We start from the raw sequence: 40,582 nt of genomic DNA on the forward strand, positions 1-40,582 counted from the left end.
GCGACACTCACCAGATAGACACCCATGATCGCAACGTACCCGGCGCCACCGACAACGTCCCGGCCCTTCATGACAAGTGGCGCGGCGGCGATAGTCGACGCGGCCAGTCGAAGAGGTCCACCACCCAGCGGTCCAGGATGCCCGCGCCTTCACCCTTGAGGTCCGTGCCCTGCGAGCCGGCCACCGCAACGCAGCTCAGGCACTAACCGCCAACCTGCTCGACTCCGTCCTTCAGCGCCACTTCGACACGGCCACCTCCACCAGGCCCAGCCCTGAGCCGGCCGCGCCCGCACCTCGGACAGCAGCCGCTGCCGGTCGGACACCCAGCAGTGGCCCGCCCCGTGCCGCGCATCGAACACGGCGACCACTGCCTCCCGGCCCTTCGTCCACCCCTCCCTCGTCCGGTCACCGAATGCTCGCAGCGGCAGTGACCGCAGCGCACGCTCGGTCATCCGGCAGGCGTCTGCGTCGAGCCGGCTGCCGGGCAATGCGGCGTCTGACCCTCAATGCCGAGTTCCTGCCGTAGGTCGAGGTCGAAGCGCAGCCGCACCCCGGGCCGGCCGGGTTCGCGGGTGGTGCGGTCGGCTGTAGCGGTCGCCCAGCGCGTGCGACCGCGTCCTGGAAGGCGAGCGCCGTCTGGTCGTCGGCAGCCGCGACCTCCCCAACGAGGAGCCCAGGTTCGGCCATGTGCAGTGCGTTGATCGGTCCCATGTCCGGGATGACGTGTCGGCGGGTGCCGGCGTTTCCCCTGCGCAGCGGTTTCACCCGGCCGTGTACGCCTCAGCCACGTGGCCGTGCGACGGTCCGGCCGGCCATGCGGGGTGGCGTGTCACCGGCGGGTGCTGGCGTGGCGCACCTGCGGGACCCACCTCTTCATGACGGGCTTCACGCATCAACTGCACAGCGGTGCACCGCCGCGGTCGACAGAGGCGCTCCGGGCTCCGGTTGAGTGGCGGCGGTGGGAGTCGTGCGTACCGTCAGGGTTGGGCGGCATCCGCCAAGGGGAGCCTGTGTTCCGCGGGCCGCTGACTGACGCCGACCCCCTGTGGTGTAGCGGCCGTTGTTCGAGAGCCGGAGAGACTTCAGGGATGGAGTTGGTGCACGGTGGAACGACGCATGCCGGTGGCAACGCACTGGGGCAGTTTCGTAGCCGTGGTCGATTCGGGTCAGCTGGTGCGCATTGAGCCCCGGGGGGATGACCCCGCGCCGTCGCCGATCGGCCCGGGCATGGTGACGGCTGCTGAGGACAGTGCGCGTGTGCTGCGACCTGCGGTACGCAAAGGGTGGCTCAACGGCATGCCGCGCGCTGATGAAACGGCCAGAGGTGCGGACGCCTTCGTAGAAGTCAGCTGGGACGACGCGCTCACGCTGGTGAGCGAGGAATTGCGCCGAGTGCGCGCACAGCACGGGGACAGCGCGGTGTTCGGCGGTTCGTACGGCTGGGCCAGTGCGGGCGGCTTCCACAATGCGCAGGGTCAGCTCCAGCGGTTCCTGGCGTTGGGCGGGGGCTACACCGACTCGCGCAACACGTACAGCACCGCCGCTCTTGAGGTCATCCTTCCGCATGTGATCGGCGGGGCTCCGTGGAGCTACCAGTCCCGGATGCCGATGTGGGACGAGATCGCCGAGAGCTGTGAGCTCGTGGTGGCGTTCGGAGGGCTGGCTCTGAAGAACAGCCAGATCAACCCTGGCGGGCTGGCCCGGCACCAGACGCGGGACCTGCAGCGCAAGTGCCGCGAGGCCGGGGTGCGGTTCGTGAACGTCAGCCCGATCCGCAGTGACACCGCCGACTTTCTCGACGCCGAGTGGCTGCCGGCCATCCCGAATTCCGACACGGCCTTGATGCTCGGCATCGCGCACACGATGCTGGTCAACGACTGGCATGACGAGGACTTCCTCACCCGCTGCTGCGTGGGGTTCGACCGCTTCGCCTCCTACCTGACTGGCGACGTGGACGGCGTCGTCAAGGACGCCGACTGGGCCGCGAGGATCACGGGCATCAGCCGCGACACGATCTCAGATCTCGCCCGCCGCCTGTCCACACAGCGTTCCCTCATCATGGTCAACTACGCCGTACAGCGGGCGGACCACGGGGAACAGCCGATCTGGATGTCGGTCGTGCTGGCAGCCATGGCGGGTTCGCTGGGGCGGCCCGGCTGCGGCTGGGGCGCGGGCTACGCAACGATGGACGCGACCGGTGTCGCCCCGGGCCGCCCGCCCGTGGCGTCGATGCCGCGGGTGGCGAACCCTGTCGCGGACTTCATTCCGGTCGCCCGGATCGCCGACACCCTGCTGGAACCGGGCGCGACCATCGACTACGACGGTCAGCGCCTGACCCTGCCGGACCTGCGCCTGATCTACTGGTGCGGAGGAAACCCCTTCCACCATCACCAGGACCTCCACCGCCTCACCCGGGCCTGGCAGCGCCCGGACACGGTGGTGGTCCATGAAGCCTGGTGGAACACCACCGCGAAGTTCGCCGACATCGTGCTCCCCGTCGCGACCAGCCTGGAGCGCGACGACTTTGCCGCGGGGTTCTCCGACCCCCACCTCGTCCCGATGCCGAAGGTCCGCGAGCCGGCCGGCGAGGCACGCACCGACCACCGGATCTTCGCCGCTTTGGCCGCCCGGCTCGGCTATGAACGCGAGTTCACCCAAGGGCGAGCCGAGATCGAATGGGTCCGGCACCTCTACGACCAGACACGGGCGAACCTCGGCGACGAAGCGGCCCTGCCCGACTTCGACGACTTCTGGCAACGCGCCTCCGGCGTCGAACTGCCCGCACTCAGCGGTCCGTTTCCTGGCAGCCTCGAAGCACTGCGCTCCGATCCGCAGCGCTTCCCCCTGACGACGCCCTCGGGCCGGATCGAGATCTTCTCCGAGGAGATCGACTCGTTCGGCTACGACGACTGCACCGGACATCCGACGTGGTTCGAACCCGTGGAATGGCTCCGCGCCGACCTGGCGGACCGCTTCCCGCTGCACCTGATCTCGAATCAGCCCGCCTCACGCCTGCACAGCCAGTACGACAACGGTGGCCACAGCCTCAAGTCAAAGATCCATGGCCGCGAGCCCGTAACGATCAACCCGCACGATGCGGCATCACGCGGTATCGACAACGGCATGATCGTGCGCGTCTTCAACGACCGAGGCAGCTGCCTGGCGGGCGCGATCCTGTCGGACGCCGTCATGCCCGGCGTCATCCAGCTGTCCACCGGAGCCTGGTGGGACCCAGTCCAGCCGGGCCGGAGCGGAACCCTGGACCGCCACGGCAACCCCAACACCCTCACCGGCGACCGCGGATGCTCGCGTCTGTCACAGGGACCCAGTGCGCACAGTGCTCTCGTCGATGTCGAGGTCTACGACGGGCCGGTCGAGGAGGTACTCGCCTTCACACCACCACACCTCGAACACTTAAACGAAGTCAACTGAACGGTATGCCGTGTTCACCCTCGTCAGGCGCCAGGTCGGCAGGTCCGACCGGTGCCCAGCCTCCACGCGGACCTTTGCGTCTCCGTGACTGCGTGAATACGGTACGCAGCCATGACTGCACTTCAAGACCTCAAGTACGGCCAGTGGTTCAGGGGCGCCGATGTCGATGGCGACGGGTTCATTACCCAGCACGACGTCCGCAAGATGAGCGAGCGCTACATCAGCGCCCGCGAGACCACGCCTGATGCCGAGACCGTTCGCCGGCTCATCGAGGGGATGGACCAGTTCTGGTCGAACGTCATCGCCCCGATGGATCAGGACGGTGACGGGAAGGTCGATGCGCGGGAGATGACCGAAGGCTTCAAGAGTGTCCTGACCGACCGCGCGTTCTACCCGCACCAGATTGCGCCGGTCACCAACTGCTTCTTCGACCTCGTCGACCTCAACGGAGACGGCAAGATCGACCGGGCCGAGTTCCAGCAGATGTTCAGCTCGGTCGCCGCCGTCCCCGGCGAGGACTGCGCCGCCGTCTTCGCCGCTCTGGACCTCGATGGCTCCGGCGGACTGAGCCGTGACGAGTTCCACCAGGCACTCGAAGAGTTCTTCTACGGCAACGACCCAGACGCTCCCGCCAACCACATCTTCGGCAAGGTCACCGCCTGACAGTCCCCGGCGGTGCCCCCGGCCCAGCGCTTATGCCAGAGCCTCAAGGCGGGCGACTGGACACGTGCCGCCATCCGTCGAGGGCGGAGCAGGTCGCGCCGGGCAGGCAGTGGTTCGACCATCGGAGGAGCGCGGCTTGCTTGTCGTCGAGGAGGATGGGCTGCTCGCCGCTCAGGTTGTCGTAGTGGTCGCACAGGGCGTTGACCGAGCGGGCGAGACGCTGCGCGTGCGCGATCCGGGCTGGCAGCGCCTGCCGAGGCTCCAGACTCAGCCGGGTGCGGGCCTCCATGACGCCGGCGTGCGCGCAGGCGCGCGGCACGTCGTCCTCAGGGAGGCCGGCGGCCAGGGCCTCGACGACGGGGATGGCGAGCATGAGATGTCCGCGCAGCCGGAGCGTCAGTGTGCCCAGCTCTTCCTCGGTCGGGAGCTCGGCGTCTTTGGCCAGCAGGCGGCGGGTGCCGGCGCGCATCGTCGCGGTGTCCTCTGCGGGCGCCGGAGGCGCGGGGGGACCGCGCTGCTGACGGAGGTGGTGCGGCAGCTGTAGGCACGGGCGGTCGAAGGCGCTCTGGACCTGTCTGCGGTGCTGACGCGTGGAGTTTGCTCCCGCGCCCGCATGCCGAGACCGGAGCGACCTCGGCTTGGCCCAGCGCAGGACGGGGCTGGGTCCGCTTCATGCACAGGTTCGTACCCTCGACCGAGGCCGCCCGGCCTCACCTCAAGCGGCTTGAGATCATGGATCTTCCCGAGGCACACGTGACAACCGTGCCGCCGTCCACGGGCACGTTATCGGTTCCGGCGCCGCCGCCCGCCGCCGGCCCACCGTCACGATCCGGGAGTCCGCCGCTGACTTGGCCCGGCCACGCAGTCCTGGCCCAACAGCGCCTGGTGTGGCAGAGACCACAGGAACCCCGTCGGAGCCATGGAGCGTAGTGAGTGTGAGACAAACAGAACCATCGGAGTCGATGCGTGCTCGCATACGGGCGGGGGACCGTGCGGCGTTCGCCGACCTGTACGACGAACACGCGCGGGCGGTCTACAACCATGCCCTGCGCCTGACCGGCAACTGGTCAGAGGCCGAGGAAGCCATGTCCGAGACCTTCCTTGCCGCCTGGCGTACCCGGGACACGGTGGAGCCGGAGGGCGATTCACTCAAGCCTTGGCTGCTCGGTATCGCCACGCATAAGGCGTACAACGCCAACCGTCGGCTGCGCCGCCGGCTCACCTTCCTGGCCCGCAGTCCGGTACCCCGTCCCGTCGAGGACTTCGCGGACGAGACGGCAGGCCGGATCGACGACGCCCGCCGTCTCGCCGTGGTGCACGAGGCGCTGGGCCGTCTGCGCCGCCAGGACCGCGAGGTCTTCGCCCTGTGTGTGTCGGCCGGTCTGGACTACCAGCAGGCCGCCGAGGCGCTCGGCGTCCCGGTCGGCACCGTGAAGTCGCGGCTGTCGCGCGCCCGCGCGCGGCTCGCCCGGATCAGCTCCGCTGAACTCGGCCGTACCAGGGCGGAACCGCGGGGCTCTCGCGGAGAGAAGGAGAGTGAGGCCGTGTTCACGGCCATGTTTCTGCAGGAGGAAACCGGATGAACAACAGTCTTCCGCCGCACGTCGCTTCCGCCGGCGGGAGCGAGGCCGAGGAATTGCTGTCGGCCTCGGCCGAATGGGACCTCCCGCCGAACAGACACCTCCATTACAAGGACGTTCTGATGCAGCACATCGACCACGACCGCACTCTCTCCACCCAGGCTCGCTCTACCCCACGCCGTCGGCCGGCGCGTGCAGTCGTGCTGGTGCCCCTCGCGTCGATGGCGTTGGCCGGAGCGTTGATCGTCACGCTCTCCGGAGGTGAGGACACCTCGGCCCCTGTCACCCGGGCCGACCGGGCCCGCAATGCCTCCGCCACCCTCAATCGCATCGCCGTCGCGGCCATGGCAACCGATGGGACGCCGGTGAAGGACGGGCAGTACGTGTACGTCAAGAGCCTGACCCGCGAGAACAGCGGCACCTTCGGCGGTCCCGTGCGACTCGGTGCCCTGCACGAGAGGGAGGTCTGGATGTCGCAGAATCCCGGCCCCGTCACCAGGACCGGGTGGATCCGCGAATCCGGCAAGGACGCGGTGATGCCCGGTCAGACCATCCCCATCGACTCCTCCGCCGCCGTCTCGGCGGGCATCGACCATCCCACCTACACGTGGCTGGCCTCGCTGCCCACCGACCCCGAAGAACTGCTCGAACTGCTTTACGGCCAGATCAGGGTGGACGAGGGTGAGTCGAAGGAGCAGGCCGTCTTCTCCAGGATCGGCGATCTGGTGGGCGAAACGATCATGCCGCCGGCGAACGCCTCCGCCTTCTACAAGGCAGCCGCGAAGATTCCCGGCGTGCAGGAGATCCCCGACGCCGTCGACGCCGCCGGCCGTCACGGCATCGCTGTCACACGGGAAGACACCTCCTCCGCAATCCGCGACGAATGGATCTTTGACAAGAACACCCTCGCGTTCCTCGGCTCACGCTCGTACATAACCAGGGACGAGGCCAAGGGGGGCACTTCCGACACACTGTTCGGGACCAGCGCCATCATGGAGCGCACGGTTGTCGACCGGCACGGCAAGACACCGGCCAGGACCGACTGACGTCGGCGTGCACTGGCCGCGTCAGTGCGGCCGCGCGGTTCCCCCGGTGGCCGCTGTCGCTGGGCGGCGGCCTGCGGTGGTGCGGGCCGGCCTGGCGGAGGGCGGCTAAAGGGGGTTGCAGAAGACCGCGAACTGGGCAACTCCGTTGTGTGTTTGGGGTGTTGAGGGCCGAGCGGGTGTGGGTTGAGACGTTCACGGGGTTGCGAGTCGACCAGTTCGGTCGGTTACTGAAAGCGGTGCGGGAACGCGGGGGCGAGGGGTGCGGCTGGGGCCGTCCGTGGCGGTTGCCTCTGGCCGAGCGGGTGCTGCTGGTGGCCGTGTACTACCGCACGAACCTCACCAAGCGGCAGCTCGCCCCGCTGTACGGCGTCTCACCGGCGACCGCCTCGCCCTCGCCGCATGAACGCACACGCCCGAACACCGCTCCGACCTGCGCGATCACGGCCTTCTGCAACACCCTTCAGCCGGACACGGGTGTCAGCTGCTCATCCGCCCAATCGGCGAAGGTGGTGACCGGGATGCCCAACTCCCGGGCAAACTCGGGCCGGGCGGGCTGGAGGACCGCGTTGTTCCACTCGTGTCCGGCTCCCCACTTCGGCATGCCCGCCTCGAGGGCCTCTTCCAGACTCATGGAGGGCGCGGTCACGGGGACGCCCCAGGCGGCGGACAAGGTCTGCGCGATCTGCTCCATCGTGCGCAGGTCACCGGCCAGTTCCAGGTCCACCTGGTGGAACCGGTCAGGGTCTCGAAGGGCGTGCGCCGCAGCGGTGCCGATGTCCCTCGCTGCCACCAGGGCCAGTTCGGTGTCCGGTTTCAGTACCGTCAGCAGTCCGCCTCGGGGTCCTTTCGGCGCCAGCTGGGGCAGGTTCTCCATGAAGAAGGCGGGCTTGATCACCGTCCAGCGGTCAAAGCCCGCACCACGCACCGCCTCCATGATCGCCTGCTTGGTGTGGAAGTAGTCCGCCATCGCCGCCCAGCGGTTCTCGGCCCAGCCGGGGACCCGGGTGTGCTCACCGACTCCACTGGTCGAGGACTGCACGAACTGCCGTACTCCCCCGGCCTTCGCGGCGTCCATCAGGTTGGTGGCCTGGGCGAGCTCGCCCGCGAAGTCCACGCCGGTCTCGGTCATCGGCGGCATCTGCACCGAGAACACCGCGCGGACTCCCTCGACCGCTGGGCCGAGGGAAGCCCGGTCGGAAAGATCCGCCCGCACCAGCTCGGCGCCCAGCGCCTCGATCGCTCGGGCGGCCTTCGACCGCGGGTCGCGTACGAGTGCACGCACGGGCACCCCGGCGGCCAGGAGTGCGCGGGCCGTGGCCCCGCCTTGCCGGCCGGTGGCTCCGGTGACCAGGACGGTATCGCTGTTGATGGGCATGGTTGCTGCTCCTCACGGACCGGAGAAAGCAAAACGGCGGGGCCCGCCGCTTTGCTTGCCGGTAAGATATGGCGGGGCCCGCCGTTTAGCAATGAGGAGATCATGACCGGTCAGCGCTCGGACGCCCGACGCAACTACCAGCGCATCCTCGCCGTCGCCGAAGCCGAGGTCGCCGCGCACGGCGCCGAGGCATCCCTGGAGCAGATCGCCCGCACCGCAGGCGTCGGTTCGGCGACCGTGCGCCGTCACTTCCCCACCCGCCGTGCCCTGCTCGAAGCCGTCTTTCAGGAGCGCATCGAGGGCCTGTGCGAGCGCGCCCACCGGCTAAGTGCGACCGAGGACGGCCGCACTGCCCTTCTGGAGTGGCTCCATGCCCTCGTCCTCTACGCCGTCTCAGCCCGCGGGTTCGCCAACACCCTCAGCTACGAGCCCCCCACGGAGGAGTCCTCCCCGCACTCCTGTGGCAACAGAATCGCAGCGGCCGGAACTCCCCTGCTCCAGCGGGCCATTCGCGACAAGGTGGTTGCACCGTACGTCACCTTTCACGACCTGCTGACCCTCGCCGTCGGCATCGCCCTGGCCACCGAGCACCACAAGGACCCCGAGACCCAGGCCGACCGCCTCTTCCGCCTCGCTGTGGAAGGGCTCAGCCCTGAGCACGGCATCGCTGGGGTATCCGGGAACTCAGCCGATTCAGCTCAGGGAACACCAGGTTGACCGGCGGTCGGCGTCTCGCAGGTGGGTGGGATTCCCCGCAAGGTCATCTGTGCCTCCGCAGGGTGCCCGGGCCAGGATCGTGTCAGCGACCGGCTCGGGTTAGACAACCACGGCCGCCGCGTGCGCGCTGAAGTCGTTCGCGAACGGCCGGATCCTCGTCACTGCCCCGACCCTGGACCTGCTCGCGCAGACCGCCCAGGCGTGGCACCTGGTGGGCCGCACCGCCCCGATGGTCGCGTTGTGCTCGCCGGAGAGCTACTGGCGAGGCAGGCCGCCGTGGCGTGACGTCGACGGGCCGTTCGTTGAACGGGTCTGCGGAGCGTGACAAGCCCCCGATGCCGGTTGACTCTCGAAGGCTTGGTCGTTGCGGAGCGTTTGGCGGACTCAGAGGCGGCGGAGTCCTCGGACCAGCCCGGGAGCTGGTTCTCGACGGTGAGGTTGGCACCCCGGGCCACGGTCTGCGGCAATGAAGCGCACACGGTCGCTTCGACAGCGAGGTCGGCCGGGCTGCCCAGGAAAGGGGAAGGCGTCGCGGACGCGGGTGGCGACGCCCTCCTGAAGCAGCGAGTAGGCGTAGAGCATGGCGGTGCCGAACCCCTCCGGGGCCTGCCCCCAGCCTTCCCGGTCCAGGAGCCGCAGAGACTCGGTGAGGTTCGCCCAGTGCAGGTCGGCGTGGGCAGTGATCCAGCAGAAAAATCGCCGCCCTCGAACGCAGCCTGGATCGGACACCCAATAACGCCCAGAGCGGTCCCACCGACCTCGGCATGCTGGTGATCACCGGGCCGCGGGCCTTCTAGGCTCTCCCCATGACGATGACACCGGCTGAACTCGAGGCCCAGGAATCCACGTTGGAGCTCCTCAACAACGAGACGGCCGCGCGCCTGGCGCGCCAGGTGGACTCACTGGCGAAGATCGACAGCAAGGCGGTGTTCCTGATCGGGTTCGCGGCCACCGCCGCACAGTTCCTGGCGACGCACAAGCACCACACCGCCCTGGCCTACTGTGCGTTCGCCGCGTACGCCGCCTCGCTGTTGGCCGGGGTGCAGACCTTCCGGGTTGCCGCGCACAAGGACCTGGAACCGCGCCCGATGATCGTCACCCACGTCCGTTCGCCGAAGAGCCGGGTCCTGATCGAACTGGCTGCATCACGGGCGTCGATCTTCGAGGAGAACAAGAAGCGCCACGATCAGAAGGTCCGCTACTGGACGATCAGCCTCTGGTCGCTGGCCGGAGGGCTTGTCCTGTCAACTGCCGCATTGCTGCTGCACACTTGAGCCTCATGAGTAACGGACAAGACCAGGCGGCCGGCCAGCCCGAGCCCGCACCGGCCCCTCCTGCCCCGGCGCCGGAGCAGGACATCATCGATGTCTACACCAACGCGGAGCTGATCGGGACCGACAACTTTCACCAGACCGGGGAACCCGCCGACACCGACGTCACGACCGATACCGGCGCCGCCCACCCACGGGCCACCGACGATCCTGCCTGAGTCGGGACTGACGCGGCGCACTTGACCCCGTGGGTGATGGGTAGAGTCCCGGCGCCTCAGCAGGACACTATCGACCTCTGCGCCAACACCGTGCTGGTCAGGAACAAGAAGAGGAGCGACCCCGACCCCGCGCCCACCAAGTCGGTGCCCCCGCACGTCAGGAGCACCGGGCCTCGACCGTCCTGCTCCGTCAATTCGCAGTCCGGATAATCGTCGGACATCGCACGGAAGGCGACGTCTGGCCTGCGCAGCAGGCCGGTGGTCACCTCAGCAGCGACCTTGTCCTCGCGGGTCAGTTCCTCCACCACCCGGACCTTGTCCTCACGCTTGACTGAGCCTGTGGTTCCTGGAGGGCGAGGCGGAGCCGACCGCCCGGATGCGGCCGGGACCATGGGCCGAGGACCGGGACGCCCCCCTCTACGTCGCGCTCTACCTGCGCGCCGCACAGTACTCCGTGCGGAGCGGCTGCACCCGATGACCTACTCCTGAAGGCGGCTGACACGACGACCGCTCGGAGCTGCTGGCCTCCTGCTACCGCGAGCCCCTCCGCATAGCAGGTAGTCGGCCGCCGCCGAACTGGGCGCCCGCACGGTCGCCTTCCCGGCCACCTCCACCGGCATCTGCGGCCGGCCCATGGACGACGGCGCCCGCATCGCCATCGAAACGGTCCGCACAAGCTCCCCGCCCCCCTTGAGGAGGTCCGCTGCGTCCTCTTCGGCGCCGGGTCCTACGCGATCTTCGAGGCAGTCCTCGGCTGATCCGTGCCGTCGAGTTCGGATATGGGCGTTCGGACGTCACGGAGGAGAAGGAGCGGCAGGGGAAGCAGCACCGTGGCTGTGACGGCCGTCCACAGAATCGGTCCGGAACCGACGGCGACCGCCGCGATCCCGCCCAGCGTGAGCCCGGCCGGGCGCAATGCGTACGTACCGGTGGTGTCCCAGGACGTGACCCTGCCCTGGGCCTCCTGCGGTACCACTCGGCCGATGGTGGTGAACCACAGCACTCCGATGACGGCCTCGCAGGCCCCGCTCAGGACGGAGGTGGTGACCACCACCGTGAGGGGCGCGCCGAGAGCCAGCGCCAGTGGCGTGGTCACGAGGGGGAAGATGAGCACTGCCACCCCGAGCAGGGGTCTTCGGACGGTGAACCGGGCGGCCGCCAGACCGCCCAGAACAGCTCCCAGCCCGGAGGCGGCGATGAGCCAGGAGTAGCCGCGGGCTCCCCCGTACAGGTCCTCGGCGAGTAGCGGTTTCAGGGTCACCAGGGGCGCGGAGACGAGAAGTTCGAAACCGGCGAACACGGCGATCGTTCCCCACAGCCACGGACGCCGTGTCAGTTCGGACCAGCCTTCCCGCAGTTCCCGGACGAAGCCGGGCGCTCCGCTCCGCCCTCCCTGCCGGCGGTCGGACGGCTTTGCCCGTGCACGGATGCGTACGACGAGGAGCGCGCTGCAGGCGAAGGTCGCGGCGTCCACCGTGATCGTCCCGGCTGCCCCGATCAGCGCGACGAGTGTCCCGCCGAGGAGAGGAGCGATGATCCTCGTCGTGGACATGAGTGTGCTGCGCTTGGCATTCGCCCGCTGGAGGCCGTTCCGGTCGACGATCTGCGTCAGCAGGGCCCGTGATGCGGGCCCGGAGAAAGACCCCGCAGCACTGCCGGCGAACGCCAGTACGGCGAGTACGGGCACGGACATGACCCCCGCCGCGAGGCCGGCTGCCGTGCCTGCCTGAATGATGAAGCTGACGCTGTCGGCGGCGATCATCACTCGCCGGGGCGCATGATGGTCGGCGAACACGCCTCCCACGGCGCTGCAGGCGACCACCCCGCCGAACCCCGCTGCCAGAACGGTCCCGACCTCGGACGGGCCACCGCCCAGTGGGCCCAGGACCGCGAAGATGACGGCGACCGGCTCCATGAGCGATCCCGCCGCCGAGCAGGTCAGGGCCGTCAGCAGCAGCCGGAGGTCGCGGGCGGCGGAAGACGGCCGCAACATTACGCAGCCGCCCCGTCCGCTTCGCGCACCTTACCCGTCCCGAGGCGTCCCGACCGGTAGTGCCGGTCCAGGAGGAGGGCGTCCAGGGTGTCCGTGAACGTCTGCCGCACATGGGGTTCGACCTGGCCGTTCGCGGTGTATCCGCACGCGACCCAGCGGGAGGAGATGACGCTCTCCGGGAGATAGCCCCGGGTCACGTCCCCCACCTCCATGCCTTTCTGGCCTGCGGACTCCCAGCAGCTGTACAGGACGCCGTCGGCATTCACCGTCGCGCCTGTCCGTCCGCTTGTCTCCCCGCAGGTGGCGCAGGTGCTGTAGGTCGGCCGGGGCAGTGGGAATCCTGCTTCGCCGACTCTCCCGTACAGGTCCGCGACCTGCTCGGCCACGGCGCGCGAGTGCTCCACGGTGCCGGCGAAACCGATCCCGGGATCGTGGACGAGGGCGAAGTAGATGCCGAACCTTGCCGGGTCGAGGCGCCCGGACAGCCGGTCGACGAGCCGGTCAGCGCCCTTGATCGATTCGGCGGTCAGGTTCACCCGCAACTGCCAGCGGATATCGGTTTTCCGGGACACCTCGGCCAGGTTGTCCAGAATCCGGGCGAAGGTACCACGGCCGCCGATGGTGATGCGTGACCGATCGTGGGCTTCGGCGTCACCGTCGAAAGTCACCTGCACATCCCGAAGTCCGGCTTCTTCCAATGCCTTCATCTGCGGCACCGTGAAGAGTGTCCCGTTCGAAATCATGGATGCCCGGGCCAGCCCGATCTCACCGGCTCCTCGCAACAGGCGCAGACACTGGTCCATGTACATGGTCGGCTCTCCGCCGAACAGCATGACGTCCAATGCCTTCTTGCCGTTCTGGGCCAGCTGCCGCTTCGCGAACTCCAAGATGTCGCCCGTGCGGTCCTCGTCGATCGACATGCCGGCGATGCGCAGCGGTATACCGGTCTGACCGGTGGCCGGGAGCTCGGTGTTCTGGAAGCAGTAGGCGCAGGCGAGGTTGCACCGGGTCGTGACCAGCACCGTCAGCTGGTACGTGTCGCGCTCGACGATCGGGGACAGATCCGCGGCCCTGATGAGTTGTTCTGCCTCAGGGACGAGCTCCCGGTCTCCCGTCACCGCGGCCAGGGGCAGCCTTGCGATGCTGCGCGTCCCTATGGCCCAATAACAATCCGCGCCACGGATGATCCGCGTCCGTGGGATTCTGTCCAGGCTGGTCAACGAAAGCCTCCTCGTCCGTCAACGGTGATGGTGCGGAGATGCTGCTGGTGGGGGCCGAAGCCCCCACCAGCAGTGCGGCTCACGAGCTGTAGCCCTTGCAACTGACGTATTCCTGGCAGATGCCCAGCGACTCGACGCCCCCATTGTCGAAGATTTCGATGCGCATGATTCTCACCTCCTTCGCGTCTCTCGGCCGATGCGCGGTCCGGTGATTTCCGGTGCGCCCACACCATGGCGGGAACGGACCGTGCGACACCACACAAGTTCCGCTGGACGGAACTTTGGAAGTGGAACTCAGTGCAGCAGTACGGCGGACAATGCGGCGGACGGAATGGCAGGTTCGCCGGAGCGTTCGGCGCGTGCGAGCCGCTCTCCCATGGCCGTCGCCGCCAAGGCGACCGCCGCTGTCACCGGTGCGAGCGCCTGGTCGGCCGGGGTCATCGCCGCCAGTGCCGCGATCACGCGCCCGTCCGGGCCGCGGACGGGGAGGGCGACGCAGCTCAGGCCCGGCACCACCTCCTCACGGTCCAGCACCGGGCCCCGCTCGCGGCCCGCCAGGGCCTGGCCGGCGGCCGTGTCGAGTGGAAAGCTCATCCCGTCGCGTACCGGCACCAGCGGTTCCCCCCGTCCCGGCACCGAGGACACCGTCAGCGCGAGACCGTCGCGCAGCACGGTCAGTACGGCGCTGGCGCCCGTCGTGGCCCGTAATCGGTACAGCGACCCCCGGGCCGCTGTCCGCAGCCCGGGATACGGCTGCCAGGACTGGCCCAGCCGGAACAGCTGCGGCCCCAGGACGTACCTGCGGCCGCGCCGTTCGACCGCCCCGACCGACGCCAGCTGCTCCAGCAGACGGTGCGCCGTCCCCTTCGGCACCCCACACGCCGCGGCGATCTCCGTCAGCCCGGCCTCACCGCCCCGCCGCCGCACGGCATCGAGCAGCGCGAAAGCGCCGTCGAGCACACCTCTGCCCTCAGATGTTTCCGATGTTTTCGTCACGGGTCCCCCCTCGAAGGCCCGAAGGCTGTGGGAAGTGTGCGAACGGCGGCGGAGCGGCGGTATCCCAGGAATCTGGGGGGTGTGTCCGATGCGGCCGAAAGCGGTACATCGGACAGGTCGGCGCCAGCAGCCCGCCAACAGCCCGCTCGCCGAACGTTCATCGCACCGAGCGAGTTTGGGCCCCGTGGCCCGGCCGGACGGGCCGTAATTGCTTGGCGGGCGCTACATCCTTGCGCAACTGGACTACCGCCGCGACGCTCGCCGTCACAAGCGGTGCACTAGGGACTATTGGAATAAATGGCAACATCTTGGCGACGCGATCATGTTGTGTAGACGAAACGTCTCGGCGCCGCACGCCCCATGACAGGCGACGGACGGCGCTGCAGTAAATGCGCTCCGCGGAGACCAGTTGAACTTGACTCCGCTGACGCGGCGTTGAGGCCGGTGGGATACGGTTCGACCCCTGACCGCCGACGAAGGAGTTCCTCGATGTCCCCTTGGCGTAAGCCCTCTTGTCTCGTGGGAGCCATAGCGCTCACCACTGCCCTCAGTACGTCGTTCGTCGCCCATGCGGCTCCCAGTGCCGCTGCTGACGGGGCGTCGGCGGTCGCCGAGGACCGGGTCCTGCGGGTCTATAACAACAACATCGAGAACCTGGTGCGGAACAACGCCGACGGTACATGCACCCGCATCTCCGGCCCGGACCACCTGACGTCCGAACTCGTCGACGACAGCGGCAATACGGGGACCGCCGGCGTCAAGGCGCCCGACCTGCTGATCATCCAGCAGATCCGCGGCCGCGGCCAGGCCGACGCGTACGCCGACCAGTTGTCGGCCAAGTTCGGGCTGCCCGCGGGGACCTACAAGGTGGTGCTCGCCGCTGAGGACCCCGAGGAGTGGGGTCTCACCCACGGCTGCAGCGACCAGTCCTTGGGCGATCTGAAGAAGAAGCAGACCAACGGCATTATCTACAACACCCAGCGGCTCAGCCTCGCCGAGGGGGACACCTCGGCGTACTGGAGTGCCGGCTGGCTCAAGCCCGTCCCCGGCGTCGACCCCGACGACCTTTACGACAACGGCGCCGGCTGCACCCTCTACAAGCCGCCGAACAGCGACGACGGCGCCACCTACGCGTACAAGTGGCGGCGCACGAGCGCCATCGCCGCCCGGTTCACCATCAAGGGCACGGCGACAACCGTGTTCGCCGCCACCATGCACCTCCCGGAGCAGAACAAGGACTTCCCCTGTGCCGGCGACGGGATCAAGGGCATCGGCGACACCGGGATCCGTATCGGGACCGACGCGACCAGCCTGATGACCGGCACCTCCATCCGCGTCGTCGGTATCGACGCCAACCGCACCGCCATCCCGGCCGACACGCTGAGCGGCTACGGCATGACCGGCTACGGTACGAAGCCGACCAGCGGCACACGCAAGATCGACTACCTGTTCATCCAAGGCAGCGTGCAGCCCTCACCGATCGGTCACACGGTGGACGGAACGAAGTCCAACCACAAGGCGCTGTACGGGTTCGTTCAGTTCTGAGAGGGCGTTTGATCCAACCGAATTGCCTTTTGAGTTCTAGGTCGTGTCCGCAAAGTCAGGGCGGCCAGAGCAGTAGGCAAGCGTGGGTGACCATGGCTTTGCAGTGGCGGGCGCGTTTGTCGTAACGCGTGGCCAGGGCCTTGTGGTGCTTGAGCTTGTTGAAGCAGCGTCCGACGACGTTACGGCGCCGGTAGGCGGCCCGGTCGAGTCCGCAGAGGTTCTCGCCTCGGCAAAGGCGGCAGTTGATCTGGTCGATCCGTTCGGGGATGACGGCCTTGATGCCGCGTCTGCGCAGGTAGGAGCGGATTTTTGCGGACGAGTAGCCCTTGTCGGCGACGACGCGCTCCGGCCGGGTCCTGGGTCGCCGGGCCCGCACCGCTTGATGCGGATGCGGGCCATGACCGGCTCGAACTGGACGCAGTCGTTGACGTTTACGGCGGTGATCGTGGAGGCGAGGGGCCGGCCCCGTCCGTCGCAGGCGAGGCGGATCTTCGCGGTCAGCCCGCCGCGGGACCGTCCGATGGCCTCGCCCCGGCCACAGCCCCCTTTTCGGGCCCCGGCCGCGTGCTGGTGGGCCCGCACGGTCGTGGAGTCCACGCATGCGATCGTCCAGTCGACTGTGCCGACGGCGTCGCAGTGCTGCTGGACGTGGGCCAGGAGCCGGTCCCAGGTTCCATCGGCGGACCAGCGGCGCTGTAGGAGACGCCACCGCGCTTCTCTACGACACCGGCAGCGATGGCCAGCGGCTCGATGTCGACCGTCAGGGTGACTGAGTCTGTCGAGGTGCTGACGGTGCACTCGACTCCGCCCTCCCTGGACTCCAGCGCGACCTTATATTTCACTCCACCCCCCTTGTAGGCCGAAACCGGTAGGACCAGCTCAGTCTCGGTCGGACCGGACAGTCCTAGGACGGCCGCAGTTTCCGCATAGGCTGCCCGCACTTCTTCGAAGAAGGCTTTCGCTGCTGGAACCATGGATGCCTCTCGTACTCCCTGGCCTCGGCCCTTCTAGGGGTGGATCCTGACGACTTCCCAGCAGTCGTCGACCTTCCGCCAGCCGTACCCCTTGCCCCTCAGGTAATTCAGCCCAGTTCACCAAGTCCCGGCAGCAAGCACACCCCGTTCCGGTACAAAGATCAACTGTTTTGCGGGGCGTCTGAGGCAGCCCTGCGCCTCACCAGTGTCACCGATCCACGGGGGGTCACGGTGGCGTGCCAGTCGTTGTTGAACGTCACGTCGTGTACGGGTTGTCCACGTAACCGACGGGGTTCGGCACGGGAGCCAGCCCGAGCGGGCTGGAGCCGAGCTTTCCTCGCGGACGGAGTAGCCGCCCAACTGCCGAAGGACAGCGACCCTCGGGCGCTCGCTGACGTAGGCCTGCGCGAGGCGGAAGGCCGGCTGTCCGTGACGATCGAGGCATCGTGCGCTGCGTCCAGAACCGCGCTCGCCTCGTCCACGCCCTCTCGCGGCGACGTCATCGGCGCGCACCACCCGCACCTGGCGCGCCACCGGGTCCGCTCATGGCCGGCCTCCCGACCGCGGTGCGGTCCGGGCTCCTGAGCGCGGTGCGCCTGCTGGCCGTCTTCGCGGCGCGGGTGCGGTTTGTTGGCGTCGTCGCGGCGGCCGTAACGGTCCACCGTGGCGCGGGCCCGGTCGGCCGCCGCGGTGAGGCGTCCCCGAGGTACACCCGCCCGGACCATTAACCTGGGGCTTTCACGATGTTGGGCGCCCCGGATGCTGATCGAATGAGTGGAAGCACGCCTGACCTGGGAGGATGAGGCTGGTCGAAGGCTCCGTCCACCGCGGGAGAGAAGTCACTCTCCAGGTGAAGCGTGCTGCTCCGTCTCCGCGTGATCGTCTCCAGGCCGGGGCGTCAGCGGTGGTCTCGCAGGCCAGCGGGGTGCTGCTGATCGAGACGGCTCGCAATACGGGGCACCCTGGCTGCTCAGGCGGGGACGATCTCCAGGTCGGCATTGTCAAATGGTGGATAGGTCTCGTTGCCCATTCGCTCGGCCGCATCGATGTAGTCGGCAAGAGCGTCGCGGGACTGAGCGAGCCTGTCCATCTGATCGTCCAGTCGCCGCAGCCGTGACCGCATCGCGGCCAGCAGCTTGGGACACCCGAGCAGCTCCGGGGCCTCCCCGACCGCACAGGGCAGCAAGTACGCGATGTCCTCGGAGGACAAACCAGCACCAAGCAGGTGCCGGATCTGCTTCACCCGCAGCACGGCGCTCTCGCCGTACTCGCGGTAACCGTTCGCACCGCGGTCTGCCTCCAGCAGGCCCTGGGCCTCGTAGTAGCGCAACTGATGGGCATTGACGCCCGTCCGACGACTCAGTTCCCCGATCCGCATCGAAACCTCACTTGACCTTCACACCGGTATCAACGTTGACGATGCTGCCATGAACAGCAAACCCGAAACACCCGTGACAGTCATCGGACTTGGGCTGATGGGCCAGGCACTCGCCAGCGCGTTCCTGAAAGCCGGGCATCCCACAACCGTGTGGAACCGTACGGTTTCCAAGGCCGACCAACTGGTGGCCCAGGGTGCACGGCTAGCGCCAACAGTTGGCGACGCGCTCAAGGCAGGTTCCCTGACGATCATCTGCGTCACCAACTACCAGGCCATGCACGAACTGCTCGGCGCGAACGATATCGAGCTGCACGGCACGTTGTTGATCAACCTGACCTCGGGCGACTCGACCCAGGCTCGGGAAGCCGCCCAATGGGCCGAGCAGCGCGGCGCCCATTACCTGGACGGCGCCATCATGGCCATCCCGCCGACGATCGGCAGCGCCGAGGCAGTGATCCTGCACAGCGGGCCGCAGTCGGACTTCGAGGCACACAAGTCAACACTCGACGTGCTCGGCACCGTCACCTACCTTGGCGCGGACCATGGGCTGGCATCCCTGTACGACGTGGCCGGCCTGGCCATGATGTGGAGCGTCCTGAACGCCTGGCTGCAGGGCACTGCCCTGCTCAGGACGGCCGGCGTTGACGCCGCCACGTATGCGCCGTTTGCGCAGCAGATCGCTACCAGTGTGGCCGAATGGCTGCCTGGGTATGCCAAGCAGGTCGACAGCGGCTCCTTCCCGGCCGAGGTGTCGGCCCTGGAGACCGACGCGCGGGCGATGGCTCACTTGATCGAGGAGAGCGAGGCAGTGGGTGTCAACGCCGAACTGCCAAAGTTGATCAAAGCGATGGCCGACCGCGCGATCGCCGCCGGACACGGTGGGGAGCAGTATCCCGTGCTGATAGAAGAGTTCGGCAAACCCCGCAACGACTGACCGATCCCGACACCAGGCTCCAGCTTCCGCCTTTCGCCTTTCGCGTGGCGGACTGTCCGGATCGTGATCACGAACACGGAAAGTGTCCTCTGACCAGCAAGCATGAGGATTGTCGAGGTCCTTGTTCGCGCGTGGTTCGGAGACACTTCCCAGGTGAAGCAGCGCTTCGGGTCCTACCCCAGTGTCCGCGTTGAGGGCGGCGGTCGCGGCGTCGTCGGCCAAGCCGGCGCGGTGTTGCTCGTCGAGACTGCCAGCAAGACCGGACTGTATCGCGCGATCTCTTCGGCGCTGGAGACATGGCGCAAGCCGCGGGCGGTGCACGAGCCGGGCAAGATCCTGATGGATGTGGCGCTCGCGACCGCCCTGGGCGGCGACTGCTTGGCCGATGTCGGCATGCTCCGCGCGGAGCCTGGGGTGTTTGGTCCAGTGGCCTCGGATCCGACGGTGTCCCGGCTGGTCGATGTCCTGGCCGCGGCTGGGCAGCGGTCCCTGTCCGCGATCCGGGCCGCGCGGGCCGAAGTTCGCGAGCGGGTGTGGCAGCTGGCGGGCGAGGCGGCACCGGACGCGGGCGGGCAGGTGATCGTGGACATCGACGGAGTGCTGGTCATCGCGCACTCGGACAAGCAGGACGCCGCCGCGACCTGGAAGAAGACGTATGGCCATCACCCGCTGATGGCGTTCGTCGACCACGGTCCGGGTGGGAGCGGGGAGCCGGTGGCTGCGCTGCTGCGGCCGGGGAATGCCGGGAGCAACACCGTCGCCGATCACATCGAGGCCCCGCGAGTGGCCCTGGCCCAGCTGCCCAAGCCGTATCGACGCGGGCGGCAGACCCTGATCCGCTGCGATTCCGGCGGCGGTACGCACGAGTTCGTGGCCTGGCTCGCCCAGCGCGGCCGATGGCTCTCGTACTCCGTCGGCATGACCATCACAGACGCCGTCCATGCCGCCGTGCTCAAGGTGCCGGCCTCCGCCTGGACCCCGGCGATCGAGTCCGACGACCAGATCCGCGACGGCGCCTGGGGCGCAGAGCTGGCCGGCAACGTGCTTCACGGCTGGCCGAAGGGGATGCGGCTCATCGTTCGCAAGGAACGTCCGCACCCCGGGGCCCAGTTGCGCTTCACCGACGCCGACGGCCATCGGCTGACCTGCTTCGCCACCAACACAGCCGACGCCCCGATCGCGAAGCTGGAGCTGCGCCACCGGCTGCGGGCGCGGGCCGAGGACCGCATCCGGGCTGCCAGCACCACCGGGCTGACCAACCTGCCCCTGCATGACACCGCGCAGAACCGGATCTGGCTGGAGATAGTCCAGCTCGCCCTTGAGGTTCTGGCCTGGCTGCCCCTGCTCGCCCTGACCGGCAAAGCCCGCCTCTGGGAACCCCGCCGGATACGGCTGCGGCTCTTCTCCGCAGCCGCCCACCTGATCACCACCGGCCGCCGCTGCCTGCGCTTCGCGCAGCACTGGCCCTGGACCGATGTCATCATCGCCGCGATCGAACGTCTCGACGCGCTCCCGAACCCCGGCTAACCAGCAGCGGTCCCGTCCCGACGAGCACTCGAAGTCCTCTGGAACCGTGGAAGCCAGCGCCCACCCGTTGCGACAGCCGGGCTACCCGCCTGCCCGCACCTCTCTTGGGAAGGGTGGAACGGGCCCAAGCAGAGCTGATGGCCCGTCACGAAACATCGAGGTTAATTTCTTCTCCTCGCTTCAATCATCTCCGTGACGATTCGCCGTGCACGCTGATTGGGGAGGCTTTCAAGATCACCTTGACGCCAGCCATCTCGGGCCCAATCCCGCCAAGCGATTCGAGGCACGAGTTCACAATCTCCTCATCCTCATTCGGTGTGGAGATGACAGCGAGGAGCGCCTCGACGACTCTGTCGCCGGAGAAATCCTCCAAATCCATGGCTGCATCATCTCGTTCATCAAGCCGCGCGTTCACGTCGCGCAGCACGCTGATGAGTCCAGCGGGCTATCCTTGCCCCTCAGTCATGGCCGTGTTCGATCCAATAGGATATGCGTACCCATGCGGAGACGATCGCGTCGACGCTGGGAATGTCGGCGCCGTCGTCAATCAGCTTGGAGCTGGCCAGGATCGCACAGTCGGCGGCGGCGAAGGCCGCTAAGAACCCGGCGCGTTGGGCGGGGGTGTGCTCGCCGTGAGCGAAAAACAGCTCCGGGACTCGGTCGAGGACGAGGCCGGGGTCGGTGCGGTCCAACAGGCGCAGGGTATGCGGAAGTTCGCGGGCGAAACGGCGGGCGTCGGAAACGAAACTATTGAAGCAGACCAGGACCTTCTGCAGGTCGTGCTCGGTCATGGCGCGCAGGACGGACAGGTGCAGGGCGGTGGTACGCGGCGCACCGTCGTCGTCCTCGGCGACGGCAGTGCTGTCCGTGGCCGTGCTGTCCGTGGCCGTGCTGCCCAGGGTGGGCAGGTTCAGGCGGCGGCGCAGGTCGGCGTCGGTCAGGGTGGGCACCACGATGCGGTAGTCCGCCGTCCGACCGTCGGTGACTGCCTGCGCGAGCGGGTAGCGGACGATTCCCGCCCGCGCGGCCGTGCCGCCCGCCCGAGAAGGAGCTCCTTCATGACCACCGCGTCCACCGCGGCTGCGACCTACTGGGAGCCGCTCTGGTCCCAGGGCCGCCGCTACCGGCAGCTCGACGACACCGAGAACGGGCTGCTGGAGGACCACCTCGGCCCCGGTGGCGACCGCACCGCCCTCGACACCGGCTGCGGCGACGGCTCCCTCGCCCGGCGCCTCGCCGAAGTTGGCTACCGCGCCACCGGCACCGACTGCTCCCCCAGCGCCATCGCGCTCGCCGCCGCCCAGGACGCGAGGCCCGGCCACGAGCCGGTCCGGCGGTGCATGGACATCACCACCGACGACCTCCGTGCCCTGCCCGAGCCGGCGTACGCGGTCGTCACCTGCCGCCTGGTCTACCGATGGATCGACGACAAGGCCGCATTCCTCGACCGCGTCCGCCACCTCCTTGCCCCAGGCGGGACCTTCTGGGTGGTCACCGAGATCGCCGGGCGCCGCCCCACTACCGACCCTTTGCAGGGCCTCGGCATCACTCCTGCCCAGGCGGAGATACTCACCGCGGGCTGGTCCGCCGTCCAGACCGCCGACCTCGACGTCCTGCGCTGCTACGCCCTGCGCCCCTGACCCCCCAGCCCCGGCTACCGGATGGAGAACTTGATGACCAGCGAATCGGACACCCTCGAGACCTGGAACGTCTACGGCGCCCACCAACTGGCCAGAAAGCTGGAACTGCCCGAGATGGACCGGTGGGACTGGGGCATCCCCGACGTCGGCCCTGGCATCGAAGCCCTCGGCAACGTGAACGGGCTGCGCGTCCTCGACCTCGGCAGTGGCCTTGGCCGGCATGCCGCTCACCTCGCCGCCCGGGGCGCCGACGTCACCGCCGTGGACGCCTCCCCCGCCCAGCACCAGCGCGCGCTCACCCGCTACCCGGACACCCCGGGCCTGCACCTGGTGTGCGCCGACGCCGTGGCCCACCTGCGCGACGCCGAACCGTACGACCTGATCTACTCCGTCGGCTCCATGCCGTACCTGGACCCCGAACGGCTGCTGCCAGTCCTGTCCGACAACCTTGCACCGGGCGGCCGACTGCTCTTCTCGGCCCTGCACACCAACTCGGTCGGCATCGGGCCGTCAGCCGAGTTGATGCCGCGCCCCGAAATCCTGCGGCGGACAATCACGCCTCCTACCGGCTGTACGCAGCCCGGCGCCCGCAGCGGGTCCCAAGCCCGGCACGCGGGGGTCGCGCCGTGCCGGTCCCCCGGAACGACGACGACCGAACCGTCGACCTGAAGCCAACGCCGGCCCGACGGGAGGCGCCACCGTGGACGCGCTGACGAACGATCCCCGCTTCGCCGCGACGACGTTCGCAGTGATCGACTTCGAGGGCGCACCCCGGCAGGACGGCCCGCCGAGCCGATCGAAGTCGCGGCGTCGGCGCTGCGTCCCCTGGAGGGCCGACTGGTGGAAACGGGCCGGTTCGAGGATCTGATGCGACCGCCTGCCGACGTACCCGTGACCGCGCGGGACGTCCAGCTCAAGGGCATCACCCAGCGAATGCTCACCTCGGTGGCCCCTGTTGCCGTGGTGATGGCGCGGCTCGAGGCGCGTCTGACTACGCCGCCGTACCGGCTGGTCGCCCACCACGCCTTCACAGAGGCCGGAATCATCGCCCGCCAGGCGGAGCACTGTCCCGTACTCGCCGCGACGCCGCTGCTGGACACGTTGCGCCTGGCCAAGGCCGTCGTGCCCGGTCTCGGCTCCTACGGACTGGACAGTCTGCTCGGCCACTTCGGCATCCCCAAGCCTGCCGGACGGCACCGGGCGATGCCGGATGTCGAGGTCACCGCACAGGTGCTGACCGACTCCTGGACGACGGGTGCGCGGACGGCCGGTGGAGCACGCTGCTTGAGCTGGAGATGGCCGCCGGATTGCAGCCCATCCAGCCAGCCACCCCCGGCTCCGGACGCAGAACAGGGAGCCCTGTTCTGACCGGCGGCCCGCCGCAGGGGGACGTCGCGCGAAGCAGTCAGCCGCCTCGTCGCTCACATCCGGGACTTCCGACCGACATCGTGGTCGGTCACGACGCGGTCGGCCAACCGGCCGGCCACCCCGACCACGTACGTACGCACGCACCAGTGATCGTTGCGGTGCCGTGAACCGTGGCTGCTGTGACTGATTCGAGGGTCAAAGAGCGAAGGGGCGTGGGGGAGTCGAATGACGCTCGCCCGCCTGTGCAGTCCGAAGGCCCCGCCCTCGAACAGGATGAGCAGTCCGGTCGCGATCAGCGCCTGCGGCCACAGGATGTGGCCCCAGCGGCTGAGAGAGCCTTGGCGACGACCGGACGAGAGGCGAAGACCTTCCCGCGAGCACCACACCGCAACCAGGATTGGAAAGACCACTGCATACACGCACATCCCGCCGACGCCAGCGGTGGCGAACGTCGGGACGTACAGGGGTGTGACCGAGATAGGTGCCACAGGGGCAACAGAGTGAGCTGGAAGCCCTGAGCGCCGGGGACCTCGCCGTATCTCAGAGGGACAACCGCGCTGTTCTGCCAGCGGCAGAACACCAGCCGGACCGGGCTCGACGGTCACTACAGTCCAGTCTTATGACGACGATCACGACGCGTACGGTCGAATATCCGGCCGACGGATTGACGATGATCGGGCACCTCGCGCTCCCGGCCGGTGTCGACCGCCGACCCGCGGTGCTGCTCGGACCAGAGGGCATGGGACTCAGCGACGTCGAGCGCCGCCGGGCCGATGCTCTCGCCGAACTGGGATACGTAGCCCTGGCCTTCGATCTTCACGGCGGGCGCTACTTGGGCGACCCCGAGGAGATGCTGGCCCGTTGCCTGCCACTGCTCGCCGACCCCGACCGGATGCGGCGCATCGGCCACGCGGCACTCGACGTGTTGCGCACCGAACCGCGGACCGACCCCGACCGGATCGCCGCCGTCGGCTACGGCACCGGGGGCGCCATCGCGCTGGAACTCGGGCGCGACGGCGTCGACCTGCGAGCGATCGGGACAGTCAACGCAACCACCACGGGCCGACCGGGCGAGGCCGCGCGCATCCGCTGCCCGGTGTGGGCCGGGGTCGGGTCGGAAGACCCGATCATGCCGCCCGCGCAACGGAACGCGTTCACCGCCGAGATGCAGGCCGCAGGCGTCGACTGGCGCCTCACGGTCTACGGCGGAGCCTTGCACGCCTTCCACCACCCACCTGTCGACCACCCCACAGTCCCCGGCGTCGGTCACCACCCACGGCACGCACAGCGAGCCTGGCGCGATGTCGTCGACCTGCTCGCCGAGTGCCTGCCAGTGACGGAGAACTCGGCGCCATGACCCAGGCACACATGCTGGTGCCAGGCCTCGTCCGCGTCCCGCACTGCAAACCAGACCCCTACTCGGGCAGTTGTGTGTTCGACGAGACGTATTCACAACTGCCGCAGCAGATATTGGATTTACTGCGACGGAGACCTGTCCGTGATCGTCGCGACCTGCGGCGGACCGTACCGGCTTCCAGGGCGAGAAGTACGCATCTACTGCGGCGTCACTGTGCTGACCACGCGTAAAGCCGCATTGGGTTCTACTCATTGCCCCCTTGTTTATATCTCGGCTGGCCATAGACACCGATGTCGTGACCGCCATTGGCGAAGGTGACGGCGGCGACCTCCAACGAGCAGGGGCCGGCCGCCCTCCTTCGCCTCTTCCTCGTCCGCGTCTTCTCCTGCGGAGGGTGTGGGGGCGGGCGTTCAGGCGTCGGGGTCGACTTCGGGATGCGTGAACCGCACGGGCTTGCCCAGCGACCGGGCGTAGGCGATTTCGGCTCGGGTGCTGTCTCCGATGTAGTCGCCGACTACGAGCACCTCATCAGCCAGCCGGATCTTCGCTCGGTGCAGATCGTCGAGTCGAACCTTCAACGCCTCGGCCTCGACAGGGTCGGACCAAAGTGCGTGCGGCGACTTCATGTCGCAACCCGGCTTGACGACAATCTTTCCGGCTTCGGTCTCCCGCAGATCGGCCTCGATCATCTCGGTCATGAAACGAGTGGAGCCGCAGATCACGACGATACGCGGGAGGCTCAGCCGCTGCTTCGCGTCGGCGAGTTTCTCCTCGGAGGTGAGCGGTTGCGGGTATGACACCGGTTCCTCCTGGTGGGGTGGTCCAAGGGGTGCCTGCGGAGACGAGAATATGGGTGTCCAAGATCGTCTTTCGAAGAACTCGGGCATCCTCGCCAAGATGCGGACCGCCCGGCGACAGTACCCGGCGCGCGGCCCCGTGGTGCCACCCAGGCTCCATGGCAGCCTCGTCTACGAGATGGCTGCCCAACAGTCCCTTCAGGCGACAGCACCACACCTGTCGCAGGGCCGTACTCCCCATCAATGGCGCTGAGCTGCACCAACGTGACTCAGTCGCTGACGCCACAGCCAGAACCCCAGAGAACGTCCAGCTGCCGGACGGGATGGAAGGCGTGGTCTTCAAGCGGCTCACCGACGAATGCCGGGCACTACGTGTGGGGCACGGTGGACCAGCGCATGGCCTGCCTGGAGCGGAGGGCGAAGCCGCTGCATCGGCTTGTGGACGCCACCGGCGATGAGCCCTCCCCCACCTCGCGCAGGACGCCGAGGACCGCGCCGCAGCGGCCCGGGGCGAGGCCCTGGCCGCCGAGTGCGGCGACCCGAAGCCCTCACCGCGCCCGGGCTGAACACGAACAGGCGCCCGGGGCGGAGGTCCGTCACAACACCGCCTTCGGGCGCCTCAAGACCACGGCGTCGTCAAGGCCTCGGTGGCGGCTGGCCTGGGAGGCCGACCAGCGCCGCGTGGGTGCCGCACGTGCCGCCCGCCGTCGTAGACGTGCAGCGTAAAAACGTCTCAGGCTCGGGCCGGTCCGCTCCCACCGGCCCTGGACGGGGGTGAGGGGGCAGCGGAGCCGGTCACGACGCCGACCAGGCACACCGAGCGAGGCTGACGACCTTGCCGTCCCGGCTCGGACTCCACCTGACTCCGCAGCAAACGTGAGGCGACGTTCCTCGTCGACGGCCACTGTTCTCCGCGCGAGTGGGGTTGGCCTGGCTCGTGGGCGCCCCCGCGGGCACGGAAGCGACCGGATCAGAGCCTCGTTCGCACGGACATCGCCCGGACAACCTCCCGCAGGCGCGGGGACGACTGGCCGGCCGGCCGTCGCGGAGCGCGGGGCGGCTTCTGGCTGACCGTCGAGGGCAGGACCGGTGCCGGCGACCAACTCGTCGGCGAGCTGCTGGCGGGCCCGGGTTCCGGCTGAGGTGTAGGGGCGTGAGTGGGGATGATGTCGCTGGGAACGGTACGGTCCCAGCGCACGAGACGAAGGAGTGTCAGTGGAAACGACCAGAGCTGCGATGCCGCCGGGGCAGGCCTTGGAGGCAGCCCGCGAGTTTGCGCAGTGGCTGCGCGCCCAGCTCGACGAGGACGAGCGGATCGCGCGCGCGGCAACCCTTGGACCCTGGGTCCAAAGCGGCATCGGCGACTACGGCTGGACTGTCGACTTCGGCCGTCCGGGCGCAGGAGTCGAGACCGACGGCAGCGAGCAGGGACTCGCTGACGCCGACTTCATCGCTGCACACAATCCGGCGCGGGTGCTGCGCGAGATCGCCGCCAAGCGGCGGATCCTCGACCTGTACGCGACGGCCGTTGAAGATCGGCTGGCGCTGCGTGCCCGCATGCGCGAAGTGATCCACTCGGATCCTGTCGAGTTCGGTCGCCTGCAACTGCAAGAAAACGAGCTCGTCAAGACCGCCGAGTGTCTGGACCCCGTGGCACGCCTGTTGGCGCTGCCCTACGCGGGCCGGCCCGGCTACCGCGAGGAGCCGCGGCCGTAACCGCACCGGCCTTCAGTGCCGCCAGAGAGGACGAGTCCATGGGAGAAGTGCACAAGATCACTAACAGTTCCCTGGGTTACGTCGACGGCTGAACCTGCCGCGCGAGCCCGTCCGGCCGGGCCCCATCTGGGGGCATCGCTTCCGACCGCCCTGTCACCGCATGCCCGCCCGACGAGACGGGCGGCCGACGTGTGCGGGTTGACGGGGCGACCTGGGGCTGGCGTTCTCGGTGTGTCGCGAGGGGCTCATCGACATCGCCCGGTTCGTACAGAAGGCTGCGCTCGAAAAGTTCGACGAGATCCCGCTGACCATGCACCCTACTGCGCCACGACGCCGCGGGTGCCGTAGTCGCGCAAGGTCGCCGCCTGGCCGGGGCCGATGCCGTGCAGGTCCTCGACCGGGAGCTGGGCGAGCCAGTCGGTCACCTGGTCGGGGCTGACGGTGAGGACGCCGCCCGGCAGCGGCACCTGAGTGGAGGCGGTGGCGGCGATGACGGTGAAGGACGGGCCGATGCCGAGCCGGACGTCGACACCGAGGCGGGAGATCGTGCGTACGCGCAGTTCCTCGCCGAGCCGGTACGGGGTGGTGCCGCGGTAGCGGAAGGATCCGGTCAGGTCGACCAGCGCGGCCGTGGGCGGCAGGGCCTGAACCACCGCCGGCAGTCCGGCCAGTTCCTCCAGAACCTGGCGGTAGGTCTCCTCCGGCACGTGGTCGGCGGCAGCGCACATGCATCGCCACCGCTCGCCGCTGCGGCCTGGCGTTCGGGCTCATGATCGAAGGGCATGCAGCGCCCTGGCGTCTCCGAATCAACGGCAAAGCCCGCAATGCGCCTTGGCTTGCAAGGTCTCCACCAGCCCAAGCGCGGGCCCCAGTCCTGCGGACCGGCGCCGACGGTCGGGGGAACACCGCAGGTGGCACCGAGCGGTCACGGCCGGATGTCCCGCGTGCCCCGAGTGTGGTCCGGGTGACGTTGATGGCGGCGGCTCATGTTGCCGTCAACCTCTGGCACTGCGCACTGCGCACTGCGCACTGCGCACAGCGGTCAACGGCCACCGGCAGCGGAACAGCCTCCATGCCGGTTCGTCGAACGACCACCGCCATCTTGACTGGAACCTGTCAACGTTTCGACAATTGCCCGTACCTCCCCACCCCTTGGAGGACCGTTGACCCACGGCCCGTCTCGCCGCACCACACTGCTGGCTGCAGCCGCCGGTGCGTTCGCGCTGCCCGCCATCTGTTCCGGACCCGCGCGTGCCGGCACTCCCCTCCCGCCGGGACTCCGTGAACTCCCCATCGTCACGCACTCCCGTCACCCCGGCGCCGTCCACGGACCCGAAGCCGCGCGCGGTACCCACGCCGAACCCCTGAACGCCGCCGTCAACTGCGCCCTGGACCGGGGAGGGCGGAGCTGATGGCCACGTTCGTCACCCGCTCCCAGTGGGGCGCCAGGGCGCCCGTGAGCGTCAGCAACGACATCACCCCGGCGCAGGGCGGCGTGGTCGTCCATCACGTCGACGCCGTGAAGGTGGCCAAGGCCGATCACGCCGACTGCGCCGCCCAGGTGCGGGGCATCCAGAACTTCCACATGGACTCCAACGGCTGGTCGGACATCGCCTACAGCCACCTCGCCTGCGTCCACGGCTACCTCTTCCAAGGCCGCGGCGAGTACGTCCGTACCGCTGCCCAGGGGACCACGCAGGGCAACGACGACTGGTACGCGGTCTGTGCGCTCACCGGCGGCACCGCCAGCAGCTATGACACCATCACCGCCGGGCTCATCGACGCCATCCGCCACGGCATCAACCGCCTGCGGGTGTCGGGCGGCGCCGCAAAGGCCATCACCGGCCACCGCGACCACCACGCGACCGCCTGCCCGGGCAACCTGTACGCCAGGGTGCTCAGCGGCGAGGTCAACCCCGGCGGCGGCCCCCTGCCCTACCCCGGCGTCAGTTTCCGCCAGCCGCCGACCTTCGTGCATGCCAGCGTGGCGACCTGGCAGTACCGGATGAACAGCGCACACGGCTACTCCCTCGCCGTCGACGGCCAGTACGGGCCGGGATCCGACTCCGCCTGCCGCAGCTTCCAGTCGCGCAAGGGCCTGAGCGTGGACGGCATCGTCGGGCCGGCCACCTGGTCAGCCACGTTCGCCTAGAGGCGGCATGGCCCACCGCCTTGTCACGACGTACGCCCGCAGCCGACGAACTCCACGGGGGGACACCTCGCCATGCGTTTGCCTCGCGTACTGACGACCCTGGCGGCGGGCCTCGGCCTGCTCCTCGGCGCGGTCACCGCGCCGCCCGCCCACGCCGACGCCCGCGCCGACGCCGGTACGGCGGCGCCGGCCCAGTGGCGCAGCTACTGGGTGGACGCGTTCAATCCGGGCATCTACACACCCGCACAGGTCACGGCCCTGGTCCAGGACGCACTGGACATCAACGCCAACGTCCTGATCGTGCAGACGGCCCGGCGGTACGACTGCTTCTGCAACAACGCCCTGTACCCGCGCACCGACGCCGCGATCGCCCCTGAGCCGTACGACCCGCTTGCGGAAGTGGTCCGGCAGGGACACGCGGCCGGACTCCAGGTGCACGCCTGGGTCAACGTCAACACCATGTGGAACAGCAGCACCCCGCCCCGCTCCCCCGACCACGTCTTCAACCAGCACGGCCCGAACGCCACCGGAACCGACCGCTGGCTCAACAAGAAGGCCGACGGCCAGGAACTGGTGGGCGCCAACGCCTACGTGGACCCCGGCCATCCGGCGGCAGCCGACTACATCGTCCGCGGCATCCAGAGCATCGTGCGCAACTACGACGTGGACGGCGTCAACCTCGACTACGTCCGCTACCCGGACGGCAGTTCCACCACCACCCACAGTGACTGGGGCTACAACGCCGTCTCCGTCGCCCGCTTCCAGCAGGCGACCGGCCGCACGGACGTACCCCTCCCGTCCGACACCGCCTGGAGCGACTGGCGGCGCAGCCAGGTCACCCAACTGGTGCGCAGGATCTACCTCGGAGTCTGGGAGGTCGACCCGCGCGCCCGCCTGTCGATGGACGCCATCACCTACGGACACGGGCCGCAGGCGGTCGGCGGCTGGCAGGCCACACGCACCTACGCCGAAGTCCTCCAGGACTGGGCGGGATGGCTGGACGAGGGAATCATGGACACCGCCGTGACCATGAACTACAAGCGCAACTGGAACCCCGACCAGGCGCGGATGTTCTCCGAATGGTCCGAGTTCCTGGCCGACCACCAGGGCGAGCGGCAGGCGGTCAACGGACCCGCGCTGTACCTCAACGGCGTCGCGGACTCCCTCAGCCAGGCCAGGGAGGCGCTGCGGCCCAGCGCGGCTGGCAACACCGCGGCCGGCTGGAGCGGCTACTCCTACGCCGCGCCCAGCAAGGACGTGGCGGCCAACGGCCTGGCAGCCGAACGGGCCAAGCTGATGCAGGCGCTGACGCAGGGCGACGACGCGCCGTTCAGGAACGAGGCGGCGGTGCCCGGCATGCCGTGGAAGACGGCACCCCAGGACGGGCACGTGACCGGCAGGCTACTGCTCCGAAACGGTGGCGCGCTGGACCAGGTACCGGTGACGCTCGCCCCGCTCACCGGCGGCAGCCGCAAGACCACCCGGCTCAGCGATGGCTCGGGCTGGTTCGGCTTCGCCCACGTGGAACCAGGTCTGTATCTGCTCAGCCTCTCCCTGCCGGAGGGTGTGATCGGCGCTCCGAAGACCGTGGTGAGGGTGACGAAGGGCAGCATCGCGAAAGCGGCGTTCCCGCCGTTCCTCACCGTGCCGTGACGCCCTCGACGGCGACGGCGACGGCGACCGCGACGGCGACGACGGCGACTCCGACCGCGACTGTACGCAGTACACCACCCACCCTGACGAGTCCGCTCAAGCCGTCACGTCACACCCACTTTCCCCGGGGGCGTTCCCACTGGAGGTGGCATACCGCCTGCACCCCAGGGTCGCGGTGAGCCGTACACCGGGCACCGCTGCCCTCCGGGGAGGGCTGACCGTCCGCGGCGGACTCGCAGGTCGCCTGGGCCACCGTGCAGGCCGTGCTGAAGAACGAGCCCGTGGGCGGACGGACCACCGGCACCTGATGCCACCCTGGGCCCCCACCGGACAGGCCACCCAGCGAGACAGCCGCCTACTGTCGGCCGGGAACGTCCCCTCGGCATCACCGTGCTGTGACTCTGATGTGCCGGGAACTGGCAGGCGGGTAAGGAAAGTTGGGGACTTCGGGGACTTCGGGACGGATGATCGAGACGGCGGCGGCGTGCCGCAGGGGGAGGAGCGGGGGTGCGCTTCACACTCGGCGTACAGGCGGAGACCGGCGACCACGCGAGCGCCACGGACGAGTTGTACGACTGGCTGCGCCAGGACCCCGAACTGCGCGGACTCGTGCGGCGCGACCTGGCGGACAGCGCGCCCGCGGGAGCGATGGGCGGTGCCTGGAGCGAACTGCTGAGCCTGCTGCTCGCCCCCGGCGGGCCCACCGCGGCGGCCGGTGCCGCCCTCGTCGTCTGGCTGCAGAACCGGCGGAGCAATGTGACCGTCACCATCAACCGGCCGGACGGCACCCAGCTGGTGGTCGCCTCCGAGAAGGTCCGGCCGCTGACCGCGGAGGGCACCGGCGAGCTGGCCCAGCGGGTGGCGGAGGCCCTGCGGGAACCACCGGCTCAGGACGCCCGCAGGGAACCACCGGCCCAGGACGCCCGCAGGGAATCACCGGCCCAGGAGGCCCGGCGGGAACCATCGACCCAAGGCCCCAGGCGGGAAGCACCTGTTCAGACCGCCGGGCGGGAACCGTCCGCGTCGGACACGAGCGACCACGAACCGTCCGGCGGAGACGGCACGCAGCAGGCCGACGGTGACGGTTCCCGCCGGGCGGACGGTGACGGTTCCCGCCGGGCGGACGGTGACGGAACGCACCAGCCCGACGGGGACGGAACGCGGCGGGCCGAGGGGGCGCGCTGAGCATGCCGTTAGGGAGAGGGCCGGATCTGACCGGACCCGGCTGTCACGCGGTGGTGGTCGGCACGGGCCGCCACCCGGGAGACCGGCTGCACGATCTGCCCGCGGCCGTGCCCTCCGCGCGGGCGCTGGCCGAGACGCTGCGCACCCGCTGCGGCATGGGCGACCGGGTGCGCGTGCTGACGGATCCCGTGTCACCCAGCGAGGTGCTGGAGGCGCTGGCGGAGGCAGCCGACCGAGCGGCGCCCACCGAGGAGCGGTCCGAGAGCGGCATCGTCGTCTTCTGCTTCGTCGGCCACGGTCTGCGCGGGCCCGGCGGACGGCTGTATCTCGCGACGGCCGCGACGAAGTCCCTCACGGACACCGCCCACGCGGTGCCCTACGCGGAGATCGAGCGCTACCTCGGCGACGCCCCGGCGGACCCGGTGCTGATCCTCGACTGCTGCTTCGCCGGGAACGCCCGGGAACCCGACCGCACCCCCGCCCCGGACGCGTTCGGCGCGTCCCGTCCCCAGGGCAGCTATCTGCTCGGATCGGCCCAGCGCAACACCCTCGCCTACGCCCCCGTGGGCGCCGAGTACACCCTGTTCACCGGCCACCTGCTGAAATTGCTGAGGGAGGGCGACGCGGGCGCCCCGCGCCTGCTGACGCTCGGTGGGGTCTACCGCCTCCTGGACCAGCGGCTCCAGGGCGAGGCGGCCCGGCCCTACGGCGGCGGCACCGCCCGCATGGCCGAGCTGGTGCTCACCGCCAACCGCCGCTATCTCGCGCAGCCCGCCCCGGACGGGTCACCGGCGCCGGACGACGACACGGACGCCGTGTGCCCGTATCCGGGCCTGCGCCCGTTCCTGCCCGAACAGCACCATCTCTTCTTCGGCCGCGAGGAGATGACGGAGCGGCTGCTGGCCAGGGTCACCGGAGCGCGGCCCGGGGAACCGCTGGTGCTCATCGGCAACTCCGGCGTCGGCAAGTCGTCGCTGCTGCGGGCCGGGCTGAGCGTGGCGACGCACCGCGCGGGACTGGGACCGGTGTGCCTGGTGCCCGCACCCGGAGCGCGGCCGTTCCGGCGGCTCGCCGAGGCGTGGGCGCAGGCGGTGGGCCGCCCGGTCGGCGAGGTCGTACGCGATCTGGAACGGGGACGTTTCACCCGCCCGGGATCCGGGGCGCGCGGCCGGCCGGTGCCCGGGGTCCTGGTCGTCGACCAGCTGGAGCAGTACTTCACGCACGGCGCGGACGAGGCCGAGCGTGGCCGATTCGCCGCCGCGGTCACCGCGACCGGCGGCCCGCGCGTCGTGCTGGCGCTGCGCGCCGACTACCACGGCGACGTCCTCGGCGACCCGCGTCTCGCCCCGTTCGCGGAACGCGACCACTTCGTCGTGTCCGCCCTGAGCGACGACGAGATCGAGGCGGCCATCGTCGAGCCCGCCCGTTACGCCGGACTGGAGTGGGAGGCGGGCGTCCCGCGCATCCTGCTGCGCGAGGTGAACGAGGAACGGCGCGGCGGACGCACCGGCGACGCGGCGGCTCTGCCGTATCTTGCCTACGTCCTCCAGGAGATCTGGCTGCGGCGGCGCGGCACGACGCTCACCTACGCCGCGTACCAGCAGGCGGGCGGTATCCGTGACGCGGTCGCCCGCGCCGCCGACCGGATCCACGACGACCTCGACGAGGACGGCCGGCAGCGGCTGCGCGCCCTGATGCTCGCCATGGTGCAGGTCGCCGACGGCGAGGGCCGGCTGGTGCGCCGCAGGGTGCCGCGGGAGGAACTGGCCGACGCGCAGGACCTGCTGCGGCTCCTGGTCGACGCGCATCTCGTCGTGGTGGACGAGGACGGCGGGGCGCAGCTCGGGCACGACTCGCTGCTGCACGCGTGGGAGCGGCTGACCGGCTGGATCGAGGAGGTCCGCGGCGATCTGCTGCGGCTGCGGCGGCTGACGGTCGCGGCGGAGGGCTGGGGCGAGGGCGGACGCGGGCCCAGCGGCCTGTGGCGCGGCTTCGACCTGCGGGAGGCACGTGAGCTGGCCGTCGGCCGGACCGCCGGGGCGGCGCCCGTACGGCAGGTGGTCCGCGACTTCGTCGCCGCGAGCGACGCCGCCGAGCGGCGCCGGCGCCGGACTGTGCGGGCGTGGGTCTGCGTGCTGTCGGTGCTGACCCTGGTGGCGGCCTCCCTGGCGGGCTGGGCGTTCTACGAGAACGGACAGGCGGCGAGCCGGGAGCGGGCCCTGATCGCCCGCGAACTCGCGGGCCGCGCCGACCGCATCCGCGACCACGACCCGGGCACGGCGCTGCGCCTCAGCCTGGCCGCGTACCGCACGGCGAACACCCCGGAGGCCCGTTCCAGCCTGTACGCGGCGGCGATCACCCTGACCCCTGTCCACCTCACTCCCGCCGAGCCCCACCGCGAGCCCGTCCTGAACCTCGCCTACCGCCCGGACGGCAAGGCGCTGGCCGCGAGCCACCGGGACGGCCGGGTACAGCTGTGGAACCTGTCCGTTCCCGGCCGGCCGGCCGAAGCCGGCCGCTTCCAGGTGGAGGGCCGGCCCGCCCTCGCCCACCACCCCCGCGAGCCGCTGCTGGCCGCGCAGACGGGTACGGAACTGACCCTGTGGAACACCGCCGACCCCGAACGGCCCAGGCGGCTGGCGCATCTGCCGGTCGAAGGGAGCAGGGCGACGTTCAGCCTGGCGTTCAGCCGGGACGGGCAGACCCTGGCGTCCGGCGACGACAAAGGCCGGCTGCGGCTGTGGGACGTCTCCGACCCGGCTCACCCGGCGCTGCGCGCACAGCGCACGGTGACCGAAGCCGAGCTGATCTCCCTGGCGTTCACCCGCGACGGACACCACCTGATCACCGGCAACGGCCGCGGGCCGGGCGCGGACGGGCACCCCGCCCAGGTGCGGCTGTGGGATGTGACCGACCCCGGCCGGCCCGTCCTGCGCGACACCGAGCGGGCCGCCTCGGTCACGTCCGTCGCCGCCCACCCGCGCCGCGATCTCGTCGTCGCGAACGGCGGCGGCGGGAAGACGGCCTGGTGGAAGGTGGCGGACGGGCGGGAACTGCGGCGGGTGTCCACGGAGGCCTACATGGACAGCTGGGGCGGCTACGACGGCATGCCGCAGCTCGCCTTCAGCCCGGACGGCAGGTTCCTCGCCGGGGCGGACCGCGATGACGGCGTACGGCGGCTCAGGGCGACGGCCAAGGCGGCCGAGCTGGCGCAGATCAAGCCGGAACTCGGCGTGCTGTCGGCAGGGCAGCCGGTCCAGTCGGTCGCCTACAGCCCCGACAGCCGCTATCTGGCCGCCGGCGAGGTCGGCGGCGAGATCCGGCTGTGGACCGAACGCGCCGGGGCGCCCGCGCTCCCCGGGCACCTGCCCGTGCACGAGGTGGCGGGCACGGGCCCCGTCAGCGCCGACGGCAGGCTGCTCATCACCAGGCAGGACGAGCCGGACCTCTCCACGACCACCCGGATCTGGACCATCGGCGACGACGCTTCCCCGAAGCCGCGCTACACCCTCCCGAAGGGCTGGGAGGCGAACTGGTTCCTGACCGGCCGGGACGGTGACCCGGTCCTGCTGGCCCACCACTGGGCGGGAGGCCTGGACCACACCCTCCAGCTCTGGCGGTTCGGCGCCGAGGGCCCGCCGCACCGAAGCACGAGCGTCCGGTACACCGCCGACGCCTCGCACATCACCGTCAGCCCCGACGGCCGGCTGCTGGCCGTGGGTTCCAGGGAGGAGCGGACCATCGCCCTGTGGGACATCAGCGACCCCGCGAAGCCGGAGCGCCGGGCCGACATCCCCGCGCAGGCCAACGGCGGTCTCCTCGACACGGGAAGCCTCTGGTTCGCGGGCCCGCACACCGTCGTGACCGTCGAGAACGAATGGCACCTGCGGTTCTGGGACGTCTCCGACCCCGACCGTCCACGGATGGGCGACGTGATCGAGGACGCGGCGCTGCGCCAGGGCGCGATGTACGACGATGTGTCGAAGCTGCTCATCACCGAGGAGAGCGGCGACACGATCCGGCTGTACGACCTCTCCGAGCCGGCGCGTCCGGTCAGGGGCGAGCGGATCCCGGCCGCGCCCGGGAGCTACTTCCCCGCCGGGAAGGACGAACTCGCGACCGCGGTGGCCGACGGCACGATCGAGTTCTGGGACGTGTCCGTTCCCCTCAAGCCGAAGAAGCGCGAGACCGTACGCCTTGACCGCGCCATCACCTCCCTCGCCATCACCCCCGACGGCCGTCACGCCATCACCGGCAGCCCTTACCGCATCTGGCTCCTGGGCCGCGACAGCCGCTGGGTGACCCCGGAGTTCGCCACCCTGGAGGGTGCGGAGTCCGTCCGGCTGCCCCCGGGCGGGAACTGGCTGGCCGTCACCACCAAGACCGACGCGCCGGGCCTGTCCGACGAGAGGAAGACGTACATCCTCGACTACGACACCGACCGCCTCTACGAGGCCATGTGCCGCTCACAACCCGTCAGTCTGCCGGAGGATCGCTGGAAGGCACTGTTCCCGCACCTGGAACACCGCGATTCCTGCGCCGAAGGCGAGTGATCACCTACGCGCCTCCCGCCCGTGCCTCGCACCTCGCACCTCGCACCTCGCGCCTCGCGACTGATGCAGGGACGTCCTGAACGGCGTCCGGCGAAACCCGACTCCGCTGCTCCCTGCATGTCATCCACCGGCGGCCGTGCGGTCCGGCCATGGACGACAGCGGAACGATTCTTGGGCGGTCGACGGCATGCGACGCGGTTTGGTCGTCGTCAAGGTGCCCGGCAGTGGCCGACACGGCCGCAGCCGGAACGGCACGAGGCTCCCGGGGAGGCTTGCCGTCGGTGCCGGCGATCCACCAGCGCTTCGGCCAGGCGAACTCGGCGGTGCGGGTGAGCTGGTCGGGGGCCGGGTTCGGTACCCGGGGCACGTGGTGCGCGGCGGCAACCGCCCTGTCATGTGGGTCCTCGGCTGGGCATCCCCACTGAGTTCCTGTCCGGGTCGCCCCACTGGTCGGCCGGACCGGGAGGCAGACCTCAGGGGCGCCGGCGGCCATCTGCCGGTGCCGGCGGCCCTGAGGTCTTGGCCGCGGGACAGCGGCCTACGGGAGCTGCCTCACCCGGTCGACGATCCCCCAGTCCACTACGTGCGACAGCTGGATGTACTTCTTCTTCCCGGAAGCCGAGATCCGCTCGTCGCGGAAGCCCAGGAACTCGTACGACGCCGGGTCGAAGATCAGGTACTTGCTTTTGCAGGATCCGCGTCCGGTATGGGCGATGCCCACCCCGGTCCGCCCGGCGGAGTCCTTCACTCCGGGGATCGTCTTGACGCCGGGCACAAGGGCCAGCGCCTCGTACGCCGCAGGGCGCAGCCCCTGGGGCAGCACCGGATTCTTCAGGAGCTCGCCGAGCAGCCAGTAGGCCTCGTACCGATTGAGCTCGTCGAGATCGCTGATCGACCGGTCGTCGGACCCGCCGGAGGAGACGATGACCGAGATGAGCTTCTCCGGCTCGTGGGGCAGCTTCTTCAGCTCGCTCCACTTTCGGGGTGGCCACACCCCGCCGCCCTTCCCCGCGGGCTCCTCCCACATCTCGCGGCCCAGTTCCATCGACAGGGAGGGTTTGGAGACGTCCACGGAGTCCCACATCTCGTCGGTGTAGGTCTTGACCTGGCCGGTCTTCGTCTCCGTCTCCTTGATGATCCGCTTCGAGTAGATGAACTGGTCGTCGCGGGGCGCCACCGGCTCCTTCTCCTGCTCGCGCTCCCACGCCGCCGCCCCGTTCAACACCGTCGCGGCGGCGTTCTCCACCCGCGGGGTGCTGGTGCCCGGTGCGCCGGACCCGCCGGAGCCGTCCGTGCCGAGCAGTATCGCCGACCCCGTCACCGCCGTGGCGACCAGCGCGGCCCCCGCGAGGCGCAGCGCATGGCGGCGACCGGGGCCGGCGCCGGCGCGCTGGTCCGCGTGGGCCATCGCGTTGAGCAGCCGGTGCCGGGCCCGGTCCCGGGCCGGACCGGTGAGCGGGGTCGCGTCCGCGTCCCACTCACTCAAGAGTTCGAGTTCGTCATTCATGGTCGGATACCTCTCGCAGTGCCGTCGGGTCGGATCCGCCCAATGCTTCGCGCAACTTGCTGCGAGCCCGGTGCAGCCGTGATCTGACCGTGCCCACGGGAATCCCGAGGGCCTGGGCCGCCTCCCCATAGCTGAGATCACCCCAAGCCACCAGCAGCAGCACGTCCCGGTGCCGAGCGGGCAACGCGGCCAGCGCCGCCGCCAGCTCGCGGCGTACGGCCCGCGCCACCACCTTGTCCGCGGCCCGGTCGGCCAGCGGCTCGTCGTGGTCGGCGGGAGCCGGGACCCGGGCCATGGCCTTGAACCGGCGCGCCTCGGCCCGCCGATGCCGATGGACCAAGTTGGTCGCTATGCCGAACAGCCAGGGCCGGGCGTCGGCGCCCGCGTCGCGGGCCGGGTCGTAGCGATGCCGCTGCTGGAACGCGGTGGTGAAGGTCTCCGCCAGCAGGTCATCGGCGACCTCCCCGCCGAGGCGGCGGGCCGCATAGCGGTGCACGGCGTCGGCGTGCCGGTCGAAGAGCACGGCGAACGCCTCGGGCTCATCCCGGGACCGCGCGATCACTGAGGCGTCGCTCTCCGCATCGGCACGCGCGGTGCCGATGCGGACGCCTGGTCCGACGGTCATCGGGGCTCCTCTCGTCCAAGGGACGATGGTCGAATACTTGGGCTTTCACCTGTCCTTCGCCCCTCGCGCCGAAGCGGTTCCCTCAGCCCTCTCGGCGAACCAAGGTCTGCGGCCACGCCCACATGCCGTGGCGGCCCAGCGGAGACTGGACGGGCTTGAAGTCCGGGTTCCAGGGGTGCTTCTCGCTGACGACGGCCGAGGCCGCCACCCGGCGGACGTGGCAGTTGCAAGTCGGGGCGACCATCAGTCCTCGGCCCCGGTCCACGCTGGTCAGGCAGCGGATGGTGGCGGTACGGGTCGACGGCGCGCTCGCCTTCTCCCTCCACGACGACCGACTGCCGTCCCTGATCGCACGGACCGGAGTGCCGGCGGTGCTCGGGGGCCGTCCGGCGGGAAGCGAGCACCTGGGCCTTCCCCTGGTGGACTGCGACAACCGCGGCGGTGCGACGGCACGCGGTGCGCCATCTGGTCGACCTGGGCCGCAGGCACATCGCGCACCTCACGGGTCCGCGTGACCAGACATCGGCGATGGGCCGGATCCACGGCTACCGCGATGTCCTCGTCGACGCCGATCCGCTGTTGCTGTGCGAGGGAGGTTTCACCGAGGAGAGCGGAGCCCGCGCGATGGGCGAACCGCTGGACCGGCGTCCCGAGATCGACGCGGTCTTCGCCTCCAACGATCACATGGCCCTGGGTGCGTTGCGCCCGCTGCGCGAGCGCGGGATGCGGGTGCCCGAGGACGTCGCGGTGGTCGGCTTCGACGACATGGCCTCCGTGGTACGGGCCGCGGAGCCGCGCTCACGACGGTCCGCCAGGACATCGAGGGCATGGGTCGGATCATGGTCAAGCTGCTGATGCGTCGGCTCGACGCGCCCGGTGAGGAGGTGCCCGCTTCCGTGATCACCCCGATGACGTCGGCTCGCCGGGCCTCGGCGCGACCGGCGCGCAGCGCTGACGAGCGTTATGGCGCCCTCTGCCGGAGCCAGAGCCGGAGCCGTAGCCGTGCGGACGGCTGGACACGTGCGTCACCGCGCCGCCGGCGCCAGCGGCGAAGAGCGGCTCGGTGGACGGTGCCCAGCACCAGCGCCAGGATGCCGGCCAGCGACATGCCGATGCCCACTTGCCCCGCCGACAGTCCCACGACGTGGACGAAGTACACG

General features: G+C 69.8%; 34 protein-coding genes and 6 pseudogenes. 23 read left to right on the top strand and 17 right to left on the bottom strand.

Annotated elements, in window-relative coordinates; all coding sequences use genetic code 11:
- Positions 1 to 448: 448 nt before the first annotated feature.
- Positions 449 to 711, bottom strand: a pseudogene (locus ABT232_RS35635) (DUF6207 family protein).
- Between the two features lie 393 nt (positions 712 to 1,104).
- Between ABT232_RS35635 and ABT232_RS35640 the strand changes: the two are divergent.
- Both ABT232_RS35640 and ABT232_RS35645 read left to right on the top strand, forming a co-directional pair.
- Complete coding sequence (locus ABT232_RS35640; RefSeq protein WP_351848202.1) at positions 1,105 to 3,432, top strand: molybdopterin-dependent oxidoreductase; 2,328 nt, start codon at positions 1,105 to 1,107, stop codon at positions 3,430 to 3,432.
- Between the two features lie 111 nt (positions 3,433 to 3,543).
- The gene (locus tag ABT232_RS35645) at positions 3,544 to 4,095 is read left to right on the top strand and encodes an EF-hand domain-containing protein (RefSeq protein ID WP_351848205.1); all 552 of its coding nucleotides are present in this window, start codon (positions 3,544 to 3,546) and stop codon (positions 4,093 to 4,095) included.
- A 43-nt stretch (positions 4,096 to 4,138) separates the two neighbouring features.
- Here the strand turns inward: ABT232_RS35645 and ABT232_RS35650 are convergent, their stop codons facing one another.
- Entirely contained in the window at positions 4,139 to 4,564 is a 426-nt protein-coding gene (locus ABT232_RS35650) for a DUF6415 family natural product biosynthesis protein (protein WP_351848207.1), read from the bottom strand.
- A 493-nt stretch (positions 4,565 to 5,057) separates the two neighbouring features.
- On the opposite strand from ABT232_RS35650, the gene ABT232_RS35655 reads away from it, so the two are divergent.
- From ABT232_RS35655 to ABT232_RS35665, 3 genes and pseudogenes are all read left to right on the top strand, one after another.
- Entirely contained in the window at positions 5,058 to 5,678 is a 621-nt protein-coding gene (locus tag ABT232_RS35655) for an RNA polymerase sigma factor (protein WP_351848209.1), read from the top strand.
- A complete protein-coding gene (locus ABT232_RS35660) occupies positions 5,675 to 6,721 on the top strand; it encodes a CU044_5270 family protein (protein ID WP_351848211.1) in 1,047 nt (348 codons plus the stop codon). Before ABT232_RS35655 ends, ABT232_RS35660 begins: the two co-directional genes overlap by 4 nt.
- A gap of 149 nt (positions 6,722 to 6,870) precedes the next feature.
- Positions 6,871 to 7,104: pseudogene (locus tag ABT232_RS35665) on the top strand (transposase family protein); the annotation flags it as partial.
- A 77-nt stretch (positions 7,105 to 7,181) separates the two neighbouring features.
- Here ABT232_RS35665 and ABT232_RS35670 read toward each other — a convergent pair.
- Positions 7,182 to 8,096, bottom strand: a complete 915-nt coding sequence (locus tag ABT232_RS35670; RefSeq protein WP_351848214.1) for an NmrA/HSCARG family protein — start codon at positions 8,094 to 8,096, stop codon at positions 7,182 to 7,184.
- 102 nt (positions 8,097 to 8,198) lie between these two features.
- Here ABT232_RS35670 and ABT232_RS35675 point away from each other — a divergent pair, with 102 nt between their 5' ends.
- From ABT232_RS35675 to ABT232_RS35690, 4 genes and pseudogenes are all read left to right on the top strand, one after another.
- On the top strand, positions 8,199 to 8,813 hold the full coding sequence (locus ABT232_RS35675; RefSeq protein ID WP_351848215.1) for a TetR/AcrR family transcriptional regulator: 615 nt from the start codon (positions 8,199 to 8,201) through the stop codon (positions 8,811 to 8,813).
- Positions 8,788 to 9,069, top strand: a pseudogene (locus tag ABT232_RS35680) (DEAD/DEAH box helicase family protein); the annotation flags it as partial. The gene ABT232_RS35675 and the pseudogene ABT232_RS35680, both read left to right, overlap by 26 nt.
- A 550-nt stretch (positions 9,070 to 9,619) precedes the next feature.
- A complete protein-coding gene (locus tag ABT232_RS35685) occupies positions 9,620 to 10,087 on the top strand; it encodes a hypothetical protein (protein ID WP_351848218.1) in 468 nt (155 codons plus the stop codon).
- Positions 10,088 to 10,092: 5 nt separating this feature from the next.
- Positions 10,093 to 10,302 (top strand): hypothetical protein, encoded by a 210-nt coding sequence (locus ABT232_RS35690; RefSeq protein WP_351848221.1) that lies wholly within the window; start codon positions 10,093 to 10,095, stop codon positions 10,300 to 10,302.
- A gap of 56 nt (positions 10,303 to 10,358) precedes the next feature.
- On the opposite strand, the gene ABT232_RS35695 is transcribed toward ABT232_RS35690, so the two are convergent.
- Entirely contained in the window at positions 10,359 to 10,607 is a 249-nt protein-coding gene (locus ABT232_RS35695) for a DUF6192 family protein (RefSeq protein WP_351848224.1), read from the bottom strand.
- Positions 10,608 to 10,807: 200 nt separating this feature from the next.
- On the opposite strand from ABT232_RS35695, the pseudogene ABT232_RS35700 reads away from it, so the two are divergent.
- Positions 10,808 to 11,060: pseudogene (locus ABT232_RS35700) on the top strand (macro domain-containing protein); the annotation flags it as partial.
- Here the strand turns inward: ABT232_RS35700 and ABT232_RS35705 are convergent.
- From ABT232_RS35705 to ABT232_RS35715, 3 genes are all read right to left on the bottom strand, one after another.
- Entirely contained in the window at positions 11,030 to 12,295 is a 1,266-nt protein-coding gene (locus ABT232_RS35705) for an MFS transporter (RefSeq protein WP_351848226.1), read from the bottom strand. The pseudogene ABT232_RS35700 and the gene ABT232_RS35705 overlap by 31 nt on opposite strands.
- Positions 12,295 to 13,515: a radical SAM protein gene (locus ABT232_RS35710; RefSeq protein ID WP_351848228.1), complete on the bottom strand. Its 1,221-nt coding sequence runs from the start codon at positions 13,513 to 13,515 to the stop codon at positions 12,295 to 12,297. The genes ABT232_RS35705 and ABT232_RS35710 overlap by 1 nt, the downstream gene beginning before the upstream one ends.
- A gap of 294 nt (positions 13,516 to 13,809) precedes the next feature.
- Positions 13,810 to 14,475 (bottom strand): IclR family transcriptional regulator, encoded by a 666-nt coding sequence (locus ABT232_RS35715; RefSeq protein ID WP_351848230.1) that lies wholly within the window; start codon positions 14,473 to 14,475, stop codon positions 13,810 to 13,812.
- Positions 14,476 to 15,030: 555 nt separating this feature from the next.
- On the opposite strand from ABT232_RS35715, the gene ABT232_RS35720 reads away from it, so the two are divergent.
- Entirely contained in the window at positions 15,031 to 16,056 is a 1,026-nt protein-coding gene (locus tag ABT232_RS35720) for a hypothetical protein (RefSeq protein ID WP_351848233.1), read from the top strand.
- Positions 16,057 to 16,111: 55 nt separating this feature from the next.
- Here the strand turns inward: ABT232_RS35720 and ABT232_RS35725 are convergent.
- Both ABT232_RS35725 and ABT232_RS35730 read right to left on the bottom strand, forming a co-directional pair.
- Positions 16,112 to 16,749, bottom strand: a pseudogene (locus ABT232_RS35725) (IS5 family transposase); the annotation flags it as partial.
- 1,251 nt (positions 16,750 to 18,000) lie between these two features.
- Positions 18,001 to 18,408: a MerR family transcriptional regulator gene (locus tag ABT232_RS35730; RefSeq protein WP_351848235.1), complete on the bottom strand. Its 408-nt coding sequence runs from the start codon at positions 18,406 to 18,408 to the stop codon at positions 18,001 to 18,003.
- 49 nt (positions 18,409 to 18,457) lie between these two features.
- On the opposite strand from ABT232_RS35730, the gene ABT232_RS35735 reads away from it, so the two are divergent.
- Together ABT232_RS35735 and ABT232_RS35740 are read left to right on the top strand one after the other, a co-directional pair.
- The gene (locus tag ABT232_RS35735) at positions 18,458 to 19,342 is read left to right on the top strand and encodes an NAD(P)-dependent oxidoreductase (RefSeq protein WP_351848237.1); all 885 of its coding nucleotides are present in this window, start codon (positions 18,458 to 18,460) and stop codon (positions 19,340 to 19,342) included.
- A 153-nt stretch (positions 19,343 to 19,495) separates the two neighbouring features.
- Entirely contained in the window at positions 19,496 to 20,869 is a 1,374-nt protein-coding gene (locus tag ABT232_RS35740) for an IS1380 family transposase (RefSeq protein ID WP_351848240.1), read from the top strand.
- A 184-nt stretch (positions 20,870 to 21,053) separates the two neighbouring features.
- Here ABT232_RS35740 and ABT232_RS35745 read toward each other — a convergent pair whose 3' ends face one another.
- Together ABT232_RS35745 and ABT232_RS35750 are read right to left on the bottom strand one after the other, a co-directional pair.
- Positions 21,054 to 21,296 carry a hypothetical protein gene (locus tag ABT232_RS35745; RefSeq protein ID WP_351848241.1) on the bottom strand — a complete coding sequence of 81 codons (243 nt, stop codon included), beginning with the start codon at positions 21,294 to 21,296 and terminating at the stop codon, positions 21,054 to 21,056.
- 31 nt (positions 21,297 to 21,327) lie between these two features.
- On the bottom strand, positions 21,328 to 21,819 hold the full coding sequence (locus tag ABT232_RS35750; protein WP_351848244.1) for a hypothetical protein: 492 nt from the start codon (positions 21,817 to 21,819) through the stop codon (positions 21,328 to 21,330).
- A 108-nt stretch (positions 21,820 to 21,927) separates the two neighbouring features.
- On the opposite strand from ABT232_RS35750, the gene ABT232_RS35755 reads away from it, so the two are divergent.
- The 4 genes from ABT232_RS35755 (at position 21,928) to ABT232_RS35770 (ending at position 25,234) form a co-directional block, all read left to right on the top strand.
- Positions 21,928 to 22,509: a class I SAM-dependent methyltransferase gene (locus ABT232_RS35755; protein WP_351848246.1), complete on the top strand. Its 582-nt coding sequence runs from the start codon at positions 21,928 to 21,930 to the stop codon at positions 22,507 to 22,509.
- 33 nt (positions 22,510 to 22,542) lie between these two features.
- On the top strand, positions 22,543 to 23,178 hold the full coding sequence (locus tag ABT232_RS35760) for a class I SAM-dependent methyltransferase (protein WP_351848248.1): 636 nt from the start codon (positions 22,543 to 22,545) through the stop codon (positions 23,176 to 23,178).
- A 171-nt stretch (positions 23,179 to 23,349) separates the two neighbouring features.
- Positions 23,350 to 23,877 carry a 3'-5' exonuclease gene (locus ABT232_RS35765; RefSeq protein WP_351848251.1) on the top strand — a complete coding sequence of 176 codons (528 nt, stop codon included), beginning with the start codon at positions 23,350 to 23,352 and terminating at the stop codon, positions 23,875 to 23,877.
- 619 nt (positions 23,878 to 24,496) lie between these two features.
- Positions 24,497 to 25,234: a dienelactone hydrolase family protein gene (locus ABT232_RS35770; protein WP_351848253.1), complete on the top strand. Its 738-nt coding sequence runs from the start codon at positions 24,497 to 24,499 to the stop codon at positions 25,232 to 25,234.
- 410 nt (positions 25,235 to 25,644) lie between these two features.
- Here ABT232_RS35770 and ABT232_RS35775 read toward each other — a convergent pair whose 3' ends face one another.
- Positions 25,645 to 26,034: a hypothetical protein gene (locus ABT232_RS35775; RefSeq protein WP_351848255.1), complete on the bottom strand. Its 390-nt coding sequence runs from the start codon at positions 26,032 to 26,034 to the stop codon at positions 25,645 to 25,647.
- Positions 26,035 to 27,246: 1,212 nt separating this feature from the next.
- On the opposite strand from ABT232_RS35775, the gene ABT232_RS35780 reads away from it, so the two are divergent.
- Positions 27,247 to 27,747 carry a DUF6221 family protein gene (locus ABT232_RS35780; RefSeq protein ID WP_351848257.1) on the top strand — a complete coding sequence of 167 codons (501 nt, stop codon included), beginning with the start codon at positions 27,247 to 27,249 and terminating at the stop codon, positions 27,745 to 27,747.
- Positions 27,748 to 28,064: 317 nt separating this feature from the next.
- Here the strand turns inward: ABT232_RS35780 and ABT232_RS35785 are convergent, their stop codons facing one another.
- Positions 28,065 to 28,475, bottom strand: coding sequence for a hypothetical protein (locus tag ABT232_RS35785; RefSeq protein ID WP_351848260.1), 411 nt, complete (start codon positions 28,473 to 28,475; stop codon positions 28,065 to 28,067).
- 683 nt (positions 28,476 to 29,158) lie between these two features.
- Between ABT232_RS35785 and ABT232_RS35790 the strand changes: the two genes are divergently transcribed.
- The 4 genes from ABT232_RS35790 to ABT232_RS35805 all read left to right on the top strand — a co-directional run bounded on the left by ABT232_RS35790 (position 29,159) and on the right by ABT232_RS35805 (position 37,290).
- Positions 29,159 to 29,899 carry a peptidoglycan recognition protein family protein gene (locus tag ABT232_RS35790; protein ID WP_351848263.1) on the top strand — a complete coding sequence of 247 codons (741 nt, stop codon included), beginning with the start codon at positions 29,159 to 29,161 and terminating at the stop codon, positions 29,897 to 29,899.
- 72 nt (positions 29,900 to 29,971) lie between these two features.
- A complete protein-coding gene (locus tag ABT232_RS35795; protein ID WP_351848265.1) occupies positions 29,972 to 31,552 on the top strand; it encodes a glycoside hydrolase family 10-like protein in 1,581 nt (526 codons plus the stop codon).
- A 507-nt stretch (positions 31,553 to 32,059) separates the two neighbouring features.
- Entirely contained in the window at positions 32,060 to 32,737 is a 678-nt protein-coding gene (locus ABT232_RS35800; RefSeq protein WP_351848268.1) for an effector-associated constant component EACC1, read from the top strand.
- Positions 32,738 to 32,739: 2 nt separating this feature from the next.
- On the top strand, positions 32,740 to 37,290 hold the full coding sequence (locus ABT232_RS35805) for a caspase, EACC1-associated type (RefSeq protein ID WP_351848270.1): 4,551 nt from the start codon (positions 32,740 to 32,742) through the stop codon (positions 37,288 to 37,290).
- A gap of 538 nt (positions 37,291 to 37,828) precedes the next feature.
- Here the strand turns inward: ABT232_RS35805 and ABT232_RS35810 are convergent.
- From ABT232_RS35810 to ABT232_RS35820, 3 genes are all read right to left on the bottom strand, one after another.
- Positions 37,829 to 38,797 carry a CU044_5270 family protein gene (locus ABT232_RS35810; RefSeq protein WP_351848272.1) on the bottom strand — a complete coding sequence of 323 codons (969 nt, stop codon included), beginning with the start codon at positions 38,795 to 38,797 and terminating at the stop codon, positions 37,829 to 37,831.
- Positions 38,790 to 39,422 (bottom strand): RNA polymerase sigma factor, encoded by a 633-nt coding sequence (locus ABT232_RS35815; protein ID WP_351848275.1) that lies wholly within the window; start codon positions 39,420 to 39,422, stop codon positions 38,790 to 38,792. Before ABT232_RS35815 ends, ABT232_RS35810 begins: the two co-directional genes overlap by 8 nt.
- Positions 39,423 to 39,504: 82 nt before the next feature.
- Positions 39,505 to 39,666, bottom strand: coding sequence for a hypothetical protein (locus tag ABT232_RS35820; RefSeq protein ID WP_351848277.1), 162 nt, complete (start codon positions 39,664 to 39,666; stop codon positions 39,505 to 39,507).
- A 49-nt stretch (positions 39,667 to 39,715) separates the two neighbouring features.
- Here ABT232_RS35820 and ABT232_RS35825 point away from each other — a divergent pair.
- Positions 39,716 to 40,357 (top strand): annotated as a pseudogene (locus tag ABT232_RS35825) (substrate-binding domain-containing protein); the annotation flags it as partial.
- A gap of 26 nt (positions 40,358 to 40,383) precedes the next feature.
- Here ABT232_RS35825 and ABT232_RS35830 read toward each other — a convergent pair.
- Positions 40,384 to 40,582 (bottom strand): hypothetical protein (locus tag ABT232_RS35830; RefSeq protein ID WP_351848280.1); only part of this gene is annotated, 199 nt, incomplete at its 5' end.

It is taken from the genome of Streptomyces sp. NPDC001532 (genome assembly GCF_040298625.1).
Taxonomy (GTDB): Bacteria; Actinomycetota; Actinomycetes; order Streptomycetales; family Streptomycetaceae; genus Streptomyces.

What these genes read in the sequence shown, in the direction of transcription:
- ABT232_RS35675 (WP_351848215.1), top strand. Translation starts at nt 8,199, where the DNA reads ATGACCGGTCAGCGCTCGGACGCCCGACGCAACTACCAGCGCATCCTC.
- ABT232_RS35690 (WP_351848221.1), top strand. Translation starts at nt 10,093, where the DNA reads ATGAGTAACGGACAAGACCAGGCGGCCGGCCAGCCCGAGCCCGCACCG.
- ABT232_RS35785 (WP_351848260.1), bottom strand. Translation starts at nt 28,475, where the DNA reads ATGTGCGCTGCCGCCGACCACGTGCCGGAGGAGACCTACCGCCAGGTT.
- ABT232_RS35685 (WP_351848218.1), top strand. Translation starts at nt 9,620, where the DNA reads ATGACGATGACACCGGCTGAACTCGAGGCCCAGGAATCCACGTTGGAG.
- ABT232_RS35655 (WP_351848209.1), top strand. Translation starts at nt 5,058, where the DNA reads ATGCGTGCTCGCATACGGGCGGGGGACCGTGCGGCGTTCGCCGACCTG.
- ABT232_RS35805 (WP_351848270.1), top strand. Translation starts at nt 32,740, where the DNA reads ATGCCGTTAGGGAGAGGGCCGGATCTGACCGGACCCGGCTGTCACGCG.
- ABT232_RS35670 (WP_351848214.1), bottom strand. Translation starts at nt 8,096, where the DNA reads ATGCCCATCAACAGCGATACCGTCCTGGTCACCGGAGCCACCGGCCGG.
- ABT232_RS35755 (WP_351848246.1), top strand. Translation starts at nt 21,928, where the DNA reads ATGACCACCGCGTCCACCGCGGCTGCGACCTACTGGGAGCCGCTCTGG.
- ABT232_RS35705 (WP_351848226.1), bottom strand. Translation starts at nt 12,295, where the DNA reads ATGTTGCGGCCGTCTTCCGCCGCCCGCGACCTCCGGCTGCTGCTGACG.
- ABT232_RS35660 (WP_351848211.1), top strand. Translation starts at nt 5,675, where the DNA reads ATGAACAACAGTCTTCCGCCGCACGTCGCTTCCGCCGGCGGGAGCGAG.
- ABT232_RS35645 (WP_351848205.1), top strand. Translation starts at nt 3,544, where the DNA reads ATGACTGCACTTCAAGACCTCAAGTACGGCCAGTGGTTCAGGGGCGCC.
- ABT232_RS35795 (WP_351848265.1), top strand. Translation starts at nt 29,972, where the DNA reads ATGCGTTTGCCTCGCGTACTGACGACCCTGGCGGCGGGCCTCGGCCTG.
- ABT232_RS35730 (WP_351848235.1), bottom strand. Translation starts at nt 18,408, where the DNA reads ATGCGGATCGGGGAACTGAGTCGTCGGACGGGCGTCAATGCCCATCAG.
- ABT232_RS35820 (WP_351848277.1), bottom strand. Translation starts at nt 39,666, where the DNA reads ATGGTCGCCCCGACTTGCAACTGCCACGTCCGCCGGGTGGCGGCCTCG.
- ABT232_RS35735 (WP_351848237.1), top strand. Translation starts at nt 18,458, where the DNA reads ATGAACAGCAAACCCGAAACACCCGTGACAGTCATCGGACTTGGGCTG.
- ABT232_RS35810 (WP_351848272.1), bottom strand. Translation starts at nt 38,797, where the DNA reads ATGAATGACGAACTCGAACTCTTGAGTGAGTGGGACGCGGACGCGACC.
- ABT232_RS35650 (WP_351848207.1), bottom strand. Translation starts at nt 4,564, where the DNA reads ATGCGCGCCGGCACCCGCCGCCTGCTGGCCAAAGACGCCGAGCTCCCG.
- ABT232_RS35790 (WP_351848263.1), top strand. Translation starts at nt 29,159, where the DNA reads ATGGCCACGTTCGTCACCCGCTCCCAGTGGGGCGCCAGGGCGCCCGTG.
- ABT232_RS35815 (WP_351848275.1), bottom strand. Translation starts at nt 39,422, where the DNA reads ATGACCGTCGGACCAGGCGTCCGCATCGGCACCGCGCGTGCCGATGCG.
- ABT232_RS35760 (WP_351848248.1), top strand. Translation starts at nt 22,543, where the DNA reads ATGACCAGCGAATCGGACACCCTCGAGACCTGGAACGTCTACGGCGCC.
- ABT232_RS35770 (WP_351848253.1), top strand. Translation starts at nt 24,497, where the DNA reads ATGACGACGATCACGACGCGTACGGTCGAATATCCGGCCGACGGATTG.